49 protein-coding genes (2 of these 49 running past the window's edge) are annotated in these 57,241 nt (G+C 73.4%); 11 read left to right on the plus strand and 38 right to left on the minus strand.

The window, feature by feature from the left end; genetic code table 11:
• The 15 genes from AC2TEW_RS10780 to AC2TEW_RS10850 all read right to left on the minus strand — a co-directional run.
• Positions 1–920, minus strand: the 5' portion of a protein-coding gene (locus AC2TEW_RS10780; RefSeq protein ID WP_484623157.1) for a polyprenyl synthetase family protein. Its footprint begins 94 nt before the window's first position; only the first 920 of its 1,014 coding nucleotides appear in the window; the start codon lies at positions 918–920; the stop codon falls past the left edge of the window.
• Between the two features lie 169 nt (positions 921–1,089).
• Positions 1,090–2,721 carry an NADH-quinone oxidoreductase subunit NuoN gene (gene nuoN / locus AC2TEW_RS10785; protein ID WP_484623158.1) on the minus strand — a complete coding sequence of 544 codons (1,632 nt, stop codon included), beginning with the start codon at positions 2,719–2,721 and terminating at the stop codon, positions 1,090–1,092.
• Positions 2,718–4,334: an NADH-quinone oxidoreductase subunit M gene (locus AC2TEW_RS10790; protein WP_484623159.1), complete on the minus strand. Its 1,617-nt coding sequence runs from the start codon at positions 4,332–4,334 to the stop codon at positions 2,718–2,720. The genes nuoN and AC2TEW_RS10790 overlap by 4 nt, the downstream gene beginning before the upstream one ends.
• A gap of 154 nt (positions 4,335–4,488) precedes the next feature.
• Positions 4,489–6,384 (minus strand): NADH-quinone oxidoreductase subunit L, encoded by a 1,896-nt coding sequence (gene nuoL, locus AC2TEW_RS10795; RefSeq protein ID WP_484623160.1) that lies wholly within the window; start codon positions 6,382–6,384, stop codon positions 4,489–4,491.
• Between the two features lie 14 nt (positions 6,385–6,398).
• Positions 6,399–6,698 (minus strand): NADH-quinone oxidoreductase subunit NuoK, encoded by a 300-nt coding sequence (gene nuoK, locus AC2TEW_RS10800; RefSeq protein WP_035798594.1) that lies wholly within the window; start codon positions 6,696–6,698, stop codon positions 6,399–6,401.
• Positions 6,695–7,564: an NADH-quinone oxidoreductase subunit J gene (locus AC2TEW_RS10805; RefSeq protein ID WP_484623161.1), complete on the minus strand. Its 870-nt coding sequence runs from the start codon at positions 7,562–7,564 to the stop codon at positions 6,695–6,697. Before AC2TEW_RS10805 ends, nuoK begins: the two co-directional genes overlap by 4 nt.
• On the minus strand, positions 7,561–8,154 hold the full coding sequence (nuoI, locus tag AC2TEW_RS10810) for an NADH-quinone oxidoreductase subunit NuoI (RefSeq protein WP_484623162.1): 594 nt from the start codon (positions 8,152–8,154) through the stop codon (positions 7,561–7,563). The genes AC2TEW_RS10805 and nuoI overlap by 4 nt, the downstream gene beginning before the upstream one ends.
• 6 nt (positions 8,155–8,160) lie before the next feature.
• Positions 8,161–9,492 (minus strand): NADH-quinone oxidoreductase subunit NuoH, encoded by a 1,332-nt coding sequence (gene nuoH / locus AC2TEW_RS10815; protein ID WP_484623163.1) that lies wholly within the window; start codon positions 9,490–9,492, stop codon positions 8,161–8,163.
• Complete coding sequence (locus AC2TEW_RS10820; protein ID WP_484623164.1) at positions 9,489–11,930, minus strand: NADH-quinone oxidoreductase subunit G; 2,442 nt, start codon at positions 11,928–11,930, stop codon at positions 9,489–9,491. Before AC2TEW_RS10820 ends, nuoH begins: the two co-directional genes overlap by 4 nt.
• Positions 11,927–13,285 (minus strand): NADH-quinone oxidoreductase subunit NuoF, encoded by a 1,359-nt coding sequence (nuoF, locus tag AC2TEW_RS10825; protein ID WP_484623165.1) that lies wholly within the window; start codon positions 13,283–13,285, stop codon positions 11,927–11,929. The genes AC2TEW_RS10820 and nuoF overlap by 4 nt, the downstream gene beginning before the upstream one ends.
• Positions 13,285–14,025 carry an NADH-quinone oxidoreductase subunit NuoE gene (gene nuoE / locus AC2TEW_RS10830; protein WP_484623166.1) on the minus strand — a complete coding sequence of 247 codons (741 nt, stop codon included), beginning with the start codon at positions 14,023–14,025 and terminating at the stop codon, positions 13,285–13,287. Before nuoE ends, nuoF begins: the two co-directional genes overlap by 1 nt.
• On the minus strand, positions 14,022–15,347 hold the full coding sequence (locus AC2TEW_RS10835) for an NADH-quinone oxidoreductase subunit D (protein ID WP_484623167.1): 1,326 nt from the start codon (positions 15,345–15,347) through the stop codon (positions 14,022–14,024). The genes nuoE and AC2TEW_RS10835 overlap by 4 nt, the downstream gene beginning before the upstream one ends.
• The gene (locus tag AC2TEW_RS10840) at positions 15,347–16,069 is read right to left on the minus strand and encodes an NADH-quinone oxidoreductase subunit C (protein ID WP_484623168.1); all 723 of its coding nucleotides are present in this window, start codon (positions 16,067–16,069) and stop codon (positions 15,347–15,349) included. Before AC2TEW_RS10840 ends, AC2TEW_RS10835 begins: the two co-directional genes overlap by 1 nt.
• Positions 16,066–16,620, minus strand: coding sequence for a NuoB/complex I 20 kDa subunit family protein (locus AC2TEW_RS10845; RefSeq protein WP_359887315.1), 555 nt, complete (start codon positions 16,618–16,620; stop codon positions 16,066–16,068). Before AC2TEW_RS10845 ends, AC2TEW_RS10840 begins: the two co-directional genes overlap by 4 nt.
• 80 nt (positions 16,621–16,700) lie before the next feature.
• Positions 16,701–17,060 carry an NADH-quinone oxidoreductase subunit A gene (locus AC2TEW_RS10850; protein ID WP_033822576.1) on the minus strand — a complete coding sequence of 120 codons (360 nt, stop codon included), beginning with the start codon at positions 17,058–17,060 and terminating at the stop codon, positions 16,701–16,703.
• Between the two features lie 524 nt (positions 17,061–17,584).
• On the opposite strand from AC2TEW_RS10850, the gene AC2TEW_RS10855 reads away from it, so the two are divergent.
• The 3 genes from AC2TEW_RS10855 (at position 17,585) to AC2TEW_RS10865 (ending at position 19,935) form a co-directional block, all read left to right on the plus strand.
• The gene (locus tag AC2TEW_RS10855) at positions 17,585–18,313 is read left to right on the plus strand and encodes a DUF2278 family protein (protein WP_484623169.1); all 729 of its coding nucleotides are present in this window, start codon (positions 17,585–17,587) and stop codon (positions 18,311–18,313) included.
• 112 nt (positions 18,314–18,425) lie between these two features.
• A complete protein-coding gene (locus tag AC2TEW_RS10860) occupies positions 18,426–19,088 on the plus strand; it encodes a peptidylprolyl isomerase (protein WP_484623170.1) in 663 nt (220 codons plus the stop codon).
• A gap of 58 nt (positions 19,089–19,146) precedes the next feature.
• On the plus strand, positions 19,147–19,935 hold the full coding sequence (locus AC2TEW_RS10865; protein WP_484623171.1) for a GNAT family N-acetyltransferase: 789 nt from the start codon (positions 19,147–19,149) through the stop codon (positions 19,933–19,935).
• Positions 19,936–19,956: 21 nt separating this feature from the next.
• Here AC2TEW_RS10865 and AC2TEW_RS10870 read toward each other — a convergent pair whose 3' ends face one another.
• The 8 genes from AC2TEW_RS10870 to AC2TEW_RS10905 form a co-directional block, all read right to left on the minus strand.
• Complete coding sequence (locus tag AC2TEW_RS10870) at positions 19,957–20,388, minus strand: GNAT family N-acetyltransferase (protein ID WP_484623172.1); 432 nt, start codon at positions 20,386–20,388, stop codon at positions 19,957–19,959.
• Between the two features lie 73 nt (positions 20,389–20,461).
• Positions 20,462–21,748 carry a geranylgeranyl reductase family protein gene (locus AC2TEW_RS10875; RefSeq protein WP_033822589.1) on the minus strand — a complete coding sequence of 429 codons (1,287 nt, stop codon included), beginning with the start codon at positions 21,746–21,748 and terminating at the stop codon, positions 20,462–20,464.
• 97 nt (positions 21,749–21,845) lie between these two features.
• On the minus strand, positions 21,846–22,538 hold the full coding sequence (locus tag AC2TEW_RS10880) for a demethylmenaquinone methyltransferase (RefSeq protein ID WP_484623173.1): 693 nt from the start codon (positions 22,536–22,538) through the stop codon (positions 21,846–21,848).
• Positions 22,539–22,714: 176 nt separating this feature from the next.
• On the minus strand, positions 22,715–23,323 hold the full coding sequence (locus AC2TEW_RS10885) for a DUF3592 domain-containing protein (protein WP_484623174.1): 609 nt from the start codon (positions 23,321–23,323) through the stop codon (positions 22,715–22,717).
• Between the two features lie 154 nt (positions 23,324–23,477).
• Positions 23,478–24,086: a hypothetical protein gene (locus AC2TEW_RS10890; RefSeq protein ID WP_484623175.1), complete on the minus strand. Its 609-nt coding sequence runs from the start codon at positions 24,084–24,086 to the stop codon at positions 23,478–23,480.
• Positions 24,086–25,345 carry a cyclic dehypoxanthinyl futalosine synthase gene (gene mqnC / locus AC2TEW_RS10895; protein WP_484623176.1) on the minus strand — a complete coding sequence of 420 codons (1,260 nt, stop codon included), beginning with the start codon at positions 25,343–25,345 and terminating at the stop codon, positions 24,086–24,088. Before mqnC ends, AC2TEW_RS10890 begins: the two co-directional genes overlap by 1 nt.
• 146 nt (positions 25,346–25,491) lie before the next feature.
• Positions 25,492–27,249, minus strand: coding sequence for a serine/threonine-protein kinase (locus tag AC2TEW_RS10900; protein WP_484623177.1), 1,758 nt, complete (start codon positions 27,247–27,249; stop codon positions 25,492–25,494).
• Positions 27,250–27,439: 190 nt separating this feature from the next.
• The gene (locus AC2TEW_RS10905) at positions 27,440–28,321 is read right to left on the minus strand and encodes a menaquinone biosynthetic enzyme MqnA/MqnD family protein (protein WP_484623178.1); all 882 of its coding nucleotides are present in this window, start codon (positions 28,319–28,321) and stop codon (positions 27,440–27,442) included.
• 347 nt (positions 28,322–28,668) lie between these two features.
• Here AC2TEW_RS10905 and AC2TEW_RS10910 point away from each other — a divergent pair, with 347 nt between their 5' ends.
• The gene (locus AC2TEW_RS10910; RefSeq protein ID WP_003998944.1) at positions 28,669–28,872 is read left to right on the plus strand and encodes a cold-shock protein; all 204 of its coding nucleotides are present in this window, start codon (positions 28,669–28,671) and stop codon (positions 28,870–28,872) included.
• A 367-nt stretch (positions 28,873–29,239) separates the two neighbouring features.
• Here AC2TEW_RS10910 and AC2TEW_RS10915 read toward each other — a convergent pair whose 3' ends face one another.
• A complete protein-coding gene (locus tag AC2TEW_RS10915; protein ID WP_484623179.1) occupies positions 29,240–29,797 on the minus strand; it encodes a hypothetical protein in 558 nt (185 codons plus the stop codon).
• 131 nt (positions 29,798–29,928) lie between these two features.
• Positions 29,929–31,317 carry a dicarboxylate/amino acid:cation symporter gene (locus AC2TEW_RS10920; RefSeq protein WP_484623180.1) on the minus strand — a complete coding sequence of 463 codons (1,389 nt, stop codon included), beginning with the start codon at positions 31,315–31,317 and terminating at the stop codon, positions 29,929–29,931.
• A 421-nt stretch (positions 31,318–31,738) separates the two neighbouring features.
• Here AC2TEW_RS10920 and AC2TEW_RS10925 point away from each other — a divergent pair, with 421 nt between their 5' ends.
• On the plus strand, positions 31,739–33,001 hold the full coding sequence (locus tag AC2TEW_RS10925; RefSeq protein WP_484623181.1) for an MFS transporter: 1,263 nt from the start codon (positions 31,739–31,741) through the stop codon (positions 32,999–33,001).
• 212 nt (positions 33,002–33,213) lie between these two features.
• On the opposite strand, the gene AC2TEW_RS10930 is transcribed toward AC2TEW_RS10925, so the two are convergent.
• The 5 genes from AC2TEW_RS10930 to AC2TEW_RS10950 form a co-directional block, all read right to left on the minus strand.
• Positions 33,214–34,248: a LacI family DNA-binding transcriptional regulator gene (locus AC2TEW_RS10930; RefSeq protein ID WP_484623182.1), complete on the minus strand. Its 1,035-nt coding sequence runs from the start codon at positions 34,246–34,248 to the stop codon at positions 33,214–33,216.
• Positions 34,249–34,254: 6 nt separating this feature from the next.
• A complete protein-coding gene (locus tag AC2TEW_RS10935; RefSeq protein WP_033823890.1) occupies positions 34,255–34,581 on the minus strand; it encodes a DUF4229 domain-containing protein in 327 nt (108 codons plus the stop codon).
• A gap of 360 nt (positions 34,582–34,941) precedes the next feature.
• Positions 34,942–36,261: an MFS transporter gene (locus AC2TEW_RS10940; protein ID WP_484623183.1), complete on the minus strand. Its 1,320-nt coding sequence runs from the start codon at positions 36,259–36,261 to the stop codon at positions 34,942–34,944.
• A gap of 58 nt (positions 36,262–36,319) precedes the next feature.
• Complete coding sequence (locus AC2TEW_RS10945) at positions 36,320–37,606, minus strand: MFS transporter (protein ID WP_484623184.1); 1,287 nt, start codon at positions 37,604–37,606, stop codon at positions 36,320–36,322.
• 641 nt (positions 37,607–38,247) lie between these two features.
• A complete protein-coding gene (locus tag AC2TEW_RS10950; protein WP_484623185.1) occupies positions 38,248–38,823 on the minus strand; it encodes an ATP-binding protein in 576 nt (191 codons plus the stop codon).
• A gap of 535 nt (positions 38,824–39,358) precedes the next feature.
• Here AC2TEW_RS10950 and AC2TEW_RS10955 point away from each other — a divergent pair.
• A complete protein-coding gene (locus tag AC2TEW_RS10955) occupies positions 39,359–40,825 on the plus strand; it encodes a sigma factor (protein ID WP_484623186.1) in 1,467 nt (488 codons plus the stop codon).
• A gap of 129 nt (positions 40,826–40,954) precedes the next feature.
• Here the strand turns inward: AC2TEW_RS10955 and lysA are convergent, their stop codons facing one another.
• From lysA to AC2TEW_RS10970, 3 genes are all read right to left on the minus strand, one after another.
• A complete protein-coding gene (lysA, locus tag AC2TEW_RS10960) occupies positions 40,955–42,235 on the minus strand; it encodes a diaminopimelate decarboxylase (protein WP_484623187.1) in 1,281 nt (426 codons plus the stop codon).
• Positions 42,236–42,567: 332 nt separating this feature from the next.
• On the minus strand, positions 42,568–43,434 hold the full coding sequence (gene purU / locus AC2TEW_RS10965; protein WP_484623188.1) for a formyltetrahydrofolate deformylase: 867 nt from the start codon (positions 43,432–43,434) through the stop codon (positions 42,568–42,570).
• A 203-nt stretch (positions 43,435–43,637) separates the two neighbouring features.
• The gene (locus AC2TEW_RS10970; RefSeq protein ID WP_484623189.1) at positions 43,638–44,084 is read right to left on the minus strand and encodes an SCO4402 family protein; all 447 of its coding nucleotides are present in this window, start codon (positions 44,082–44,084) and stop codon (positions 43,638–43,640) included.
• A gap of 248 nt (positions 44,085–44,332) precedes the next feature.
• Between AC2TEW_RS10970 and AC2TEW_RS10975 the strand changes: the two genes are divergently transcribed.
• Complete coding sequence (locus tag AC2TEW_RS10975; protein WP_484623190.1) at positions 44,333–45,664, plus strand: ABC transporter substrate-binding protein; 1,332 nt, start codon at positions 44,333–44,335, stop codon at positions 45,662–45,664.
• A gap of 116 nt (positions 45,665–45,780) precedes the next feature.
• Here the strand turns inward: AC2TEW_RS10975 and AC2TEW_RS10980 are convergent, their stop codons facing one another.
• A complete protein-coding gene (locus AC2TEW_RS10980; protein ID WP_484623191.1) occupies positions 45,781–46,944 on the minus strand; it encodes a hypothetical protein in 1,164 nt (387 codons plus the stop codon).
• Between the two features lie 305 nt (positions 46,945–47,249).
• On the minus strand, positions 47,250–48,626 hold the full coding sequence (locus AC2TEW_RS10985) for an NsdA family TPR-like regulatory protein (protein ID WP_033821704.1): 1,377 nt from the start codon (positions 48,624–48,626) through the stop codon (positions 47,250–47,252).
• Positions 48,627–48,944: 318 nt separating this feature from the next.
• Here AC2TEW_RS10985 and AC2TEW_RS10990 point away from each other — a divergent pair, with 318 nt between their 5' ends.
• On the plus strand, positions 48,945–49,649 hold the full coding sequence (locus AC2TEW_RS10990) for a bifunctional DNA primase/polymerase (protein ID WP_484623192.1): 705 nt from the start codon (positions 48,945–48,947) through the stop codon (positions 49,647–49,649).
• 618 nt (positions 49,650–50,267) lie between these two features.
• Here the strand turns inward: AC2TEW_RS10990 and AC2TEW_RS10995 are convergent.
• Positions 50,268–50,960, minus strand: coding sequence for an iron-dependent transcriptional repressor DtxR (locus AC2TEW_RS10995; protein ID WP_484623193.1), 693 nt, complete (start codon positions 50,958–50,960; stop codon positions 50,268–50,270).
• 198 nt (positions 50,961–51,158) lie between these two features.
• Between AC2TEW_RS10995 and AC2TEW_RS11000 the strand changes: the two genes are divergently transcribed.
• The 3 genes from AC2TEW_RS11000 to AC2TEW_RS11010 all read left to right on the plus strand — a co-directional run bounded on the left by AC2TEW_RS11000 (position 51,159) and on the right by AC2TEW_RS11010 (position 54,023).
• A complete protein-coding gene (locus tag AC2TEW_RS11000; protein WP_484623194.1) occupies positions 51,159–51,908 on the plus strand; it encodes a sugar isomerase domain-containing protein in 750 nt (249 codons plus the stop codon).
• Between the two features lie 166 nt (positions 51,909–52,074).
• Positions 52,075–53,013, plus strand: a complete 939-nt coding sequence (locus AC2TEW_RS11005) for a DUF4231 domain-containing protein (protein WP_033820548.1) — start codon at positions 52,075–52,077, stop codon at positions 53,011–53,013.
• 146 nt (positions 53,014–53,159) lie between these two features.
• Positions 53,160–54,023, plus strand: a complete 864-nt coding sequence (locus AC2TEW_RS11010; RefSeq protein WP_033820553.1) for an alpha/beta fold hydrolase — start codon at positions 53,160–53,162, stop codon at positions 54,021–54,023.
• Between the two features lie 76 nt (positions 54,024–54,099).
• Here the strand turns inward: AC2TEW_RS11010 and AC2TEW_RS11015 are convergent, their stop codons facing one another.
• Together AC2TEW_RS11015 and fxsT are read right to left on the minus strand one after the other, a co-directional pair.
• Positions 54,100–55,065, minus strand: a complete 966-nt coding sequence (locus tag AC2TEW_RS11015) for a 2-hydroxyacid dehydrogenase (protein WP_484623195.1) — start codon at positions 55,063–55,065, stop codon at positions 54,100–54,102.
• A 69-nt stretch (positions 55,066–55,134) separates the two neighbouring features.
• A protein-coding gene (fxsT, locus tag AC2TEW_RS11020) for an FxSxx-COOH system tetratricopeptide repeat protein (protein WP_082526527.1) crosses the window boundary here: on the minus strand, positions 55,135–57,241 show its 3' portion. The gene runs 1,910 nt beyond the window's last position; the window shows 2,107 of its 4,017 coding nt (coding positions 1,911–4,017); the start codon falls outside the window, past its right edge; its stop codon occupies positions 55,135–55,137.

Below are 57,241 nucleotides of genomic sequence, written 5' to 3' on the forward strand. Positions count from 1 at the left end.
TCGGCGTAGCGCAGCGTCTCCCGGCGGGCCCGCTCCAGCGCGGGGTGGCGGCGCAGCAGGCGCAGCGCCTCGGCGTGCAGCTCGTCGTCGGCGGCGAGGTCGGCGTCGAGGAGCTCCCGCAGGCGGGTGTCCTCGGGGTCGGACGGGTCGGCCGGCATCTGGCGCAGCAGCAGCACCGGCAGGGTGGGGACGCCCTCGCGCAGGTCCGTGCCGGGGGTCTTGCCGGACTCGTGGCCGTCGCTGGCGATGTCGAGGACGTCGTCGGCGAGCTGGAAGGCGGTGCCGATCCGCTCGCCGTACTGGGCGAGGATGTCGACCATCCAGCGCTCGGCGCCGGACATCAGGGCGCCGAAGCGGCAGGAGACGGCGACCAGCGAGCCGGTCTTGCCGGCGATGACGTCCAGGTAGTGCTGGAGCTCGTCGTCGCCGGGGCGGGGGCCCGCGGTCTCCAGGATCTGGCCGGTGACCAGCCGTTCGAAGGCGTCGGACTGGATCCGGACGGCCTCCGGGCCGAGGTCGGCGAGGACCTGGGAGGCCCGGGAGAAGAGGAAGTCGCCGGTGAGGATGGCGACGGAGTTGTCCCAGCGGGAGTTGGCGCTGGGGGCGCCGCGCCGGACGGGGGCCTCGTCCATCACGTCGTCGTGGTAGAGCGTGGCGAGGTGGGTGAGCTCGACCACGACGGCGGCGGGGACCACCCCGGGGGCGTACGGATCGCCGAAGCGGGCGGCGAGCATGACCAGCAGCGGGCGGAAACGCTTGCCGCCGGCCTCGATCAGGTGGCTCGCGGTGATCGTGATGAACGGGACCTCGCTCTTGACGGCCTCGACCAGCGAGGTCTCCACGGCGTCCATCCCGGCCCGGACGTCGCGGGTCAGATCGCGGTCCTGCACGCTCAGCCCGAAGGGCCCCACGACGGTCACGAAGACCACTCCTGTCCCTGGTCGATCAAGCGGGCCGGTCCCTGATCCCCGCCGTTGCACGTACAAGGCAGCGTATCCGGTCGCGAGTGGATCACTGCACGGGCGTGCCCGCCAGGGCCCCTCGACGCTCGGTCGAGGGCCCCGGCGGGCGGGCGGGGTCCGGTGCGCCCTAGCGGACGAAGACCGAGGCCTTCGAGGCCAGGTCGAGGAAGTACTGCGGCAGCAGGCCGAGGCCGAGGGTGACCAGGACGCCGACGCCGATGGCGGTGGCGGTGAGCGGGCTGGGCACGGCGACCGCGGGGCCGTTGGGCTGCGGGTCGGAGAAGAACATCAGCACGATGACCCGGATGTAGAAGAACGCCGCGACCGCCGAGCTGAGCACACCGACGATCACCAGCGGGGTCGCCCCGCCGGCCGCCGCGGCCTGGAACACCGCGAATTTCCCGGTGAAGCCGCTGGTCAGCGGAATGCCCGCGAAGGCCAGCAGGAACAGCGCGAAGACCGCCGCCACCAGCGGGGAGCGCCGCCCCAGGCCCGCCCAGCTGGACAGGTGGGTGGCCTCGCCCTTGGAGTCCCGGACCAGGGTCACCACGGCGAAGGCGCCGAGGGTGACGAAGGAGTAGGCCAGCAGGTAGAAGAGGACCGCGCCGAGGCCCTGCCGGCTGGTGGCGATCAGGCCGGTGAGGATGAAGCCGGCGTGGGCGATCGAGGAGTACGCCAGCAGGCGCTTGACGTCCTGCTGGGTCACCGCGAGGATCGCGCCGACCACCATGGTGAGAATGGCCACACCCCACATGACGGGCCGCCAGTCCCACCGCAGGCCGGGGAAGGCCACGTAGAACAGCCGCAGGAAGGCGCCGAAGGCCGCGGTCTTGGTGGCCGCCGCCATGAAGCCGGTGACCGGGGTGGGCGCGCCCTGGTACACGTCCGGGGTCCAGGAGTGGAACGGCACCGCGCCGACCTTGAACAGCAGGCCGACCGAGACCATCGCCAGGCCGATCAGCAGCAGCGCGTCGTTCTGGGTGGTGGTGGCGAGCGCCGGGGTGACCGGCGCGACGCCGGAGACCACGTCCGCGATGTCGCCGAGCTGGACGCTGCCCGCGTAGCCGTACAGCAGCGCGGTGCCGAACAGGAAGAACGCCGAGGCGAAGGCGCCGAGCAGGAAGTACTTGACCGCCGCCTCCTGGGAGAGCAGCCGCCGCCGGCGGGCGAGCGCGCACAGCAGGTACAGCGGGAGGGAGAAGACCTCCAGCGCGACGAACATGGTCAGCAGGTCGTTGGCGGCCGGGAAGAGCAGCATGCCGCCGACCGCGAACAGGGTGAGCGGGAAGACCTCGGAGGTCCGCAGGCCCGCCCGGGTCGCCTCGCGCTCCTGCTCGCCGCCGGGTACGGCGGCGGCCTGGGCGGCGAAGGCGTCCACCGTGTTGCCGTTCAGGCGCGGCTCCAGCCGGCCCTCGGCGAAGGTGAGCACCGCCAGCACCGCGGTGAGCAGGATGACGCCCTGGAGGAACAGCGCCGGGCCGTCGATCGCCACCGCGCCCATCGCCAGCAGGCCGGCCTTGGTGGTGCCGTGGCCCTGGGCGGCGAGCACGACCACGGCGGCGAAGGCGCCGCCGAGGCCGAGCAGCGCGATCACCAGCTGGGCGGTGTGGCGCGAGCGGCGCGGCAGGAACGCCTCGGCCAGGATGCCGGCCAGCGCGGCGCCGAAGACCACCAGCATCGGTGACAGCTGGCCGTACTCGATGTGCGGAGCCGGGATGCTCGGGCTGTTGCCGCCCGCGGCGGCGAGCCAACCGGTCATTTCTGCTCACCTCCGGTGGTGGCGGCGACCGGGTGGGCCGGTGCCGGATCGGTCTGGTGGACCTGCGAAAGGGTGGCGTCCACCGCCGGGTTGACGATGTCGGTGAGCGGCTTGGGGTACACGCCGAGCAGGATGGTCAGCGCCACCAGCGGGGTGACCACGGCGAGTTCGCGCAGCTTCAGGTCGGGCAGGTGGCGCACGCCCTCCTTGACCGGGCCGGTCATGGTGCGCTGGTAGAGCACCAGGGCGTACAGCGCGGCCAGCACGATGCCGAAGGTGGCGATGATCCCGACCACCGGGTAGCGGCTGAAGGTGCCCACCAGGACCAGGAACTCACTGACGAACGGCGCCAGCCCCGGCAGTGACAGGGTGGCCAGACCGCCGATCAGGAAGGTGCCGGCCAGCACCGGGGCGACCTTCTGCACCCCGCCGTAGTCCGCGATCAGGCGCGAGCCGCGACGGGAGATCAGGAAGCCGGCCACCAGCATCCAGGCGGCGGTGGAGATGCCGTGGTTGACCATGTAGAGGGTGGCGCCGCTCTGGCCCTGGCTGGTCATCGCGAAGATACCCATGATGATGAAGCCGAAGTGCGAGATGGAGGCGTACGCGACCAGCCGCTTGATGTCCTTCTGCCCGACGGCCAGCAGCGCGCCGTAGACGATGGAGACCAGCGAGAGCACCATGATCGCCGGGGCGAAGGTCTTCGAGGCGTCCGGGAACAGGCCGAGGCAGAAGCGCAGCATCGCGAAGGTGCCGACCTTGTCGACCACCGCGGTGATCAGTACGGCGGTGCCGGCGGTGGCCTCGCCCATCGCGTTCGGCAGCCAGGTGTGCAGCGGCCACAGCGGGGCCTTGACCGCGAAGGCGAAGAAGAAGCCGAGGAACAGCGCCTTCTGCGCGACCGGGTCGATCACCAGCTTGCCGTCGGCGATGGCGCCGGTCAGCGTCGGCAGGTCGAAGGTGGCGAAGCCCTGGTTCTGCCCGATCACATACAGGCCGATCACGGCGGCCAGCATCACCAGGCCGCCGAGCAGGTTGTACAGCAGGAACTTCACCGCGGCGTAGGAGCGCTGGGCGGCCGAGTCGGCGCCGCCCGCTCGGTCGCCGAAACCGCCGATGAGGAAGTACATCGGGATCAGCATGGCTTCGAAGAACACGTAGAACACGAAGACGTCGGTGGCCAGGAAGGAGACGATCACCATCGCCTCCACCGCCAGGATCAGGGCGAAGAAGCCCTGGGTGCGGCGGCGGTTCTCGAACGTCCCCTCGGGGGCGGGCGCCGGATCGGCGTCGTGCCAGGACGCCAGCAGCACCAGCGGCACCAGGACCGCGGTGAGCAGGGTCAGCGCCACCCCGATGCCGTCGGCGCCGAGCGAGAAGCTGATGCCGAAGGAGCGGATCCAGCTGTACGACTCGGTCAGCTGGTACCGCGCCCCGCCCGGCTCGAACCTGACGGCCACCAGGGCGGCGAGCGCCAGGGTGGCGGCCGACACGGCGACCGCGACGGTCTTGGTGGTCCGGCGGCGCGCATCGGTGGTCCCGGCCGGCAGCGCGGCGGTGAGCACGGCACCGGCGGCGGGAACGGCACAGGTGGCGGTCAGCAGGTAGCTCACGGCCGGCCTCCCGCCATCACAACCCCGCGCCGAGCCGAAGAGCGCGCCGGTGCCGAAAGCGAGGAACGACCAGCGACCGACGGAGGAAGGAGCGCCGGAGCGACGAGTGTCGGCACCGGGCCTGAGCGCTCGGAGGCGAGCGCGCGAGTAGCAGTCACACTGACCTCATCAGGAGAGTGGTGGCGACCAGCACCAGCGTGCCGCCGAACATGGAGAGCGCGTACGAGCGGACGAACCCGGTCTGCATCAGGCGCAGCCGGCCGGAGAGCCCGCCGATGGTGGCGGCCAGGCCGTTGACGAAGCCGTCCACCGCCTTGCTGTCGAAGAAGACCAGCGAGGCGACCAGGCCGGTGCCCGGCCGGACCAGCACCGCGTGGTTGATCTCGTCCTGCATCAGGTCGCGCCTGGCGGCCCTGGTGAGCAGCGAGCCCTTCGGGGCCTCGACCGGGACCGGCGAGCGTCCGTACATGGCGTACGAGATCGCGACGCCGACCACCATCAGGGCGGTGGTGATCAGGGTGACGGTGAGCGGGGTGAGCGGGGAGTCGCCCTCGGCGTGGCCGGTGACCGGCTCCAGCCAGTTGACGAAGGAGTCGCCGTAGGCGAACAGGCCGCCGGCGAAGACCGAGCCGAAGGCCAGCACGATCATCGGCAGCGTCATGGTGGACGGCGACTCGTGCGGGTGCGGCTGGTGGCCCTCGGCGTCGGGCTGCCAGCGCTTCTCGCCGAAGAAGGTCATCAGCATCACCCGGGTCATGTAGAACGCGGTGACGGCGGCGCCGATCAGGGCGCAGGTGCCGAGGATCCAGCCCTCGGTGCCGCCCTTGGCGAAGGCGGCCTCGATGATCTTGTCCTTGGAGAAGAAGCCGGACAGGCCGGGGAAGCCGATGATCGCCAGGTAGCCGAGGCCGAAGGTGACGAAGGTGATCGGCATGTACTTGCGCAGTCCGCCGAAGTGACGCATGTTCACCTCGTCGTCCATGCCGTGCATGACCGAGCCGGCGCCGAGGAAGAGCCCCGCCTTGAAGAAGCCGTGGGTCACCAGGTGCATGATGGCGAAGGCGTAGCCGATCGGGCCGAGGCCGGCCGCCAGGATCATGTAGCCGATCTGCGACATGGTCGAGCCGGCCAGCGCCTTCTTGATGTCGTCCTTGGCGCAACCGACGATCGCACCGTAGAGCAGGGTGACCGTGCCGACCACCACCACGACCAGCTGGGCGTCGGGCGCCAGGTTGAAGATGGCCGAGGAGCGGGTGATCAGGTAGACGCCGGCGGTGACCATGGTGGCGGCGTGGATCAGGGCCGAGACCGGGGTCGGGCCCTCCATCGCGTCACCGAGCCAGGACTGCAGCGGCACCTGGGCCGACTTGCCGCAGGCGGCGAGCAGCAGCATCAGGCCGATCGCGGTCAGCCGGCCCTCGTCCGCCTCGCCCGCGGCGCCGAAGACCGGGCCGAAGGTGAAGCTGCCGAAGGTGGTGAACATCAGCATGATCGCGATCGACAGGCCGATGTCGCCGACCCGGTTGACCAGGAAGGCCTTCTTGGCCGCGGTCGCCGCGCTGGGCTTGTGCTGCCAGAAGCCGATCAGCAGGTACGAGGCGAGGCCCACGCCCTCCCAGCCGACGTACAGCAGCAGGTAGTTGTCGGCCAGCACCAGCAGCAGCATGGCCGCCAGGAACAGGTTGAGGTAGCCGAAGAAGCGCCGGCGGCGCTCGTCGTGCGCCATGTAGCCCACCGAGTACAGGTGGATCAGGGTGCCGACGCCGGAGATCAGCAGCACGAAGACGATGGACAGCTGGTCGAGCTGGAAGGCGACGTCGGCCTGGAAGCCGTTCACCGGGATCCAGCTGTACAGCGTCTCGTGCAGGGTCCGGTCGTCGCCGGGACGGCCGAGCAGGTCGGCGAAGAGCGCGAGGCCGAAGCCGAAGGACGTGGCCGCGAGCAGCGTGGCCAGCCAGTGGCCGAAGCGGTCGAGCCGGCGCCCGCCGAGCAGCAGCAGGGCAGCACCGGCCAGCGGGGCCGCCACGAGCAGCGGAATGAGAGAGTTCACCGAAGGCCCTCCGCCTACAGCTTCATCAGGTTGCTGTCATCGACCGAAGCCGAGTGCCTGGTCCGGAAGATGGACACGATGATCGCCAGTCCGACCACGACCTCGGCCGCGGCGACCACCATGGTGAAGAACGCGATGATCTGGCCGTCCAGGTTGCCGTGCAGCCGGGAGAAGGTGACCAGGGCCAGGTTCGAGGCGTTGAGCATCAGCTCGACGCACATGAACAGCACGATCGCGTTCCGCCGGATCAGCACCCCGGAGGCGCCGATGGTGAACAGCAGGGCGGCGAGGTAGAGGTAGTTGACGGGGTTCACTCCGTCCCCTCCTTCACGTCGGTGCCCGGCGCGGGCTTGGTGGGCACGGTCTCCAGCTCCCGGCGCGGGCCGGTGACCGGCGGCCGGGCGGAGGACGGGCGGCCCAGCCGGTCGGCGGTGCTCTCCTCCAGCTCGGCCATCCGGTCCAGCATCTGCCGGCTGACGTCGCGGATCTGGCCGCGCTCGCGGAGCGTGCCCATCACCGAGTCCTCGGCGATGGTGCCGTCCGGCAGCAGGCCGGGGATGTCGACCGCGTTGTGCCGGGCGTACACGCCGGGGGCGGGCATCGGCGGCACCTGGATGTTGTCCCGGACCCGCTGGGCGGCCAGCTCGCGCTGGGTGGCGGCGGCCCGGACCCGCTCGCGGTGGGTCAGCACCATGGCGCCGATCGCAGCGGTGATCAGCAGTGCGCCGGTGACCTCGAAGGCCCAGACGTACTTGGTGAAGATCAGCCGGGCCAGGCCCTGGACGTTGCCCTCGGCGTTGGCCTCGCTCAGGCCGGTGAAGTGGCCGAGCTTCGCGTTGGCGATGCCGGCGATCAGCAGCACCCCGAAGCCGAGGCCGCAGACCACCGCGGCGAACCGCTGGCCCTTCAGCTGCTCCTTGAGGGAGTCGGCCGAGGTGACGCCGACCAGCATCACCACGAACAGGAAGAGCATCATGATCGCGCCGGTGTAGACGACGATCTGCACCACGCCCAGGAACACCGCGCCCTGCGCCAGGTAGCAGACCGCCAGCGCCAGCATGGTGGCGGCCAGGCAGAGCGCGCTGTGCACCGCCTTCTTCATCAGCAGCATGCCCAGCGCGCCGCCGACGGCGATCACGGCGAGGACCCAGAACTGGACGGCCTCTCCGGTGGAGGTCATGACTGCACCTCCTTCTCGCGGCTCTCGCGGTCGGTGCGCTCCTGCTGGACGGTGCCGGGCGCGGCCGCGGTGATCTCGCCGCGGTAGTAGGCGCCCTCGTCGGCACCGGGGAAGATCGAGTGCGGCGAGTCGACCATCCCCTCGGTCAGCCCGACCAGCAGCTGCTCCTTGGTGAAGATCAGGTCGGCCCGGGAGGAGTCGGCCAGTTCGTACTCGTTGGTCATGGTCAGCGCGCGGGTCGGGCAGGCCTCGATGCACAGCCCGCACAGGATGCAGCGGGCGTAGTTGATCTGGTAGACCGCGCCGTAGCGCTCACCGGGCGAGTAGCGCTCCTCCTCGGTGTTGTCGGCGCCCTCGACGTAGATGGCGTCGGCCGGGCAGGCCCAGGCGCAGAGCTCGCAGCCGACGCACTTCTCCAGGCCGTCCGGGTGCCGGTTGAGCTGGTGGCGGCCGTGGAAGCGCGGGGCGGTGGGCTTCTTCTGCTCCGGGTACTGCTCGGTCAGCCGCTTCTTGAACATGGCCTGGAAGGTCACGCCGAAGCCGGCTGCCGGGCCGAGGATCGACGGCTTGTCAGCGCTCTTGTCCGACATCTCGGTTCAGCTCCCTTCGGAATGGTCGGCGCCGTTGAGGGCGTCCTGGAGTTGCGGGGCGCGGCTGCGGCGGCGGGGCACCGGGGGGAGTTCCTGGCCGGGCATCGGCGGTACCGGGTAGCCGCCCGCCATCGGGTCGAACTCCGCCGGGCCTGCATCGGCCGCGGGCCCGGGTTCGGGCTTTCGCCGGATCACGTCCCGGACCAGGGCGAGCAGCAGCAGCACCGCGATCGGCGCTCCGACGTACAGCACGACCTTGCCGAAGTCGTAGCCCTCGTTGCGCAGCGCCCGGACGCTGGCGACCATCACCAGCCAGACCAGCGAGACCGGGATCAGGACCTTCCAGCCCAGCTTCATGAACTGGTCGTAGCGCAGCCGGGGCAGGGTGCCGCGCAGCCAGATGAAGAAGAACAGCAGCAGCTGGATCTTGATGGTGATCCACAGCAGCGGCCACCAGCCGTGGTTGGCCCCCTCCCAGAAGGTGGAGATCGGCCAGGGGGCCCGCCAGCCGCCCAGGAACAGGGTGGAGGCGACCGCCGAGACGGTGACCATGTTGACGTACTCGGCCAGCATGAACATCGCGAACTTCAGCGAGGAGTACTCGGTGTTGAAGCCGCCGACCAGCTCGCCCTCGGCCTCCGGGAGGTCGAACGGCGCCCGGTTGGTCTCGCCGACCATCGCGATGATGTAGACGATGAAGGAGACCGGCAGCAGCACCGCGAACCAGGTCGGCTGCTGCGAGGCGACGATCTCCGAGGTGGACATCGAGCCGGAGTAGATGAACACCGCCGCGAACGACAGGCCCATCGCGATCTCGTAGCTGATCATCTGGGCGGAGGAGCGGATGCCGCCGAGCAGCGGGTAGGTGGAGCCCGAGGACCAGCCGGCCAGCACGATGCCGTAGATCCCCACCGAGGCGGTGGCCAGGATGTACAGCAGCGCGATCGGCAGGTCGGTGAGCTGCATCGGGGTCCGGGTGCCGAAGATCGAGATCTCGTCGCCGGCCGGGCCGAAGGGGATCACCGCGAAGGCCATGAAGGCGGGGATGGCGCTGACGATCGGGGCCAGGATGTAGACCGCCTTGTCGGCGCCCTTCACCACCAGGTCCTCCTTCAGCGCCAGTTTGACGCCGTCGGCCAGCGACTGCAGCAGCCCCCAGGGGCCGTGCCGGTTGGGGCCGATCCGCAGCTGCATCCAGGCGACGACCTTGCGCTCCCAGACGATCGCGATCAGCACCGTCAGGACCAGGAAGGCGAAGACGAAGACGGCCTTCAGCAGCACCAGCCACCAGGGGTCGCGGCCGAAGAAGCCCAGGGTCTCGTAGGCGGCAAGCATCATTCCTCCTCGGCCGGGGCGACGGTGACCAGGTGGCCGACGGTGGTGCCGAGGGCGCGGTGCGCGCCGCCCGGGGTGGAGTTGAGCGGCAGCCAGACCGTGCGGTCCGGGAGCCCGTCGGTCAGCTCCAGCGGCAGGACCAGGGATCCGGCCGGGCCGGTCACCTCGACCGCCCGCTCGGCGCCGATCTCCTTGGCGGTCACCGGCGACAGCCGGGCGACCGCCCGGTGCCGGGTGCCGGCCAGGTGGGTGTCGCCGTCCTGCAGCGAGCCGTTGTCCAGCAGCAGCCGGTGGCCGGCGAGGACCGCCTGGCCGGCCGCCGGGCGCGGCAGCGGGGCCGGGGCCACCGCCGGGGCGGGGGTGCGGTCGCCCTGCCACGGGGTGAAACGGTCCAGCTCCAGCCGGGCCGCGCGGACGTCCGGCAGGCTCAGCGGACGGCCGAGCGCATCGGCCAGCATGGTCAGCACCCGGACGTCCGGGTGCAGCTGGCGCTGCATCAGCTGGTCGGGCTTGAGGGCCGGCTCGAACATCCGGACCCGGCCCTCCCAGTCCAGGAAGGTGCCGGCCTTCTCGGCCACCGCGGCCACCGGCAGCACCACGTCGGCGTGGGCGGTGACGGCGGACGGCCGCAGCTCGAGCGACAGCACGAAGCCGGCCCGGGTCAGCGCCTCCTCGGCCAGTGCCGGGTCCGCCAGGTCGTCCAGGCCCACCCCGCCGAGCACCAGCGCGGTCAGGTCGCCCTGGACGGTCGCCGCCAGGATCTGGTCGGTGTCCCGGCCGGGCCGGGCCGGCAGGTCGGCGACGCCCCAGAAGGCGGCCGCCTCGGCGCGGGCGGACGGTACCGCGACCGCCCGGCCGCCGGGCAGCAGCCCGGGCAGCGCGCCGGCCTCGACGGCGCCGCGCTCCCCCGCCCGGCGCGGCACCCAGGCCAGCCGGGCGCCGGTGACGGCGGCGAGGTTCAGTGCGGCGGTCAGCGCGCCGGGGACGGTGGCCAGCCGCTCGCCGACCAGGATCACCGCGCCGGGGGCGCGCAGCCGGTCGGCCGCGCGGCCGGCGTCGTCGGCGAGCACCTCGTCGCCGGCCAGTGCGGTCAGCCACTCGGCCTCGGTGCCGGGGGCGGCCGGCAGCAGCGCGCCGCGCAGCTTGCCGAGGCCCCGGGTGGCGTGCGAGGCGATGGCGTACACCTTGAGGCCGGCCGCCCGGTTGGCCTTGCGCAGCCGCAGGAAGACGATCGGCGCCTCCTCCTCGGGTTCCAGGCCCGCGAGCAGGACCGCGGGCGCGGCCTCGAGGTCCCGGTAGGAGACCGCGTCGCCGTCCAGGTCGACCCCGCGGCCGGCGACGGCGGCGGCCAGGAAGTCCGCCTCCTCGCCGCTGTGCGGGCGGGAGCGGAAGTCCACGTCGTTGGTGCCCAGCACCACGCGGGCGAACTTGGCGTAGCCGTACGCGTCCTCGACGGTCACCCGGCCGCCGGTGAGCACCCCGGCGCGGGCGCCGCGCAGCCCCTCGGCGGCGGCGGCCAGTGCCTCGGACCAGGAGGCGGGGACGAGTTCACCGCTCCCGTCGCGGACCAGCGGGGTGGTCAGCCGGTCGCGCTGCTGTGCGTAGCGGAAGGCGAACCGGCCCTTGTCGCAGTTCCACTCCTCGTTGATCTCCGGCTCGTTGCCGGCCAGCCGGCGCAGCACCTTGCCGCGCCGGTGGTCGGTGCGCTGGCCGCAGCCGGCCGAGCAGTGCTCGCACACGCTGGGCGAGGAGACCAGGTCGAACGGGCGGGAGCGGAACCGGTAGGCGGCCGAGGTGAGGGCGCCGACCGGGCAGATCTGGATGGTGTTGCCGGAGAAGTACGACTCGAAGTCGTCGCCCTCGCCGGTGCCGACCTGCTGGAGCGCGCCGCGCTCGACCAGGTCGATGAACGGGTCCCCGGCGATCTCCTGGGAGAAGCGGGTGCAGCGGGCGCACAGCACGCAGCGCTCGCGGTCCAGCAGCACCTGGGTGGAGATCGGCACCGGCTTCTCGTAGGTCCGCTTCATGCCCTCGAACCGGGAGTCGGCGGCGCCGGTGGACATCGCCTGGTTCTGCAGCGGGCACTCGCCGCCCTTGTCGCAGACCGGGCAGTCCAGCGGGTGGTTGATCAGCAGCAGCTCCATCACGCCGCGCTGGGCCTTCTCCGCGACCGGTGAGCTGACCTGGGTGCGCACCACCATGCCCTCGGCGACCGGGATGGTGCAGGAGGCGACCGGCTTGCGCTGGCCCTCGACCTCCACGATGCACTGCCGGCAGGCCCCGGCGGGGGCGAGCAGCGGGTGGTCGCAGAAGCGCGGGATCTGGGTGCCGATCTGTTCGGCGGCGCGGATCACCAGGGTCCCCTTGGGGACCTGGACCTCGACGCCGTCGATGGTGAGCGTGACCAGCTCCACCTGGGTGGAGGGCTCAGTGATCGTCACGCGTGCACCTCCCTCTCGGTGGCGGACTCGTGGGCGGACGACCGGCCGGCCCACACCGTGGCGGCGGCCGGGTCGAAGGGGCAGCGGCGCTCGGCGAGGTGCTGCTCGTACTCGGCGCGGAAGTGCTGGAGCGAGGAGACGATCGGGCTGGCGGCGCCGTCGCCCAGGGCGCAGAAGGACTTGCCGTTGATGTTGTCGGCGATGTCGAGCAGCTTCTCCAGGTCGCCCTCGACGCCCTGGCCGGCCTCGATCCGCTTGAGCAGCTGGACCAGCCAGTAGGTGCCCTCGCGGCAGGGGGTGCACTTGCCGCAGGACTCGTGGGCGTAGAACTCGGTCCACCGGGTGACGGCCCGCACCACGCAGGTGGTCTCGTCGAAGATCTGCAGGGCCTTGGTGCCGAGCATCGAGCCGGCCGCGCCGACGCCCTCGTAGTCGAGCGGGACGTCGAGGTGCTCGTCGGTGAACATCGGGGTGGAGGAGCCGCCCGGGGTCCAGAACTTCAGCCGGTGGCCGGCCCGGATGCCGCCGCTGATGTCCAGCAGCTGGCGCAGCGTGACACCGAGCGGTGCCTCGTACTGGCCGGGGTTGGTGACGTGGCCGGAGAGCGAGTAGAGCGTGAAGCCGGGCGACTTCTCGGTGCCCAGCGACTTGAACCACTCCTTGCCGCGGGCCAGGATCGGCGGCACCGAGGCGATCGACTCGACGTTGTTGACCACGGTCGGGCAGGCGTAGAGGCCGGCGATGGCCGGGAACGGCGGCCGCAGCCGGGGCTGGCCGCGGCGGCCCTCCAGCGAGTCCAGCAGCGCGGTCTCCTCGCCGCAGATGTACGCCCCGGCGCCGGCGTGCACGGTGATGTCGAGGTCGACGCCGGAGCCGAGGATGTCCTTGCCGAGGTACCCGGCCTCGTAGGCCTCGGCAACGGCCGCGTGGAGCCGGCGCAGCACCGGGACGACCTCGCCGCGCAGGTAGATGAAGGCGTGGGTGCAGCGGATCGCGTAGGACGCGATGACCATGCCTTCGATCAGGCTGTGCGGGTTGGCGAAGAGCAGCGGGATGTCCTTGCAGGTGCCCGGCTCGGACTCGTCGGCGTTGACCACCAGGTAGTGCGGCTTGCCGTCGTTCTGCGGGATGAACTGCCACTTCATGCCGGTCGGGAAGCCGGCGCCGCCGCGGCCGCGCAGGCCGGAGTCCTTGACCAGGGCGATCAGGTCGTCGGGGGCCATGTCGAGGGCGGCCCGCAGGCCCTGGTACCCGTCGTGGCGCAGGTAGGTGTCCAGGGTCCAGGGGCGGTCGTCGTCCCAGGAGGCGGAGAGGACCGGTGAGAGGAGCTTCTCGGCCGGCTCTGCGGAGGTCATCACGCTTCCGTCCCTTCGTGCCGCGGGGAGACCACCTTGGTGCCCGGGGCGCCGGGCAGCGCCTCGCCCTTGGACAGCCGCAGGCCGGCCAGCGAGGGGGTGCCGCCGGCGCCGGAGGCGTCGACCGCGCCGGGGCGCTCGTCGGGGAAGCCGGCCAGGATCCGGGAGGTCTCCTTGAACGAGCAGAGCCGGGCGCCGCGGGTGGGCTGCGGGTCGTGGCCGGCCCGCAGGTCGTCGACCAGCTGCTTGGCGCTCTCGGGGGTCTGGTTGTCGAAGAACTCCCAGTTGACCATCACCACGGGGGCGTAGTCGCAGGCCGCGTTGCACTCGATGTGCTCGATCGAGATCTCGCCGTCGGCGGTGGTCTCGTTGTTCTTGACGCCCAGGTGGTCCTGGAGTTCGGCGAAGATCTGGTCGCCGCCGAGGACCGCGCACAGGGTGTTGGTGCAGACGCCCACGTGGTACTTCCCGGCGGGCCGGCGCCGGTACATGGTGTAGAAGGTCGCGACCGCGGTGACCTCGGCGGTGGTGAGCTCCAGCTGTTCGGCGCAGAAGCGGATCCCGGTCCGGCTGACGAAGCCCTCCTCGGCCTGCACCAGGTGCAGCAGCGGGAGCAGCGCGGAGCGGGCCACCGGGTAGCGGCCGATCAGCTCGCGGGCGTCCGCGGCGAGGCGCTCGTGCACCTCGGCCGGGTACGGCTCGGCCGGCAGTGCCGGCAGCCCGAGTTCGACGTTGGTCACCGGTCCACTCCTCCCATCACCGGGTCGATCCCGGCCACCGCGACGATCACGTCGGCGACCTGGCCGCCCTCGCACATCGCCGCCATCGTCTGCAGGTTGGTGAAGGACGGGTCCCGGAAGTGGACCCGGTAGGGCCTGGTCCCGCCGTCGCTGACCACGTGCACCCCGAGCTCGCCCTTGGGCGACTCGACCGCCGCGTAGGCCTGGCCGACCGGGACCCGGAAGCCCTCGGTGACCAGCTTGAAGTGGTGGATCAGGGCCTCCATCGAGGTGCCCATGATGGTGCGGATGTGGTCGAGCGAGTTGCCCATCCCGTCCGGGCCGACGGCCAGCTGGGCCGGCCAGGCGATCTTCTTGTCGGCGACCATGACCGGGCCGGGCTTCAGCCGGTCCAGGCACTGCTCGGCGATCCGCAGCGACTGGCGCATCTCCTCCAGCCGGATCAGGAACCGCCCGTAGGAGTCGGCGGTGTCGGCGACCGCGACCTCGAAGTCGTAGTCCTGGTACCCGCAGTACGGGTCGGACTTGCGCAGGTCGTGCGGCAGGCCGGTGGCGCGCAGGATCGGGCCGGTGGCGCCGAGCGCCAGGCAGCCGGCCAGGTCCAGGTGGCCGACGTCGACCAGCCGGGCCTTGAACACCGGGTTGTCGGTGGCCAGTTTGTCGTACTCGTGCATCCGGGAGCGGAGCAGCTTGACGCCCTCGCGGACCTGGTCGACGGCGCCGGGCGGGAGGTCCTGGGCCAGCCCGCCGGGGCGGACGTAGGCGTGGTTCATCCGCAGGCCGGTGACCAGCTCGAAGATGTCGAGGATGACCTCGCGGTCCCGGAAGCCGTAGATCATCAGGGTGGTGGAGCCGATCTCCATGCCGCCGGTGGCGAGCGCCACCAGGTGCGAGGAGATCCGGTTGAGCTCCATCATCAGGACCCGGATCACGGTGGCCCGGTCCGGGATCTGCTCGGTGATGCCGAGCAGCTTCTCCACGGCCAGGCAGTACGCGGTCTCGTTGAACAGCGGGGTCAGGTAGTCCATGCGGGTCACGAAGGTGGTGCCCTGGACCCAGTTGCGGAACTCCATGTTCTTCTCGATGCCGGTGTGCAGGTAGCCGATGCCGCAGCGGGCCTCGGTCACCGTCTCGCCGTCGATCTCCAGGATCAGCCGCAGCACGCCGTGGGTGGACGGGTGCTGGGGGCCCATGTTGACGATGATCCGCTCGTCGTCGGCGCGGCCGACGGCGTCGACCACCTCGCCCCAGTCGCCGCCGGTGACGGTGAACACCCGTCCCTCGGTGGTCTCGCGCGCCCCTGCTTCGAAGTCTGTGGTCATCAGCTGTACGACCTCCGCTGGTCGGGCGCCGGGATCTGGGCGCCCTTGTACTCGACGGGGATGCCGCCGAGCGGGTAGTCCTTGCGCTGCGGGTGACCCAGCCAGTCGTCCGGCATCATGATCCGGGTGAGCGCGGGGTGGCCCTCGAAGACCAGGCCGAAGAAGTCGTAGGTCTCGCGCTCGTGCCAGTCGTTGGTCGGGTAGACGCTGACCACGGAGGGGATCCGCGGGTCGGCGTCGGGTGCGGTGACCTCCAGCCGCAGCTGCCGGCCGTGGGTGATCGACCGCAGGTGGTAGACCGCGTGCAGTTCGCGGCCCTGGTCGCTCGGGTAGTGCACGCCGCTCACGCCGAGGCAGAGTTCGTAGCGCAGCGCCGGGTCGTCGCGCAGGATCCGTACCGTGCGCAGCAGGTGCGCGCGGTCGATGTGGAAGGTGAGTTCGCCGCGGTCGACCACGGTCTTCCCGATCACGTCGGCCGGGTCGAGGCCCTGCTCCTCCAGGGCGCCCTCCAGCTCGTCGGCGACCTCGTCGAAGTCGTGGCCGTACGGGCGGACGCTGGCCGGCGGCAGCACGATCGGTGCGCTGAGGCCGCCGAAGCCGGAGGTGTCGCCGGTGCCGTGGGCGCCGAACATGCCCTGGCGGCGGCCGACCACCTCGACCGGCAGCTCGGTGCGGTGCGGTTCCTTGCGGGTGGCGGGGACGGTGGCGTCGTCGTCGCTCATCGCAGCAGCCCCCGCATCTCGCTGACCGGGGTGGCCTGCAGGGCGAACCGCTCGGCCTCCTCCTCGGCGCGGCGCTTGTTGACCCCGAGCTTCTCGTGCTGGATCTTGTCGTGCAGCTTGATGATCGCGTCGAGCAGCATCTCCGGCCGCGGCGGGCAGCCCGGCAGGTAGATGTCCACGGGCACGATGTGGTCGACGCCCTGGACGATCGCGTAGTTGTTGAACATGCCGCCGGAGGATGCGCAGACGCCCATCGAGATGACCCACTTGGGGTTCGGCATCTGGTCGTACACCTGGCGCAGCACCGGGGCCATCTTCTGGCTCACCCGCCCTGCCACGATCATCAGATCGGCCTGCCGGGGCGAGCCGCGGAAGACCTCCATGCCGAACCGGGCCAGGTCGTAGCGGCCCGCGCCGGTGGTCATCATCTCGATCGCGCAGCAGGCGAGTCCGAAGGTGGCGGGGAAGACAGACGCCTTCCGCACCCACCCGGCGGCGGCCTCCACGCTGGTGAGCAGAAAGCCGCTCGGCAGCTTCTCCTCGATTCCCATCAGTTCCCTCTCAATGCGATCCAAGTCCGGTGGCGATGACGCCCGTTCACCTTGCGCGCCGGTTCACAAGGCCCGTCCGGTCAGTCCCACTCCAGACCGCCGCGGCGCCACACGTAGGCGTACGCGACGAAGACGGTGGCGATGAAGAGCAGCATCTCGACCAGCCCGAAGATCCCCAGGGCGTCGAAGCTGACCGCCCACGGGTAGAGGAAGACGATCTCGATGTCGAAGACGATGAAGAGCATCGCCGTCAGGTAGTACTTGATCGGGAACCGACCGCCGCCCACGGGCTGCGGGGTCGGCTCGATGCCGCACTCGTACGCCTCCAACTTGGCCCGGTTGTAGCGCTTGGGGCCGGTCAGTGAGGCCATCGTGACGGAGCCGACCGCGAACGCCGCCGCGATGGCACCGAGTACGAGGATCGGCGCGTAGGCATTCATAAGCCCCCGCTCCCTCCGTCCAGTCGTCCTTGACTGCAGATCGGAACCGCGGGATCACCGCAGGTGAACCCGTGATCCACTTACTGAGATCCAACTCATGTGAGGCAGTTCACAAAGCCTGGATCGAGCGCATCCTATGCCTGTCGGCTTGTGATCTGCGACACGCAGTTCCAGACGATCTTTGTGATCTGCGACACCTCGCAAACGACCACCAAGGCGATCAAGTCGCAATCAATCAACACAGCGGAGGCATATGGGCACAATCAGTCGCATTCAACGGTGAACCGACAGGTCAGAGGCCTTCGCCTATATCAACCATGGGCCGCCCGAGGCAAATTTCAGCCACCCCAGGTTGACGTGTTATAGGCCCTCACCCGCGAGAGTGGCCGGCCCGGTGCACCCGCTTGACCCTTTGTTCACAAGGGCACGAGAGGCGCCGCGCGGCCTGCGCACGACACCGGCGGCGCACCGCGGCCACACTGGGACCAGGGCCCGCCCGGCGGGCCCGGCGAGAGGAGCGGGCCATGCCTCTTCCCCGGTACGGCGTCGCGATCGGCACCTTCCACGACTTCGGACGCGACCCCCAGCACGAGTACGGCGAGTGGTACCACGGCCACCTGGTCCTGAGCGTCCCCACCGGGCTGTGGGAGGCCGCGCTGGACGTCGACTCGCCGAGCGGGGTCGGGGTGGCGTACCGCCTGGTCACCGGCCTCGACGGGACGGTCCTCGGCGCACTGCGGGGGCTGCCCGACGGCTTCCACCCGCTCTCCCCGGACCCCGGCTCGGGCGCGCTGGACTACCAGCGCAGCCCGTTCCTCCAGGACCCGCCCTGGCTGCCGCCGCTGCGGCTGCTGGTCCGGCGGGCGGCGGAGTTCCTGCTCCACCCGCCGCCCGGCGCCCCGGTCTGCGGCCCCAACCTGGCCGACCGGCTGGCCGCGCTCCTCGCCCACCTTCGCCGGGACATCCACCCGTGGGTCGCCAGCGACGGGGACAACGCGCTCGACGTGCTGGAGCCGAGGCTGCGCTCGGCGAGCCGGCTGTACGTCTTCGGGCAGAGCTTCGCCGACGGCCCGGGCGTGCACGACGTGCACCTCAACCAGGGTGACCCGGTGGGCAGTCAGTGGTGGGACACGGACGGCGTGTGGCAGGACGGCGCGGTGCTCTGCGAGCGCGCGGACGGTCGGCTGACGGCCTGGCAGATCCGGTTCAACACCCAGCGGCTGCCCACCGACGGGCAGGGGCACCCGCGCTGAGCGGCGGGTGCCGCAGTGCCGGGCGGGACGCAGGAGTAGCCGCAGCGGGAGCGGGCATTGATGACACGGCCATGCCATTAACGCCCGTTCACCGACCGGAGGTCACCCCCGTATGAGGCGCAAGCACTGGGCCCTGCTCCTGGCCGCCACCGTCGTCCCGCTCACCCTGTCCACCACCGCCCGCGCCGCCGAGGCCGCACCCGCCGCACCGGCGGCGGACTGCACCTACACACCGACCCCGCCGGCCGACAACTTCAAGGGGATCCCGGTCTTCGACGCGGTCAAGGCCGCCAAGCCGTTCAAGGCGACCCTGCGGACCAAGCAGGGCGACATCACCTTCAAGGCGCTCACCGACAAGGCCCCGTGCACCACCTTCTCGTTCCGGTTCCTCGCCGAGCACGACTACTTCGACAAGAGCCACTGCCACCGCCTCACCACCCAGCGGATCTTCGTGCTGCAGTGCGGCGACCCGACCGGCACCGGCAGCGGCGGTCCCGGCTACTCCTTCCCCGACGAGAACCTGACCGGCGCCACCTACCCGGCCGGCACCGTGGCGATGGCCAACGCCGGGCCGAACACCAACGGCAGCCAGTTCTTCTTCGTCTGGAAGGACACCAAGCTCTCCCCCGCCTACACCCCCTTCGGGCAGGTCACCGGCGGCCTGGACGTGCTGCAGAAGATCGCGGCGGCCGGCGAGGACGACCAGAACGGCCCCGGCGACGGCTACCCGGCGCTGAAGACCGACATCCGCAACGTCAAGATCTCCAAGGGCTGACCGGCCGCCGCCGTCCCGTACGGTGGGGGCCCACCCCTCGCCGTACGGGAGCCGCCGCATGGACCGCAGCACCACCTGGGAGAGCGTCGACCGGCTGGTCGCCTGGCTGGACCGGGAGAGCGCGGTGCCACCGGGCGACCGGCGGCTGCTGCGGATCCTCAAGGTCACCGAGGAGGTCGGCGAGGTCGGGCAGGCCGTCATCGGCGCCACCGGCCAGAACCCGCGCAAGGGGGTCACCCACGGCTGGGAGGACGTCCAGGACGAGCTCTGCGACGTGGTCCTGTCGGCGCTGGTCGCCCTGCGCACCCTCACCCCGGACGCCCGCGAGGTCTTCGAGCGGCGGCTGGCGCACGTCCGGCAGCGCTCGCTCGGCACCCTGGCGACCGAGCGGCTGGAACTGGTCCCGCTGCGCGAGGAGCACGCCGAGGAGATGGCCCGGGTGCTCGCCGACCCGGCCCTGTACGCCTTCACCGGCGGCGGGCCGGAGACCGCCGACGGCCTGCGGGCCCGGTACCGCCGGCAGGCCGCGGGCTCGCCCGAGCCCGGGGTGGGCTGGCTGAACTGGGCCGTGCGGCTGTGCGCGGAGGACCGCCTGGTCGGCTACGTCCAGGCCACCGTCAGCGGCCGCACCGCCGAACTGGCCTGGGTGGTCGGCACCCCGTGGCAGGGTCTTGGCATCGCCGCCGAGGCCGCCCGGGCGGTCGCGATCGAGCTGACGGCGGGAGCGGCCGACACCCTGGTCGCCCACATCCACCCCGACCACCACGCCTCCGCCAGGGTGGCCGCCGCCCTCGGCCTCGCCCCCACCGACCGGTGGTACGACGGCGAACGCCGCTGGGAGTCCTGAGCCCGGGCGCCCGCCCGGCGGCTACTGCTCGCCGAGCGCCATCCACTTCTCCGGCTTCGCCAGCGGCTCGAACCCGACCTTCGCGTACACCTCGTGGGCGTCGGCGGTGGCCAGCAGGACCCGGCGCAGGCCGTCCCCGGCCAGCTCGTCGCGGACCGCGGCGGCCAGCGCCGTGCCCAGCCCCTTGCCGCGGGCGGCCGGGGCGATGTACACGTCGCAGAGCCAGCCGAAGGTGGCCCGGTCGGTGACCACCCGGGCGTAGCCGAGCTGCGCGCCCGAAACCCGGTCGTACACCCCGAAGTTGAGCGATCCGGCGATGGCGCGGTCCTGCTTCTCGCGGCTGCGGCCGAGCGCCCAGTAGGCGTCCTCGGACAGCCAGCGGTGGACCAGCGCCGCGTCCAGGCGCGCCGGGTCGGTGGAGATCTCGTAGCCCTCGGGCAGTTCGGTGGTCATGCCCCGGATCCAAGCAGCCCGGCGGGTCCGGCGGCCACCGGAAATGTCCGGCGGCCGCGGGCCCGGTCCGGGCTCAGGCGTTGGGGGCCACCTTGGTCAGGCCGTTGATCAGGCGGTCCATCGCGTCGCCGCCCTGTGGGTCGGTCAGGTTGGCCAGCAGCTTGAGCGTGAACTTCATCAGCAGCGGGTGGGTCAGGCCGCGTTCGGTGGCGATCTTCATCACCTTGGGGCTGCCGAGCAGCTTCACGAAGGCGCGGCCGAGCGTGTAGTAGCCGCCGTAGACCTCCTTGAGCACCTTCGGGTAGCTGTGCAGCACCCGCTCGCGGCCGGCCTCGGTGATCCGGGCCGAGGCCTGCACGATGACGCCGGCGGCGATCTGGCCGGACTCCATCGCGTAGGCGATGCCCTCGCCGTTGAACGGGTTCACCATCCCGCCCGCGTCGCCGACCAGCAGCAGGCCGCGGGTGTAGTGCGGCTGCCGGTTGAAGGCCATCGGCAGCGCGGCGCCGCGGATCTTCTCGGTCATGTTCTCCGGCGTGTAGCCCCACTCCTCGGGCATGCCGGAGCACCAGGTGGTCAGCACCTCGGGCCAGTTGAGGTTGCCGAAGGCCGGCGAGGAGTTGAGGATGCCGAGGCCCACGTTGGAGGTGCCGTCGCCCATGCCGAAGATCCAGCCGTAGCCGGGCAGCAGCTCGTCCTTCTTGCGCGGGTCGCGCAGCTCCAGCCAGGACTCCAGGTAGTCGTCGTCGTGGCGGGGCGAGGTGAAGTACGTCCGGTAGGCGACGCCCATCGGCCGGTCCTCCATCCGGTGCAGGCCCATCGCGACCGACAGCCGGGTGGAGTTGCCGTCGGCGGCCACCACCAGCGGGGCCTTGAAGACCACCGCCCGCTTCTCCTCGCCCACCTTGGCGGTGACGCCGGTGATCCGGCCGGTGCGCTCGTCCAGCACCGGGCCGGTGACGTTGCACCGCTCGTACAGCCGGGCCCCGGCCTTCTGGGCCTGACGGGCCAGCAGCTCGTCGAAGTCGGCGCGCTTGCGGACCAGGCCGTAGTCGGGGAAGGCGGCCAGCTCGGGCCAGTCCAGCTCCAGCCGGACGCCACCGCCGATGATCCGCAGGCCCTTGTTGTGCAGCCAGCCGTTCTCGGTGGAGACGTCGATGCCCATGTCCACCAACTGCTTGGTGGCGCGCGGGGTCAGGCCGTCGCCGCAGACCTTCTCCCGCGGGAACTCGGTCTTCTCCAGCAGCAGCACGTCCAGCCCGGCCTGGGCCAGGTAGTACGCCGTGGTGGAGCCCGCCGGGCCGGCACCGACCACGATGACGTCCGCGGTGCTCTCCACGGGGCTCGCCGGCTTCGTCAGATCGGCTGCGGTGTCGGTGGTCACGGCTGGCACTCTCCTGGACACGACGGTGGGGGCCCGGGGCGGACCCCGAGCAGTTTATGGCGTGGTGCGGCGCTCAGGCCTTGAAGCCCCGGTGCAGGGCGACGATGCCGCCGGTCAGGTTGCGCCAGGCGACCCTGGACCAGCCGGCCTGCTGCAGCTTGACCGACAGCGCGGGCTGGTCGGGCCAGGAGCGGATCGACTCGGCCAGGTAGACGTAGGCGTCCGGGTTGCTGCTGACCGCGGTCGCCACCGGGGGCAGCGCGCGCATCAGGTACTCGGTGTAGACCGTGCGCAGCGGGGTCCAGGTCGGGGTGGAGAACTCGCAGATCACCAGCTGGCCACCGGGCTTGGTGACCCGGTACAGCTCGCGCAGCGCGGCGTCGGTGTCCTGGACGTTGCGCAGGGCGAAGGAGATGGTGACGGCGTCGAAGACCCCGTCGGCGAAGGGCAGCCGGGTGGCGTCACCCGCGGTCAGCGCCAGGTCGGGGTGGCGGCGCTTGCCCTCGGCCAGCATGCCGAGCGAGAAGTCGCACGGGACCACCTCGGCGCCGGCCTCGGCGAAGGGCAGCGAGGAGGTGCCGGTGCCGGCCCCCAGGTCGAGGACCCGCTGCCCGGGCCCGGCCCCGACGGCGTCGGCCACGGCGCGGCGCCAGAGGCGGGTCTGGCCGAGGGAGAGGACGTCGTTGGTGCGGTCGTACTTCGCCGCGACGTCGTCGAACATCGCGGCGACTTCGTGCGGCTGCTTGTCCAGGGAGGCTCGGGTCACGCCCCCCATTGTTCACCTTGGCACCGGCGCCCCGGGCGACGGGGTGCGGTCCGGCACGGCGCACGCCGTCGCCGTGCGCCCCTGCGGGCCCCGGTACGCCGGTGCCGCCGGTACCCGCCGAGCACGAACCTCCGCACGCCCGGCGCGCCGCCGGCCGCCGGGGGCGTGCCCGGCGCTCAGCGCACGGCGCGCCGGCCGCCCTTGCGGCGGCGGCGGGAGCGCTTGCCGTGGGTGATCGCGGGCATCCCCTCGCCGAGGGCCTCGGCGGCCAGCGCGACGGTGGTGCGGACCCGGCCGCTGCGCTGCTCCCGCACCGGGTTGGCCCGGCGGTGGCGCCAGATCCGGGCCACGCACAGCGCGCAGAGCATCAGCGCGACCGGCACGCTGGTCTGCGCCAGGCCGACGCCCACCGGCTGCGGGTAGCGGTTGCCGCAGACCCGGACGGCGCCGGGGTCGTCGGCGGCGTGCTCCAGGCAGATCGGGGCGCCCAGCGCGGCGTTCTCGGGCAGCCACAGGTCGGTGGCGGTCAGCTGGCGCCCGTCGGCCTGGTAGCGGACCTGGCTGTAGGTGCCGCTGCCGCCGGGCAGCTGGGTGATGGTGCCCTCGACCCGGACCGGGTTGGCCGCGATCCGGTCCGCCTGGTCGGCCTGGCGCCAGCCGAGCAGGCAGAGCCCGAGCGCGAGCACCGCGCTGAGCACGGCGACCAGGTACCAGCCGCGGCCCAGCCGGGGCCGGACCGAGGGCCCGAGGGGCCCGTTCGGTCGGGGGGCGGTCGCGGATTGCATGGTTCCCTGTCCTGGCTGCCGTCACCTGAGTGGCTGTCCGGGATCGTAACCGCTGGCGGGGCCTCAGGTCACGGCGGGCGCTGATCATCCGATATGAGGATCACCACGCCCGGAGCGGTTTCCGGCCGCCCCGAGGTGGGAAACTCACGCCGCGTCACCGCCGCCGGTGGACCAGCCGTCCGCCCAGCACGGTCGCCAGGCAGCAGCCCGCGCCGAGCCGGGCCAGCTCCTCGACCGACTCCGCCTCGAACACCGCGAAGTCCGCCGCCCCACCGACCGTCAGTGCACGGTGCACCAGTTCGCCGGGCGCTCCGGCGGCCAGCGGGTCCAGCCCGCCCGGGGCCCCGTCGCCGGGCAGCGCGGTGAGCCCGGAGCGGGTCACCGCGGTGCGGACCGCGGGCAGTTCGAACGGACCGGCCACCGCCGTCGTCCCGTACGCCAGCATCCGCTGCAGCCCGCGCCGGGCGCTGCCGCCGCGGCGGTCCGCCGCGACCTCGGTGAGCAGCGGCTCACTGCCCAACTCCTCCCGCGGGTCCGGGTGGTACGCGCGTTCCAGCAGCCAGTGCCCGTACGGGTTGCGCAGGCCCGGCAGCAGCAGGCCGCCCCACTCCCGCACCCGGGCACCGGACCCGGCCAGCTCCGGGTACGGCCCGAACGCGGCCACCACGGCGCCGTCGACCAGCACCGCCCCGTCGGGGATCGACGGGGCGGCGGGGTCGGCCGGGTCGGGCACCAGCAGGCCGGCCCGATGGAGGGTCAGCATCAGCTGGTGGAGAGGATCTTCAGCTCGGGGTGGGCGGTGCCGCCGTCCAGCGCGGTGGACGCGATGTGGGAGGCCACCCGCGGGTCGACCGGGTCGTTCGCCGGGTCGTCCAGCACCCGCAGGTGCTGGTAGGTGGTGGAGCGCTGGGCCGGGGTGCGGTCGGCCGCCCGGATCAGGTGGATCAGCTCGGTCAGGTTGGAGCGGTGCTTGGCACCCGCCATCGAGACCACGTTCTCCTCCAGCATGACCGAGCCCAGGTCGTCCGCGCCGTAGTGCAGCGACAGCTGGCCGGCCTCCTTGCCGGTGGTCAGCCAGGAGCCCTGGATGTGGGCCACGTTGTCGAGGAACAGCCGGGCGATGGAGATCATCCGCAGGTACTCGAAGACGGTGGCCTGGGTCCGGCCCTTGAGGTGGTTGTTCTGCGGCTGGTAGGTGTACGGGATGAAGGCCCGGAAGCCGCCCGTGCGGTCCTGCACGTCGCGGATCATCCGCAGGTGCTCGATCCGCTCGGCGTTGGTCTCGCCGGTGCCCATCAGCATGGTGGAGGTGGACTCCACGCCCAGGCCGTGCGCGGTCTCCATGATCTCCAGCCAGCGCTCGCCGGACTCCTTGAGCGGGGCGATCGCCTTGCGCGGCCGCTCGGGCAGGAGTTCGGCGCCGGCGCCGGCGAAGGAGTCCAGGCCCGCCTTGTTGATCCGGGTGATGGCCTCCTCGATGGAGACCCCGGAGATCCGGGCCATGTGCTCGACCTCGGACGCGCCGAGGGAGTGGATCACCAGCTGCGGGAAGTCGGCCTTGATCGCGGCGAACGCCGTCTCGTAGTACTCCACGCCGTAGTCCGGGTGGTGGCCGCCCTGGAACATGATCTGCGTGCCGCCCAGCTCCACCGTCTCCGCGCAGCGGCGCAGGATCTCGTCGAGGTCGCGGGACCAGCCCTTGTCGCTCTTGGGCGCCACGTAGAAGGCGCAGAACTTGCACGCCGTCACGCAGACGTTGGTGTAGTTGATGTTGCGCTCGATGATGTACGTCGCGATGTGCTCGGTGCCCGCGTAGCGGCGGCGGCGCACGGCGTCGGCGGCGGAGCCGAGCGCGTGCAGCGGCGCGGAGCGGTACAGCTCCAGCGCCTCCTCGGCCGTGATCCGGCCACCGGCGGCCGCGCGGTCCAGGACAGCCTGCAGGTCGGCGGCGACGGGGGCGCCCCCGGCCGAGGGCAGGGGGAGGGTCTGCTCGGACACCTGGCGGGCCTTCTTTCTGTCCATCCATCGGGTCGCCTCAGCCGGGCACGGAAGCCCGGCCGACATGACCGAACCAGCCTACGCCAGCCCTCTGCGGCCCCTGCCGAGCCCTCGCCCGGTGGGGCGGGGGCCGCGGCCGCGGCTCCGGGGCGCTGCCCGGCCGGGCCCGGTCAGCCCTGCTTCGTCAGGTCACCCGCCGGGTCCGAGCCGAGCGGGGCCTCGCTGACCTGGAGGTGCAGGGTGCGCGGGTCCGTGAGGGTGTAGGTCTGCTTCTCCGGCGCCCCGGTGCAGCCCGCGTCGGCGCCGGGCGCCGGACGCTCCTGGAGGACGACGCGGTCGGCGGCCACCGAGAGCAGCGTCAGCTCACCCCGGCAGACCGTGCTGCTGAGCCGCGAGGCGTTGCTGGTGCGCCCGATCCGCTCGCCGACCCGGCCGGCCGTCAGCTCGACCTGGAAGTCGCTGGCCAGCGGGACGATCTGGGTGGTGATGGCGCCCTTCCAGGTCCCCACGTACCCGGCGGGGAGGGCGTCGCCGCCCGCGGCACCGGTCGCGGCCCTCGGCGAGCCCGAGGCCGGCGGGGCGGCGGGCGACGAGGCGGAGTGCGAGGGCGCCGGGGTGGCGCCCGGGTCCGGAGCGGCACCCGGACCGGAGGCGGCGTGCGTGGCGCCGGCACCGTGGCCGCCGGTGCCGCCGCCCTGCCAGGGCTCCAGCACCGCCAGCGACACGCCGAGCGCGGCCACCACGGCGGCGGCCACCAGCCACCGCAGGTGCGGGCGCCGGCCGGCCGGTGGGGCCGGTGCTGTGGCCGGTGGCAGCGGTTGTGATGCCTCCGGTGCCGGTGGCGCCTCTGGTGTCGGCGGCCCGGGAGGCTGCCGGGGGTGCCGGTCCGACGGTCCGTCGACCTCGGTGCGGCTGTGCCCGCCGGCGGGCACGCCGGCGCTCCCGGCACCGCTCCCACTGCCCGCCACCTCGGCCGCTCCCGCGGCCGGGCCGGTGGCCGGGCCGGTGGCCGGGCCGGTGGAGCCGTCCCCCTCCCCCTCCAGGTCCAGCAGTTCGACCGCGCTGCGGGCGACCGCCGCCGACAGGGCCGGCGGGAGCCAGCCGTTCTCGCTCGGGCCCGGCGCCATCGCGGCCAGCCGCTCGCGCAGGTCGGCCGGGACCGGCCGGTCCTCGGGCCGCTTGGCCAGGCACTCCTCGACGATCTCGCGCAGCCCGGCCGGGACCCCGCGAAGGTCGGGTTCCTCGTGCAGGACCCGGTACAGCAGCACGGCCGCGCTGACGCCCTCGCCGAACGGCGGGACCCCGGTGGCCGCGTAGGCCAGCACCGCCCCCAGCGCGAACACGTCCCCGGCCGGACCGGGACGGCCGCCCGCGGCCTGCTCGGGTGACATGAAGCCCGGCGAGCCGACCATGAACCCGGACCGGGTGAGCTCGGTGGCCCCGTCCAGCGCGCGGGCGATGCCGAAGTCGATCAGGCGGGAGCCGTCCAGGGCGAGCAGCACGTTGGAGGGTTTGACGTCCCGGTGCACCAGCCCGAGGCCGTGCACGTGGGCCAGTGCCCCGGCGAGGTCCGCCCCGAGGGCGTGGACGGCGGGGACGGGCAGCGGTCCGTGGCGGCGGACGGCGGCGCCGAGCGCCGGACCCGCGACGTAGCCGGTGGCGACCCAGGGCCGCGGCCCCTCGGTGTCGGCGTCCAGCACCGGGGCGGTCCGGGCGCCGCCCACCAAGCGGGCTGCCGAGACCTCCTGACGGAACCGCGCCCGGAACTCGGGATCGTCCGCGAGCTCACCGCGCACCACCTTGACCGCGACCGTCCGGCCGCCCGCGGTGCGGCCCAGGTAGACCCGGCCCATCCCGCCGGCCCCGAGCCGGCGCAGCAGCCGGTACTCGCCGATCTGTCGTGGGTCGTCCGCCCCCAGCGGCTCCATGGCCCGCCCGTCCCCTCGTGTCCGGCCCCGCCCACCGCGCGCGGCTGCCCAGACAGTACCGCTGCGGGGTGCCGCCGGGGTGCCGGGCGGCACCGCCGGGGTGCGAGGGGTACCGAGCGGGGTGCGGGCGGGCCGGCGGGGTACGAGGGTACGGGCGGGGTGCGGGCGGGCCGGGTGGCTTCGGCGTCGGTCAGCCGACCGGGGCCGGCTCCAGCAGGGTGACCGTGACGTCGGGGGCGAAGCCGCTGTCCGGTGCGATCCGGCGGGCGAACTCGGCGATCCCCGCCAGCTGGCGCTCACCCAGCGAGAAGTCCAGCGCCTCGCTGAAGTAGCGCTCCAGCAGCGGCGCGTCGAACGACTCCCAGCGGGCCGCCTGCTCGGCCACCAGGGCGGCCTCGGCCAGCGACAGGTCGCGCGACTCCAGGAAGGCCCGGTGCACGGCGGCCACCATGGCCGGGTTGCGCTCGGCGTAGTCGCGGCGGGCGGCCCAGACGGCGAAGACGAACGGCAGGCCGGTCCACTCCTTCCACATCGCCCCGAGGTCGTGCACGGCCAGCCCCTGACGGGGTGCCTGCTCCAGCGAGGCCCGCAGCGCCGGGTCGCCGATCAGCACGGCGGCGTCCGCGTCGGCCAGCATCAGGTCCAGGTCGGGCGGGCAGCTGAAGTACTCCGGCCGCACCCCTTCGCGCTCCTCCAGCAGCAGCCGGGCCAGCCGTACCGAGGTCCGGCTGGTGGAGCCGAGGGCGACCCGGCGCCCGTCCAGCTGTTCCAGCGGCAGCTTGCTGACGATCACGCAGGACATCACCGGGCCGTCGCTGCCGACCGCGATGTCCGGCAGCACCACCAGCCGGTCGGCGTTGCGCAGGTACTCCACACAGGTGATCGGCCCGATGTCGAGCGAGCCGTCCACCAGCCGGTCACTGAGCTTCTCCGGAGTGTCCTTGCTGAGGTCCAGATCGAGCAGGTTTCCGGTCCGTGCCAGGCCCCAGTAGAGGGGCACGCAGTTGAGGAACTGAATGTGTCCGACCCGTGGCCTTACTGCCGACGGGCCGCCTGCGTCCGTACCGGTCACCAGATGCTCCCTCTGCTGTTCGTGCGCTCCTGGCAGCGTATGCCTGCCTTACGGAAGGCCCCGCACCCGGTGGCCGACACACCGTGCACGGCTTTCGGAGACCCCTGGTCGGGGCAGCCCCCTCGTGCTACGGTTCCACTCAGTTGCAGTTTGATTCCCCTTGCAGTACTTGGAGCCTGCGGAGCATGTAACCGCAGGCTTTTTGTAATTTTTCACCAGCATCAATTGAGCACTGATTGAGCACTGTGCGAAAAACTCCGGACCCACTCCGGAGGCGGGGCGATCAGCGCAGCGGACCGGGTGCCACAAGGTGTGGTGCCCGCTACGTCCCTCGCAAGGAGAACGGTATGGCGACCGGAACCGTCAAGTGGTTCAACGCCGAGAAGGGCTTCGGCTTCATCGCCCAGGAGGGCGGCGGCCCCGACGTCTTCGTCCACTACTCCGCCATCAACGCGAGCGGCTTCCGCTCGCTGGAGGAGAACCAGGCGGTCAGCTTCGACGTCACCCAGGGCCCGAAGGGCCCGCAGGCGGAGAACGTCACCCCTGTCTGATCCATCCTCTGATGATCTGATCGCTCGGGGCCCCGTGTGGGTCCACCGGCAGCCCTGACCGGCCGCCAGCAAGAGCATGACGAGCAGTACCAAGGGGGCCCGCCCCGGTCCGGTTCATCCGGACCCGGCGGGCCCCCTGCCTTTTTCTCCGCCGGCTCGTGCGCGGGTGGAGGAACGGCGGACGGGCGGCGGACAGGCGGCGGACGGACGGCGGATTCCGGCCATCGTGGCCCGTCCGCGGCGCGCCGCCCGGGCGGCGGCTCCCGTTCCGCCCGTCGGGAAGACAGCGCAAGAGGGAGGCAGTCCACCTGGCGGGCCGGGGCGGACCACCGGCGCCCGACCGCCGAGGCCCGTCCGGCTCCGCCCGTCAGCAGGTGGGGCAGCCGGGAACGGGCGGGATCACCGGGCGGGCGAGATCACCGCGGAGCCAGTCGGTGAGCCACTGGGCCAGCGTCAGGTGCTGCGGGGCGAGCCAGTGGTGGTCACAGGCGTTCTCGTCCGCGCCCCACATGCTGCCGTGCGGGCTGCTGAGGTCGATGCACCACCAGACGACCCCTCCGAGGGTCACCAGCGGCAGCACCCGGCGCGGATAGTACGGCTGTTCCGCGGACGGCTGGGAGGTCCACTCGCGGTACAGGTGCACCAGGGACGGTTCGTTGCTGAACCGCCGCCCGGACGCGGTGAGCGACACCACCCCGCCCTCGACCCGGCCGCGCCCGGGGCCGCCACCGCCGCCGCCGGGGCCGAAGCCGCCGTCGGCGGCCTCGCAGTAGATCCTCCGCAGCAGCGGGGCCATCGGGAACCCGGTGAGGGCCTCGAACGCGTCCGCCGCCTCCGGGGGCGCGGGGGGCGGGAGGTGGTCGGCCCGGGCGATGGCGCGGATCTCGGCGACGATCTCGTCGTCGGTCCAGGCGGGAGCGGTCACGCGGGAACCGTAGCGGCAGCAGGGGCGGAGCGTTCGCCCCGGCCCGGGCGGAGGGCCGTTCGGTCCGCCGACGGTTCGAGCCCTTCCCCGGCCGGGGAAGGGCTCGAACCTGGAACCTGGAGCGGGCCGGATCAGACGGCGACCGGCTCGGCGGCCGGCTCGGCGACCGGCTGCGCCGGGACGGCGGCCGGGCGGTCCTCCGTCAGGAGGTCACCGGTCGGGTGGTCGTAGGCGTCGCGGTCGAGGATCCCCTCACGGGCGGCCACGATCAGCGGTGTGACCACCTGTCCGGCCACGTTGGTGGCGGTGCGGACCATGTCGAGGATCGGCTCGACGGCGAACAGCAGGCCCACGCCCTCCAGCGGGAGGCCCAGGGTGCTGAGGGTGAGCGTCAGCATCACGGTGGCGCCGGTCAGGCCCGCCGTGGCGGCGGAGCCGATGACCGAGACGAAGGCGATCAGGAGGTAGTCGCCGACGCCGAGGTGGACGCCGTAGAACTGGGCGACGAAGATCGCGGCCAGCGCGGGGTAGACGGCGGCGCAGCCGTCCATCTTGGTGGTGGCGCCGAACGGCACGGCGAAGCTGGCGTACTCGCTCGGGACCCCGAGGCGCTCGGTCACCCGGCGGGTGACGGGGAGCGTGCCGACCGAGGAGCGCGAGACGAAGGCGAGCTGGATCGCGGGCCAGGCGCCCTTGTAGAAGTTGAGCGGGTTGAGACCGCCGGCGAAGCGCAGCAGCAGCGCGTAGACGACGAACAGCACCAGCGCGCAGCCGACGTAGACGTCGACGGCGAGCACGCTCAGCGGCTGCAGGACGTCCTGGCCGTACTTGGCGACGGACTTGCCGATCAGGCCGAGGGTGCCGAGCGGGGCGAGCCGGATGACCCACCAGAGCGCGGTCTGGATCAGTTCCAGCAGCGACTCGCTCAGCTTGAGCACCGGGTCCGCCTTGGGCCCGATCTTCAGCACCGCCGCGCCGGCCACGACGGCCAGGAAGACGATCTGAAGGACGTTCACCTCGGTGAAGGCCTCGACGATGTTGCTCGGGAAGATGCCGGTGATGAAGTCGACCCAGCTGCCGGTGTGCTTGGGGGCGGCGGCCTTGAGGCCGTTGTGGTCCACCTTGCCCGGGTCGGTGAGCAGGCCGATGCCGAGGCCGATCGCGACGGCGATCAGCGAGGTGGCCAGGAACCAGAGCAGCGTGCGGACGGCCAGCCGGGCGGCGTTGGTGACGTTCCGCAGGTTGGCGACGCTGACCAGGATCGCTGTGAAGACCAGCGGCGGGACGGCGAGGGTGAGCAGCTGGACGAAGGTCCGGCCGATCGTCTCGAGGGTGGTGGCCAGCCAGGACACGTCGCCCGCACGGGCGACCCAGCCGAGCAGGGCGCCGAGGACGAGGCCGCCGACGATCTGGACCCAGAACGGGGTCTTCCGGACCTTCGCCAGGAACGAGGGCGGGGTGGCCCCGGCGGGTGCCGGGGATCCGGCCGGCGGCGTGGCTGCGGTGGGCGCTGTGGACATGGGGATGCGACTCCGGGGAACGGGAGGACAGGCAGGGGGGTGGGGCGCGCGGGGGCGATGGCGGCACGGCGGAGGGCAGCCGGCGGGGCCGGGCCTCAGACGGGGCGTGCCGCCTCGGTACAGCGCAGGGCGCAACAGGTGCGCGGGCTGTCCACAGCACCGGACAGGCGCGGGCAGCAGGGGGCGAGCGGGGTGCTCGTCCCGTACTGGAGTGCGGCGCCTGGGGTGGCCATGGCCGGAAGATTAGCAATAAACCTTTGAGATGTTCAAAGTACAGGTTTGAGTTGCGTCGACGAACGACCCGCGAGGCGCGGGCAGGGTGGGCCGGGGCACCTCGGCCGGCTCGGTTGACCCCCGCTGGTTATACGTATAACTTAATGACCGACCCCAGCGCCCCCGCCTGCCCAGGAGACCGAACGCCATGGGCTATCTCGCCCTGCTCCGCGCCCCGCACGTCACCCGACTCCTGCTGGGCACCCTGCTCGGGCGGCTGCCCGCCGGGATGACCGCGCTGGTGATCGCCCTCGCACTGCGCGAGGCCGGCGCGCCGTACAGCAGGATCGGGCTGGCCACCGCCGCGTACGCCATCGCCGCCGCCGTCGGCGGCCCGGTGCTCGGCCGGATCGTGGACCGCACCGGCCAGCCCCGGGTGCTGATCGCCTCCGCGCTGATCGCCGGACTGGGCTACGCGCTGCTGGCGCTCGCGCCCGGCTCACCCACCGCCGCCCTGGCCGGCGCCGCGCTCGCCGGACTGGCGATGCCACCGCTCGAACCGTGCCTGCGCTCCCTGTGGCCCGCCGTGGTCGAGGAGGAGCAGCTGGACACCGCGTACGCCTTCGACTCCGCCTCGCAGCAGGTCCTCTACGTCGCCGGCCCGCTGGCCGTGGCCGGACTGGCCGCCGCCTTCGGCCCGTCCACAGCCCTGTGGACGGCCGCGGCACTCGGACTGCTCGGCTCGCTGGTGGTCGCCACCACCGCACCCGCCCGCGCCTGGCAGGCGCCGCCGCGCGAGTCCTCGGCCGGCCTGCTCGGGCCGCTCCGCTCCCCCGGCTTGGTCCTGCTGCTGGTCGGGCTGGCCGGCGCCGGCTGGACGGTCGGCGCCCAGAACGTGCTGTTCATCGCGTACGCCGAGAACCACCCCGGCGGCCTGCCGGGCGGCGCGGGCAGCCTGCTGGCACTGGCAGCGCTCGGCGGACTGGTCGGCGCCCTGGTCTACGGCGCACTGCCGTGGCGGATCAGCACCGCCACCCGCACCTGGACGATCGCGCTCGCGATGGCCGCCAGCTACCTGCCGCTGCTCCTGCTGCCCGGCCCGGCGGCCATGGCCGGCCTGGCGCTGCTGTCCGGGATCTCCCTGGCGCCGCTGCTGGCGGCGGCGTTCGTGCTGGTCGCCGAACTGGCACCGACCGGCACGGTGACGGAGGCCTTCGCCTGGCTGGTCACCCTCTTCGCGACGGGCAACGCGGCCGGCTACGCCGTCTCCGGGCTGCTCGCCTCCGACTCCCTGCCCGCCGTCGCGCTCTGCGCGGTGGGAGGGATCGGGCTGGGCGGCGCGCTGCTCTTCGGCTGCCGCCGGCGGCTGGAGACCCGGCCGCCGGCGGGGACCGGGGCCGGAGCCGAGGCGGGGGACGCGGGCGGCGGCATGGTGGTGGGCCAGGGGGAGCCCGTGGCCGCGAAGGCCTGAGGGAATCGCGAGGACGGCTGACAGATGACGATATCTGTCAGCCGTCCTCTGTCCGTTGTCGGCCGGCCGCGCGACAGCGAGTCACCCGGTGCGGGCAGGTCGGGCGCGGCGGGCACATCCGCTGGACATTCTCGCGCTGACAGATTCCGTCAGCTGTCATCCGCTATCTGTAAGACGTGAGCCGTGAGACATGAGACGTGATCCCGGGAACATCAGCGCTCAGCCGCCGCACCGGTCGAGCTGCGCACCACCAAGCTGGTCGCCAGAGCCGGGACGGCGGCCGCCGGTTCCCCCCGGAGCAGTGCTGCCAGCGCGGTGACCCCGGCCCTGCCGAGTTCCTCGCCGGGGAGGTCGACGGTGGTGAGGGGCGGCGCCAGGAGCTCGGCCACCGGGATGTTGTCGAGTCCGACCACGGAGACGTCGGCGGGGATCCGCAGCCCGAGTTCGGCCGCCGCCTGGTAGAGCCCGGAGGCGACCACGTCGTCGTCGCAGACCACGGCGCGCGGCCGGTCCGGCCCGCCGAGCAGCCGGTGCGCCGCCTCGAAGGCGGCCTGGCGCCCTTCGTTCAGGCTGACGCCCGCCTCGACCACCTCCAGGCCGCGGGTGGCCTGTTCGAACGCGGCCTGCCGGACCCGGAAGGTGTACGCGGAGTGGGTGGACCTCAGGTGCCCGATCCGCCGGTGGCCGAGTGCCACCAGGTGCTCGACCGCGCCGCGCATGCCGCCCGCGACGTCGAGTTCGACCGTCGGCCGGCCGTGGTTGGCGGCCGGGTCGGCGTCCAGGAACACGGCAGGGGTGTCCGGCGGGAGCTCGCCGAGTTGGCTGTCGTCCGGGGAGCAGACCAGCAGGCCGTCGAAGCGGCTGGTGGCGGCGGCGTCCGCGAGGGTGGCGCTGGCCCAGCCGCTGCTGACCACGACGGCCAGCCCGTGCTTGCCCGCCTCCTCGTGGACCCCGGTCAGGACCCGTCCGAAGAAGGGGCCGAGCAGGTTGGGCACCGCCAGCAGGATCATGCCGCTGCGGCCGAGCCGCAGTTGCCGGCCGGCGGCCTGGGGGCGGTAGCCGAGGCTGCGGGCGGCCTCGCGGATGCGTTCCCGGGTGGCTTCGGACACCCGGTGCCCGGCGTCCGACCCCGAGAACACCAGCGAGACGGTGGCCTGGGAGACGCCCGCCAGCCGGGCCACGTCACGGCCGGTCGGCCGCTTCGGAGGGGTGGGAACGGCGGCCGGACCGCCCGCGGACTGCGGCACCGGGGATCAGTTCTGGACGGCTGCCGCGGCGGCGGCGCGAGCGGCGTCGTCGGCGGCGTCCTCCTCCGCGTTCTGCGCCGCGGTGCGCGAGCGGATCGTCTCGACCTTCTCGCTGATCTGCGCCGACATCGCGTCCCGCTGCTTGCTCAGCACCACGTAGCTGATCGGTGCGGACACCAGTCCGGCGAGCAGCACCAGGAAGACCGCACCCGCGTCACCGGCCACCGGGATCACACCGAAGTGGCCCAGCAGCAGGAAGATCAGCAGGCAGCCGAGGAAGATGCTGACCCGCAGGGACGTGTAGCGGAGCGTGGCGTGCGTCTTGCTGCTCACGGAAGGAGGTCCTCACTGCAGGGGTACGGCGGGCGGAGCTGGCCCACAGGGCACGGCTCCCAGTGAAGCATGCCGACCGGCCGCAGCGGCAGACAGGCTCGTCGCCGCCCTCGGACCGCCGCCGCCACCGGGCCGACGACGCCTCCCGCGGCCCGCCGCGCCTCCCGCACCCCTTACGCCCCTTACGCCCGTCGCACCCCTCGCACCCGCGCGGTGGCACCCGGCGCGGCGACGCCACGGCCACCGCGGCCGGCCGGGCTGCCCCGAGGACGTCCTCGTGCCCTCACCCCCGCGGCCCTGGTCCGATCGCCCGGCCCGAGCGCCCGAGCGCCCGAGCGCCCACGGACCCCGGCACCCCGGCTACGCCGTCGCGGGCCGCCGGGCGAGGCCGAGGCAGCACAGCACCGCGACCGCGCACAGGCCGCCCGCCGCGTACCAGGCCAGGTCGTAGTCGCCGAAGTGGTCCCGGGCGAGGCCCGCCAGCGAGGCGACCGCGGCGGCGCCGATCTGGTGGGCGGCCAGTACCCAGCCGAACACCACCGGGGCGTCCGCGCCGAAGTGGCGGCGGCAGAGCGCGATGGTGGGCGGGACGGTGGCGACCCAGTCCAGGCCGTAGAAGATGACGAAGGCCAGGATCGGCGGGCGCAGCGAATCGGCGAACAGCTGCGGCAGGAGGAGCAGCGAGACGCCGCGCAGGGCGTAGTAGGTGATCAGCAGGGCGCGGGAGTCGAAGCGGTCGGTGAACCAGCCGCTGGCGACGGTGCCGGCCACGTCGAAGATGCCGACCAGGGCGAGCAGGCTCGCGCCGGTGGTGACGGGCATGCCGTGGTCGTGCGCGGCGGGGATGAAGTGGGTGCCGACCAGGCCCGCAGTGGTGGCGCCGCAGATGGCGAACGAACCGGCCAGCAGCCAGAACGCCCGGGTGCGGGCGGCCTCCCGGAGCACCCGCAGGGAGCGGGCGAGCGCGCTGCCGGTCACGGCCGGCGGGGCGGGGGGCTCGGTGGCGCCCAGTGGCAGCAGGCCGAGGTCGGCGGGGCGTTCGCGCATCAGCAGCAGGACCGGGACGGCGACGGCGGTGGCCGCCAGCGAGACCACCACCACGGCGGTGCGCCAGCCGTGCTGGGTGACCAGGGCGGCCAGGACCGGCATGAAGACCAGGTTCCCGGCCGCTCCGGCGGCGGTGAGGACGCCGGTGACCAGGCCTTGGTGGGCCTGGAACCAGCGGCCGGTGATGGTGGTGGCGAAGGCGCCGGCCATCGAGCCGCTGCCGAGGCCCACCAGCACGCCCCAGCAGAGCACCAGGTGCCACGGCTGGGTCATCAGTACGGTGAGCCCCGAGCCGGTGGCGATCAGCAGCAGCGCGCAGACCGTGACCAGCCGCACGCCGAAGCGGTCCATCAGTGCGGCGGCGAACGGGGCGGTCAGCCCGTACAGGGTGAGGTTGACCGAGACCGCGCTGGAGACGGTGGCGTGCGACCAGCCGAACTCGCTGTTCAGCGCGTCCATCATCAGGCCGGGGGTGGAGCGGAAGCCGGCCGCGCCGACGAGGACGACCAGCGCGACACCGGCCACCACCCAGGCGTAGTGCAGGCGGGGTGCGCGGGGTGTCCGTTCGGCGGCGGGGGTGGCGGGGGCGGGGTGGGTGGGGTCGGTCCGCGGTGGGGTGTTCAGGTCGGTCACGGACCGAGTGTCCGGGCCGGGGGCGGGTACGGACGAGGGGCCTGACTGCCACCTTTCGTCAGGATCGGGCCACCGCCCGGCGCAGGCCGCGGATCGGCGGGCTGAGCAGCAGGGCCGCGACCACCAGCAGGGCGACCACGCCGCCCGCCGCCAGCACCTGGCGTTCGCCGAAGGCGTCGGCGGCGGGGCCGGCCAGGGCGGCGCCGAGCGGGACCATGCAGACCGAGCCGGCCACCTCGTAGGCGTGGATCCGGTTCAGCACCTCGCCCGGCACCTGGGTCTGGACGCTGGTCGCCCACATGACGCCCCAGAAGGTGACGCCGGCGCCGGTGAGCAGCTGGGCGGCGGCCAGCAGCGGGACCGGGAGGTCCAGGGCGAGGGCGAACTGGTACGCGGGGAAGGCAATCAGGGCGAGCGCGCCGCCGGTCAGCGGCCGGGCCGGCTTGACCCGGATGGCGACCACCCCGCCGAGCACGGTGCCCACCCCGAACGCGCAGCTGAGCAGTCCGTAGACGGTCGAGCCGTGCTGCGGCACCACCACACCGGCGGCGACCGGCAGCATCGGTCCGAAGGAGAGCACGCTGAAGAAGAGCCAGATCACGATCACGCCCCACATCCAGCTGCGGGATCTGAACTCGTGCCAGCCGACGACCAGGTTGCGCCACAGGCTGTCGCCGGCGGGCGGGGCGGGCACCACTCCGAGCCGCAGCGCGAGCAGGCACAGCGCGCTGACGCCGTACGTGGCGGCGGCGATGACCATCACCCAGCCGGTGGCCGCGGCGCCGACCAGGACGCCCGCGAGGGCCGGGCCGAGCAGTGCGGTGACGGCCTCGGAGATCCGCAGCACGCCGTTGGCGCCCTGGACGTCGCGGGCGACCAGGGGGACGGTGGAGGCCGCGCCGGGCTGGAACATCGCGGCGGCGGTACCGGCCAGCGCGAGCAGCGCGTACAGCTGCCAGAGCTGGTCGATGCCGCGGAAGAACAGCAGCGCGAGCAGGACCCGGGTGACCAGGTTGAGCAGGTCTGCGGCGATCATCAGCCGGCGGGCGGTGAACCGGTCGGCCAGGACCCCGCCGACCAGGACCAGGCCGGCGAAGGGTGCCATCAGGAAGGCCATCGCGTAGCCGACCGAGCCGAGCGGGTGGCCCGCGCCGAGCAGGCCGGCCGAGACGGCGACCGGGAGCATCGCGTCGCCGAGCAGGCCGGAGCTGCGGGCGGTGAAGTAGAGCCGGAAGCCGGCGGACCAGATGGCGGGTCCCGGCGGCCCGGCCGGAGGGGCGGCGGCCCGGGCGGGAGCGGGGTCCTGGGCGGGAGTGGGGGCGTGCTGCAGTTCGGGGGCGGTCACAGGAGAGAGTTTTGGTGTAGACCACTGCGAATTCCAGTGGTTTTGGGGTCACGATGCGGCAGCGGTCGGATTCCCGCGCCGGCCCGGACGGCGGGCCGCCACGCGCGCCCCGAGCACGGCGCGGCGGCTCCGCCATCCGACCTGGCGCCCGAGCCCTGAAGCCGCGCGCCGGCCCTCTGCACTCGTCGAGGTGGTGGTCCCGGGCGGCAGGCAGCGGCTGTCCCCCTGTGCCCCGCACCGGCCCGGAGTCGCCTCGACGTCCCCTCGCAACGGAGAGCTGCACCCAAGAGTGATCAGTCGGATACGTCACGTCAATGGGTTGTCCGAAATTCGGAATGGTTGCGGCGCATTTGGCATCGGGTGGCGCACGGCGGCGGACGGACGGCCTCCGGACGCGCCCCAGGGGCGGACGGGGCGGACGGGACGTCAGAGGCGGTGGCGACCCGGCGTGAGGACGGCGCGCGGACGGCGCGACAGCGCACCGGGCGGCGTGCGCGGACCGGCGGGAGCGGGGGTGGGGTCGGCAGGAGCCGGGGCACGGAGGTGCGGACGGCGCAGCGCGGCAGGACATGGCGTGGCGCGGCGTGGGACGGCGGGGGCGGAGCCCGGAGCCGCGGGGGTGCGGGAGCGCGGACCGCGCGTCAGAGCGCGTACGCGCGGGAGGCGGTGGCCGGATCGGCGGCGTGCAGCGGCGGGTGAGCGCCCGCCACCTGCTCCGCCGCCGGCTGCTCGAGGGGCGTCCGGAGCGGCTCCTGGACGGCCGGCAGGTGCTCGGGGACCTTGGGGTCGATCTCGCACCAGACCCGCTTGCCGGAGCCGTCCGGGTACCAGCCCCAGCGGTCGCAGAGCAGCTCGACCAGCTCCAGTCCCCGCCCGTTGGTGGCGTCGCCGCCCGCGTGCCGGGGCGCCGGGGCGACCACGCTGGCGTCGGCCACCTCCACCCGGACCGGGACGAGCGGGTCACGGTCGCCGTTGGCGCCCGAGCCGATCGGACACGAGCGGCCGGGCACCGGCATGGACAGCCGCAGCACCGCCGGACAGCCGGTGTGCACCACCGCGTTGGTGACCAGTTCGGAGACCACCAGCACCAGCGTCTCGGCGACCGGCGCGTCCGGGTCGAGCCCGTGGCCCTTCAGCCGGGCCCGCACCCAGCGCCTGGCCCGGCCGACCTCCGACGGGTCCGCCTGCACCGCCAGCTGCACCTGAAATACCTGCACCGCTCCACCACCCGCACTCGGTATTCGGCCCGGTCGTCGGCCGTTCTCCCTGCTGCCCGGACCGGGCGGGGCCGAGGCCCTGGTCACGCCGGTCCGGCCGGCCGCGCACCCCGGGAATGCCTGCCGGGCTGCCCATGGCTTCGGCACGAATACGCCTCAGGATGATTCCGCAGCTCGCCCGCAGCAAGCGCTTCAGGCATATTCCAGCGATCGGGGGACGGCTCGGTGCATACTGTCCCGCTCACCCTGGCGAGCATCGCACCGCTGATCGTCCACCCGCGCCACACCCTCCTGCGCCCTACGGCGCGAGCGATACGACGGTACCGCCACGCGGGGGCAACCTCCCGGTCGCCACGAGCGAACAACCCTTCCCACATCTGTCCGCATCCGGTCGAACGCCCCCCTCCCGGGGGACGGACCGAGCCTCCCGCGATCCGAAACCCGGTATTTCCTTCTTCGTACGAATGCACCCCGCCCCGGCCCGGACGGGCTACCGTTGAGTAGGGCCGCCCGGAGCACGGAGGGGGCAGGGGCCATGTCCGATCGCACCGCCCACCGGGACGAGCAGGTCCCCAGGCGGCTGCTGCGCGGCGAGGAGTCCGCGCTCGGCGAGCTCTACGACCACCACGCACCGCTGGTGCACGGACTCGCCTGGCGGCTGCTGGACGACCAGGACGACGCCGAGCAGCTGACCCGCGAGGTGTTCGCCGGGGTCTGGCAGGCGCCGGAGCGCCTCGACCCGGCCCACGGCCCGCTCCGCGACCGGCTGGCCGGGCTCACCCGGCACCGGGCCGCCGAACTGCTGGCGGCCCGCCAGGACGACGGCCGGGCGGCCGCGGCCCGCGCCACCGCCGTCCGGGTACGCGAACTGGTGGCCGCCCTCCCGCAGCCGCTGTCCGCCCCGACGCACCGGCACACCCCCGCCGCATCCGCCGTGTTCGCCGCACCCGCCGTGTCCGGCCCTCCCGGTCCGCTCGGCGTCCCCGACCCCGACGGCACCGCGGCCCCGGACGGCCCACCCGACCCCGAGGACCTGCCCGACCCCGAGGACCCGCTCGGGCCCGATGACTCGCTCGGGCCCGGCGAAGCGCTGCGCCGCCAGGTGCTGGACTGGTGTCTGGCGCAGCGCCCCGCGCCCTGTCCCGTCCCGCCGTGGGCGGCGCCGTACGCGGCCGAGACCGCCAAGCTGGACGCCCTGCTGCGGGACCTCGGCCCCGGGGAGTGGCAGGAGGTGGCCGAACTGCCCTGGCACGGCGGGGTGCAGCGCTGGCGGCCCGCGGAGGTGGTCTGCCATCTGGCCGCCGTGGACGGCTATCTGACGCCCGCCCTCGGCCTGCCCGACCCGGTCCGGATATCGGCGCCGCCCGGGCCGCGGCCGGCGGGCCCGCCCCGGGTGCCCGAGCAGGGGCGGCCCGGGGACGTCCTCGCCCGGACCGGGAGCCTGATCGAGGCGCGGCGCGGCAGCGCGCCCGCCGAGGTGCGCGGCATGTGGCGGCGGCAGAGCCACGAACTGCTCCGCGCGGCCGGTCTCGGTGCGGACGGCACCTCCCCGGTCGACTACGGCTCGGCCGTGCTGCCGCTGTCCGACGCCTTCCTGGACCGGGCGTTCGAGTGCTGGGTCCACGGCGACGACCTCGCCCGGGCGGTCGACTACCCGTACGCCCCGCCCGCGCCGCAGCACCTGCGGCTGCTGGTCGACCTGGCCGCCCGGATGCTGCCGTACCTGCTGGCCGCGCTGCGCGGTCCGCGGCGGGCGGCCGGTGACCGCCGGCTGCTGCGGCTGGTGATCGACGGACCGGCGGCCGGCGAGTGGCGGATCCCGCTCGACGGGCCGCAGGACGACGGCGGGGCGCCGGTCGCCGAGATGGTGCTGGACGGCCTGGAGTTCTGCTACCTCGCCGCCGCCCACCGCGACCCGGACCTGCTCCCGGTCGGCCGGCACGGCGACCTGGCGGCGATCCGGGAGGTCCTGCACGCGGTGCCCCTGCTCTCCCGGCCCTGAGCGGCCGGGCCACGCCCGGCCCCGCCCGGGCCACCGCCCCGGGCCACCGCCCCGAGCCACCCGCCCACGTCACCGCCCCGAGCCACCCGCCTGAGCCACCCGCCCGCGCCACCGGGCAGCCCCCGGTGCCTACTCCGGCAGGCCGGTCTCGGCCGCCAGCAGTTCGGCGACCGACTGGCGCCGCCGGATCAGCCTGGTCCGGCCGCCGTCCACCAGCACCTCCGGCGCCAGCGGCCGCGAGTTGTAGAGCGAGGACATGCTGGCGCCGTACGCGCCGGTGTCGTGGAAGACCACCAGGTCGCCGATATCCGCGCGGGGCAGCGGGACCGGTTCCACGTCGCCGCCCGCGGCCTGGGTGAACACGTCGCCGGACTCGCACAGCGGGCCGGCCAGCACGGTGTCCCGCAGGTCGGTGCGGCGGACCTCGCCGTCGGGGGCCAGCACCGAGGCGCGGTGGCTGCTGCCGTACATGGCGGGCCGCATCAGGTCGTTGAACCCGGCGTCGACCAGCACGAAGTGGTTGCTGCCGACCGGCTTGTGGGCCCGCACCTCGGCGGCGAGCAGCCCGGCACCGGCCACCAGGAAGCGGCCGGGCTCGATCTCCAGCCGCACCGGGTGGCCGAGTTCGGCGGCGATCTCGGCGCGGGCGGAGTCCCAGAGCCGGAAGTACCGGTCGGTGTCGACCTCGGGCTGCCCGGCGGCGTACGGGACGGACAGGCCGCCGCCGGCCGAGATCGCCCGGACGTCCCGGCCGCTGAGCCTGACCTGCTTGACCATGGTCTCGCAGACCGCCTCCAGGTGGCCGTAGTCCACCCCGGAGCCGATGTGCATGTGGAAGCCGACCAGGTCCAGCCGGTGGCGGTCGACCAGGTCGAGGCTCTCGGCCAGGTGCTCGTGCCAGATGCCGTGCTTGCTCTGCTCGCCGCCGGTGTTGGTCTTGCGGCTGTGGCCGTGCCCGAAGCCCGGGTTGATCCGGATCCAGACCGGGTGGCCCGGGTTGGCCCGGCCGAGCTGGTCCAGCATCTGCGGGGAGCCGGCGTTGACCGGGACACCCAGCTCGACCACCCGGTCGAGGGTCGGGCGGTCCAGCAGGTCCGCGGTGAAGACGATCGGGTCGTCCGGGCCGCCGGGCCGGTACCCGGCGGCGAGCGCGCGCTCGACCTCGCCGGCCGACACCGAGTCCACCAGGACGCCCTGCTCGCGCATCAGCCGCAGGATGTGGATGTTGGAGCAGGCCTTCTGGGCGAACCGGATCACGTCGAACTGCCGCAGCCGTTCGATCTGGGCGCGGATCGGCGCGGCCTCGTACAGCCAGACCGGGGTGCCGAACTCCTCGGCGATCCGGGCGATCCGGGGGCCGTCGAGGCTGCCGGGGAATTCGCCGTCCGGGGTCGCGGGTGAGGTCGTCATGGCAGGCAGTCCTCCGCACGGATCGTCAAATGGACCGAGCGCACCGCCGCCGTCGAATTCGGCGGGCCGCCGAATTCCGGCTCGATGGGCGGGGACCGGCGGCGCTCCCGTGGCGCGGCGTTCTCCCCCGTTCGGCGGCGGCCACGTTACCTCCGCCGACGGACCGGCGGGAAACCGGAGTTGACGCGGGAAGGACCCGCCGGAAGGGAATTCTGCGGCGGCCCGGGTATCCGGGCGGAGCACTTCCGGAATACCGCTCGGCCGCGCGCACGAACAACGTCCCGCGGTCCGCGGAAAAAGAAATCCTGCGGGTCGGGTGAGGCCGGACGGGGTCAGGCGAAGACCACGGTGCGGGCGCCGTTCAGCAGTACCCGGCGTTCGCTGTGCCACTTGACCGCGCGCGCCAGCGCCTGGCACTCGACGTCGCGGCCGAGGGCGACCAGCTGGTCCGGGGTGACGTCGTGGGTCACCCGCGCCACCTCCTGCTCGATGATCGGGCCCTCGTCCAGGTCGGCGGTGACGTAGTGCGCGGTGGCGCCGATCAGCTTCACGCCCCGGGCGTGCGCCTGGTGGTACGGCTTGGCGCCCTTGAAGCTCGGCAGGAAGGAGTGGTGGATGTTGATCACCCGGCCGGAGAGCTCCTTGCACAGCCGGTCGGAGAGCACCTGCATGTACCGGGCCAGCACCACCAGGTCGACCCGCTGGTCGGCGACCAGGTCGAGCAGCTGCTGCTCGGCCTCGGCCTTGGTCTCCTTGGTGACCGGCAGGTGGTGGAACGGGATGCCGTAGGACTCGGTGAGCTCGCGGAAGTCGGTGTGGTTGGAGACCACGGCCGCGATCTCCACCGGCAGCGCGCCGATCCGGGTGCGGAACAGCAGGTCGTTCAGGCAGTGGCCGAATTTCGACACCATCAGCACCACCCGCATCCGCTCGGCGGTCGGGTGGATCTGCCAGTCCATCCGGAACGAGGCGCCGATCGCGGCGAAGCTGGCCCGCAGCTTCTCGGTGCTGACCGGCTGCTCGGCCGCGAAGTGCACCCGCATGAAGAACAGGCCGCTGTCGCCGTCCCCGAACTGCTGGCTGTCGATGATGTTGCAGCCGGTCATGAAGAGGTAGCTGGAGACCGCGTGGACGATCCCCTGCTTGTCCGGGCAGGACAGCGTGAGGACGTACTGGACGGGGGCGGACTGCTCTTCCACGGTTGCGGTTCCCCTGGTTCTTCGGTGCGAGGACGGGTCCGGACCGGTTCGGGCACGGCCTGACCGTCCGGGCGGCGGACGGTCAAGCGTGTCACAGATCGACGGACGCCCGCCGCCACCGCCCGCACCGCGAGACCCGCCGCCACCGCGGGACCCGCCGGGCCGCACCGCGGGTCCGGCCGGGCCGGCGGCCGCGCGCCGCCCTACGCGGCCCGGGTGAGGATCCGCAGCACCTCGAGCGAGCGCGGCGCGGTGTCGGGGTCCTCCCCGTCGGCCGCCGTCAGGTGGGCGTGGGCCGCCCGGGCCGCGGCGACCGCCTCCGGCCAGCCGGGGTGCGCCAGGTAGGCGGCGGCGGGCGCGTCGGCGCCGACCTCGTGCAGGATCCGCAGCACCGGCAGGACGGCGGCGTCCACCAGGGCGGCCTCGGTCTGGTCCCGCAGGACGGTGCCGACGTACTTCCCGGCGGGCCAGCGGTCCAGCCAGGTGTCCTCCACCAGGCGGTAGACGGCGTCGGTGACGTCGCCGTACCCCGGCCGGCCGGCCAGCCAGGTCTCCTGCTGGAAGGCGGGGTCGGACAGCATGTGCAGGGCCGACCGCAGCCGGGCTCGCCAGCGCCACCAGGGCAGGTCGTTCAAGGGCATGCCGCCCATCGTGCTCGACCGGTGCCCCGTTCGAGAAGAGGGTCGGGTGGACCGATACCGAGAATCCATGCTGTCGGACATGAGAATCGATCGTACGTTCCCACCTGTCATGACTTCTACACGCGTCACCCCTCGCTGTTCCATCCGCGTTGACCCGGCGTTCTTTTCCAGGCCCCCTCCGCTTGCCCACCCGGGACAAGGCTGGTCCGGGCCACACCGGCGTACGGAGGCCAAGAACCCCGGGAAGGGCACACGACATGACGCGGACCGCATCGGCCGACCGCCCCCATCCGACCGCCCGCCGGAGGGCCGCCACCGCACCGGCGGGTACCCGGCGCCGCCGTACGGCCGGCGTGCTGGCCGCGACCGCGACGCTGCTGCCCGCGCTGCTGGCGACCTCCGCCTGCGGCGGACCGGCCGACGCCGCCGCGACCGCCGGCCACTCCGAGCTGACCGTGATGACCTGGGCGCCCTCCGGTACCGGCTCCACCGACCGGCCCGGCATGACCGCGCTGGCCGAGGCGATCGGCCGCGAGCTCAAAGCCAAGGGCGGCCTCGACGGCCGCAAGCTGCGGGTCCTCACCTGCAACGAGCAGAACACCGCCGACGGCGCCGCCGCCTGCGCCCAGCAGGCGATCGACGCCCACGTGGTGGCCGTGATCGGCTCCTACAGCCAGTACGGCAGCGACTTCATGCCCCCGCTGGAACGGGCCGGGATCCCGTACCTGGGCGGCTACGGCCTCTCCTCGCCCGAGTTCACCAGCCCGCTCTCCTACCCGGTGGCCGGCGGCAGCCCGGCGCTGGTCGCGGGCAGCGGCCGCCAGCTGGTCGACGCGGGCTGCAAGACGGTCGCGCTGATCCGCCCCGACACCCGGGCCGGCGACACCCTGGTCAACTACCTCAGCGGCGCGCTGAAGCCCGCCAACGTGAAGCTGACCGACGTGCCCGCCCCGGAGAAGTCCAACAACTACACCGACTACGCCCGCCGGGCGATCGGCGACGACCGCCCGGGCAACTGCGTGATCAGCGCCCTCGGGTCGGAGCCCACCTCCAACCTGCTCGACCCGTACCGGCGGCTCGCCCCCAAGCACACCCAGCTGGCCTCGGTGATCGGCAGCTTCCAGCAGTCCGTGGTGGACTCCACCGGCGGCGACGCCGGCCCGCTGCGCGGCGCCTACGCGACCGGCTGGTACCCGGCCGAGTCCTCCCCCGTCTGGGACGCGCTGCGGGCCACCGCCCACGGCTACGGCACCGGCGACGCCATGATCGACGTCTCCGACCCCGGGGTGCAGACCACCTGGGTCGCGTACGAGGTGTTCCGCCAGGCCGCCGCCCGGGCCGACCGGAGCAAGCCGCTGACCGCCCGGGCGCTGGCCAACGTGCTCGACAGCGGCGAGCCGATCGACACCGGCGGCGCCACCCCGCCGCTCAGCTGGGGCCTGACCAACATGCTCCCGAGCGCCGACTCGCCGCGGCTGGTGAACACCTCGGTCACCTTCCAGCAGGTGCAGGGCGGCCGGCTGGTCGAGCAGCGCCAGGGCTTCGTCGACGTCCGCTGGGTGCTGGCGGGCGGCAAGCCCCCCGCGTAACGCCTCGCGCAGAGCCCGAAGGGGCGGTCCGGCCGTGGTGGCCGGGCCGCCCCTTCGGGGTCGTGCGTGCTCCGGACGCCGTCCGGGACCGCCTTCCGGGGGAGGGCATGTCCGCCCTAGAGGTCGCCCTTCTCCCGGGTCGGCAGGCTGGTCTGGGCGGCGATGGCGTTCCACAGGTCGGAGGCCTGGGTCTTCGCGGTGGTGGCCGTCCCGCTGGCCGCGTTGCCGTTCTTGGCGTGCTGGTTCTCCGCCTGCTTGGCGGGGTCGCAGGCGGCGATCGAGTCGCCCGCCCAGGCCGCGTACTCCTTGTCGGCCGTGGACGAGGCCGTCCAGGCCTTCTGCAGCTGCTCCACCAGCTGCGGGCCGCTCGGCAGCTTGTCGACCTTCAGGGCGGCCAGGTCGGAGACCAGCTGGTCGCGCTGGGCGGCCGCCGCGGTCAGGCTGGTCTGCGCGTCCGGCAGCTTGTCGCACTTCTGCACCGAGCTGACCGCACCGATCACCGCCTGGCGGCTGGAGCTGGCCTTGCCGAGCAGGTCGGACATGGCCTTGGCCTGGGCCTGCATCTCCGGGGTGACCGCCGCCGGCCCAGCGCCCGCCGAGTTGCTGGTGACCGGCTTGGCGACCGGCGTCCCGGGCGTCTTGTCGTCACCGCCGCCGCTCATCAGCACCGCGACCAGGATGCCGGCCGCCGCGCAGCCCGCCACCACACCGCCGATCACCAGCTTCTGCGAGGGGCGCTTGCCGCCGCCCGCCGGTGCGGCGCCGGCCGGCTGGTAGCCGCCCGTCTGCTGGCCGGTGTAGGTCTGCGCGCCCGGCTCGTGGCCGCCGAAGGTCTGCTGGCCGCCGAAGCCCGGCTGGCCACCGAAGGTCTGGCCGCCGAAGGTCTGCGGGGCGGCGGGCGGCGGGACGGCGCCCTGGGCACCGCCGAAGCCCTGCTGGCCGCCGTAGGACGGCTGGGCACCGTACCCCGGCTGCTGGGCCTGGGCCGGCGCGGCCGGGTACGCCTGCGGGGCGCCGTAGCCGCCCTGGCCGCCCTGCTGCTGCATCGGCAGCCCGCCGCCGATGCTGGGCTCACCGGCCGGGTAGGGCGGCAGGTGCTGGGTCTCGGGCGCGGCCCCGGCCGCCGGACCGGCCGGCTGGCCGGCCTGCGGCGGTGCGCCCCAGTACTCGGGGGCGCCGCCGGGCGCCTGCTGCTGGGGCGGGACGGCCTGCTGCTGGGGCTGCCCGCCCTGCGGGTCCCCGGGCTGCCCGGCCGGCTCCGGCCGGAACAGGTCGTCCATGTTGAAATCGTTCGAGCTGGAGTACGAGCGGCGCTGGCTCAACGCGGTTCCTCACCTGTGCACGGCCCTGGGTCGGCCCGGGCCTCTCGGTTCCTCCGCGCGCTCGCTGACGGCGGACCACAACTTCTGGGCCACGCTACCGGTTCACCGCAACCGGTGACTACGCGGGCAGGCGTTCCCGTGCACCTGCCCGGTCCGCCTGCCCCGCGGCGCCGCCGCCAACCGGACCCGGCCGTGGACGAACCGGGCCGGAGCCGGCGCCCGGCGGCCGGGGAGCCGCCCGTCCGCCGCCCCGGCCCCCGCACTCAGGCCGCCTCGCCCTCCGTCCTGGCGTGGAACTCCCGGACCGCCCGGTGCGCCCGGTACGGCTCCAGCCGGCTGCGGAAGTCGTCCAGGTACTCCACGCCCCGGTTGGAACGCAGTCCGCTCAGCAGCCGGACCGCCTCCGCCCCGGTCTGGCAGGCCCGTTCCAGGTCCCGCTGCTGGAGCTGGGCGGTGGCCAGCAGCACCAGGTCGACGGCGCGCCGGCGCACCCGGTGCGCGGGGTGCAGTTCGAGCGCCGTGCGGGCGTAGTGCTCGGCCTTCTCGCCCTGCTGGAGGTCGCGGTGACAGTGCGCCAGCTCGTCCGCCAGGTAGGCCTCGTCGAAGTGCGCGATCCAGTCCGGGTCGTCCTCGGGGTTGCGCCGCTCCATCGCGGACAGCGCCTTGGCCGCCACCGCCTCGCAGGCCGCGGTGTCGCCGAGCAGCGCGTGGCCGCGCGCCTCGGCGGCGTAGAACATCGCCATCGCGGTCGGGGTGGCCACCGAGCGGGCGCCCTCCTGGGCGGCGCGGGCGAGTTGGGCGATCTCGCGCGGGTTGCCGAGGGTGGCGGCGAGGTGGCTCATCGAGGCCGCCAGCACGTACCCGCCGTAGCCGCGGTCGTCGGCGGCCTGGGCCAGCCGCAGCGCCTGGATGTAGTACCGCTGGGCGAGGCCCGGCTGGGCGGTGTCGACCGCCATGTAACCGGCCAGCTCGGTCAGCCGGGCGACCGCGCCGAAGAGCTGACGGCCGGTCTCCTCCCGGTACGCGCCGCCGAGGAAGCCGGAGACCACGCTGTTGAGGTAGTGCACCACCACCGGGCGGACGTGGCCGCTGCCGAACCGGTGGTCCAGGTCGACCAGCATCTGGGTGGTGGCGCGGATCGCGGCCACATCGGCCAGCCCCACCCGGGTGCCGCCGGTCCTGGCCACCACCGGGTCGGGCGGGGTGATCAGCCAGTCCCGGCTGGGCTCGACCAGCGCCGAGGCGGCGACCGCCGCCCCGGCCAGGAAGTCCCGCCGGCCGACGTCGCTGCGCCACAGCTCGCAAACCTGCTCCAGGGCGGCCGGCAGGTTGGCGGCGAACTGCAGGCCCACGGCGGAGCTGAGGTTCTTGCCGTCGGCCATGCCGATCTCCTCGACCGTCACGCCGCGGCCGAGTTTGCGGCCGAGCGCCTCGGCGATCACCGCCGGCGCCTGGCCGCGCGGCTGCTGGCCGCGCAGCCAGCGGGCGACCGAGGTCTTGTCGTAGCGCAGGTCGAGCCCGTGCTCGGCACCGCACAGGTTCACCCGGCGGGCGAGGCCCGCGTTGGAGCAGCCCGCCTCCTGGATGAGCTGCTGCAGCCGCTCGTTGGGCTCTCGTGCGACGAGTGGTCTCGCGGCCATTGGGCTTCGCCTCCCCTGCGCCACCCCGGCCGCGGGCCGGAGGACGTACGACTCTGGTGCTACCTTGCCGATGCGCCGCCCGGCAGCGGCATGGGCCCTGCCCCGGTACGGCGACACCAGCGCAATACCCACGGTGACGGATCCACTCCCCCTGCGCCCTGGTGAATGCACCAGTGCGCCCCTCCTGCGCCCGTTACGAGGACCGCCCGGGGTGGCCGGAAATCGCCCGGCTCACCGGTACGGGTGACATCTCCGGCACCGCGCCGACCGCCCCCCGTGCGCCCGTAACCCCGCCAACCGCCGGGAGTTGAGCAGCACGTGGAAGACACCCCAGGAGCCCCCGAGCAGGGTCTGCCCCCGCTCCTCATCGAAGCCGTCAGTTACGCCGAGGACCGCCACTGGGAGGTCGTCCCGGGGACGTGGCTGATCGACGGTGACGGCCCGGCCCGGTGCTCGTGCGGCGAACGGTGCGAGCTCCCCGGCGCGCACCCGGCCGGCGAGGACTGGCGGCGCCGGGCGAGCGCCGGTCCCGGGGTGGTGCGCCGCTGGTGGACCGAGAACCCGACGGCCTCGATCCTGCTGCCGACCGGCCGCGCGTTCGACGTGCTGGACGTGCCGGAGGTGGCGGGCTGCCTGGCGCTGGCCCGGATGGAGCGGATGGGGCTGCAGCTCGGACCGGTGGTGGCGGTGCCGGCCTCGCCGGGGCAGGCCGGGCGCCGGCTGCACTTCCTGGTGCTGCCCGGGGTGCAGGCCAAGCTCCCGGAGATGCTGCGCCAGCTCGGCTGGGGGTCGGGCCGGCTCGACCTGACCGCCCGCGGCGACGGGGACTGGATCGTGGCGCCGCCGTCCCGGATCGGTCCGTACAGCTTCGCCCAGTGGGCCCGGCCGCCGTCCGCGCTGAACCGCTGGCTGCCCGACGCCGCCGAGCTGATCAACCCGCTGGCGTACGCGTGCGGGCGGGAGGCCCCGGCGTCCCGGCAGGCGGGGCAGGCCGGGCAGCAGCGTGCCGCGGCGGTGCGCTGAGGGCCGGCCCGGTGTGCCCCTGACGGCCGTCCTGCACCCGATCGGGTGAGGCGGGCCGCGCGCGGGATCCCGCGCGCCTCACGACGGGCCCCGCCCCCCACCAGGGGCGGGGTCCGTCGGACCCATGCACCGGATAAACAGACGGGATAAGAGACCGGTGTACCCGGTGATCGACTCCGAAAGCCCCTCGGACGAGTGACAGCGCTCAAGGATTGCGGAGATCTGCCGAGTGGGAGGAATTCCTCCGAGAGGGGAGCGGCCGAGCCGGAGAGGAGATCAGGGCAGCAGGCGGTGCAGGAGAGCACGGCAGGGGGTCAGGGGGTGTCGGACCGGGGGAGTGTCGGGCCGATGGTGTCGAAGGGGTGTTCGGTCGGGGAAGCCGAACGCGGCACCGGAGGCCGGGAGGGTTCGCGGTGCCCGCCGAGCTCGGGGTGGTCGGGCACCGCGGAGACAGGGAGGGACCGGGGGCGGGGCGGACGGGCCCGGTGCACGGGGATGCGCCGGGCCCACCGGCCTGCCCGGCCGCCGGGGCCGGTGCCAGGTCCGGTGCCGCGCCCGGCGCCCGCCGTCCTCAGCTCCTGCCGTCCGCCCGGGCCCTGCCGTCCGCCCGGGGCCGGCTCAGATCTCCGCCACGAAGACGTGGCCCGCGATCTCCTTCGGCAGCTCGACCGCGTTGTCCCCGTCCCCGACCAGCACGCCGCCGACGCCGGCCGTCACCTGCACGGTCGCCCCGGGGCGCACCCCGGCCCGGCGCAGCGTGAGCATCAGCGCGCCGTCGGTCTGGATCGGCTCACCGATCCGGCGGACCACCACGGGGGTGGTCCGGTCGCCCACCGAGAGCGCCTCCAGGGTGGTCAGCGCGGCGTCGAAGCCCTCGCCCTCCGCCTTGGTGTCGCCGAGCTCGTCCAGGCCCGGGATCGGGTTCCCGTACGGGGACTGGGTGGGGTGGCCGAGCATGGCGAGCACCTTGCGCTCGACCGTCTCGCTCATCACGTGCTCCCAGCGACAGGCCTCCTCGTGCACCTGCTCCCACTCCAGGCCGATCACGTCGACCAGCAGGCACTCGGCGATCCGGTGCTTGCGCATGACCCGGACGGCCAGCCGGCGGCCCTCGGCCGTGAGCTCCAGGTGGCGGTCGCCCGCGACCTGCAGCAGACCGTCGCGCTCCATCCGGCCGACGGTCTGGCTCACGGTCGGGCCGCTCTGTTCCAGCCGCTCGGCGATCCGGGCACGCATCGGGGTGATGCCTTCTTCCTCCAGCTCCAAAATGGTGCGGAGGTACATCTCAGTGGTGTCGATCAGACCAGACATCGCCCCTGGCTCCCAATCCTCGGTGTCCTCACCGCCAATTCTGACGTACCGAAGAGACAACCGATGTCGCCGGGCGGCTATGCCCCCTGCTTTTGGTAGCTGTTGACAGCCGGCGGCCCCAGGCAGGACGGTGCTCGCCAGATCTTTCTCCATCCGCGGTCTGGACCACCGGGCCGCCCCGCCCCCGCTGGAGTTCCGATGACCGACCTGGTCGGACAGTATTTCGACGCCGCCGTGGCCCACCTCCGGCGGGTCCGGGCGGAGGAGGCCGGGGCCATCGAGGCCGCCGCCGGGCTGTTGGCCGAGGCGGTGGCGGATGGTCGCCGAATCTTCACCTTCGGGGCCGGCCACTCCTCGCTGGCCGCCCAGGACGTGGTGTACCGGGCCGGCGGCCTGGTGGTGATCAACCTGTTGAACGTGCCGGGGATGACCGGCGTCAACGTGATGCCCGCGCCGCTGGGCAGCGCCCTGGAGCGGGTCTCGGGGCTGGCCACCGCCACCTTGGACCTGACCCCGGCGGCCGAGGGGGACCTGCTCTTCCTGATCTCGCTCTCCGGCCGCCAGGTGATGCCGGTGGAGCTGGCCCGCCACGCCCGGTCCCGGGGGATGCGGGTGGTCGGGGTCACCTCGCTGGCGTATCCGGGCGAGGTCTCCTCCAACCACCCCTCGGGGACGTTCCTGAAGGACAACTGCGACGTGGTGCTGGACAGCAAGATCGCGGTCGGGGACGGCGAGCTGGCGCACCCCGCGGCCGGGGTGCCGTTCGGTTCGGTCTCCACCATCGTCACCAGCGCGCTGATGCAGGCCGTGGTGGCCTCGGCGGTGGGGCGGCTGGCCGAGGCCGGGATCACCCCGCCGCTGTTCCGCTCGGGCAACGTGGACGGCGGCACCGAGTGGAACGCCAAGGTGATGGCGGACAACGCGGACCGGATCCTGTACGCGTACTGACCCCAACCCCCGCTCCTGCACCAGCCGTTGACCCCGATGTCCGGTTACCGAGGCGTACCGGGGCCCGGGCCCGGGCAGTATCCAGCTGTTCGGGTCGAGGGACCGACGGGCGACACTGCGGCCGGGGGACGGGATGGCAACGGGGGCGGCGCGATCGATCGGCTGGGTGCGCGAGGACGAGCTGCTGCCGGAGATGTTCTGGGCCTCGGACTCCGCCTCGCTGCAGGGGCAGCGGCGCTCGGTGGCGCTGTCCCGCTGGGAGCTGGTGCTGCTGGTGGTCGCGGCGGCCACCGGCTCGGCCGACGGCCGGCTGTGGGCCTGGACGGCCGCCTTCGCCTACCTGCTGACGCTGGCGATGGCGACGGTGGCGGCCCGGCAGAACCCGCAGCGGCTCTGGTACGACGGCCGGGCCATCGCCGAGTCGGTGAAGACGCTCTGCTGGAAGTACGCGGTGCAGGCCGACGCCTACCAGCCGCCGCCCAAGAAGCTGCCGGACGCCGAGCGGCTGTACGACGTGCAGCTCAAGGCGATCCTGGGTGAGTTCGAGACCCAGCAGGTGATCCCGGACATGTCCCGGATGGAGGCCGACCTGCAGACCTGGCGGGAGCCGGCCCGGCACCCGCAGATCACCGAGATGATGACCAGGCTGCGCGGCCAGCCGCTGGAGGTGCGCCGCGAGATCTACCTGCGGGAGCGGGTGCACGCGCAGCGCGAGTGGTACCGGGCCAAGGCGCAGCGCTGCCGCAACGCGGCCCGGCGGGCCGGGCGGCTGGCGATCGTGCTGCCGCTGCTGGGGCTGGCGCTGGCGGTGCTGCGGGCGCTGGGGTGGTTCAGCTACGACGCGCTGGGCACGGTGTCGGCGGTCGCCGCCTCGGTGTCCGCGTGGGCGCAGCTGCGGCAGTACCGGCCGCAGGCGGCGGCGTACGGGCTGGCCGCGGACGAGCTGGCCAAGGTGGAGGCCCAGCTCACCCAGTTGAAGCTGGACTCCGACCAGGCCGAGGACTACTGGGCGCGCCTGGCCCGGGACGCGGAGGACGCCATCTCGCGGGAGCACACCACCTGGCAGGCGCGACGCGAGGTGCGGGGTCTGGACGCCGGCGGCTGACCGGGGGCCCGGCCCCCGGCCTGCTGCGCGGGCGACCGGTTCGGGACGACGACCGTTCGGGACGAAGGTCCGGGACGACGACTGTTCGGCGGGCGGCCTGCCCGTCGGGCGACCTGTTCGGCGAGGGATCTGGAGGCAAACCGGTGGTGGCACGGACGGTCGAGGCACCGGGCGGGCGTGCGCTGGCGGTGGAGGTCTCCGGGGACCAGCAGGGGTGTCCGGTGTTCCTGCTGCACGGGACGCCGGGCAGCCGGGTGGGGCCCGCTCCGCGCAGCAGCGTGCTGTCCCGGATGGGGGTGCGGCTGATCTCGTTCGACCGCCCGGGGTACGGCTACTCGGACCGGTTGCCGGGGCGGCGGGTGGCGGCGGCGGCCGAGGACGTGCTGGCCATCGCGGAGGACCTGGGCCTGGGCCGGTTCGCGGTCGCCGGGCGTTCCGGTGGCGGGCCGCACGCGCTGGCCTGCGCGGCGCTGCTGCCGGACCGGGTGACCCGGGTGGCGGCGCTGGTGAGCCTGGCGCCGCGCAACGCGGAGGGGCTGGACTGGTACGGCGGGATGACCGCGTCCAATGTGCGGGAGTACCGGCAGGCGGAGCGCGGGCTGCTGCGGATCGCGGACACCTTCCAGCTGCGGTCGCGGGTGATCCGGCGGGACCCGGTGCAGTTGATCAAGGATCTGGTGCCGGAGCTGCCGCCCACCGACCGCTCGGTGGTGACGGATCCGGGGATCCGCCGGATGCTGCTGAGCACCTACCGGCAGGCGTTCCGGTACGGCGCCTTCGGCTGGATCGACGACGTGCTGGCGTTCACCACGGACTGGGGCTTCCGGGTGGAGGACATCCGGGTGCCGGTGCGGCTGTGGCACGGCGCGGACGACCAGTTCTCGCCGGTGGACCACTCGCACTGGCTGGCCGACAACATCCCCGGCGCCGAGCTGTACCTGGAGCCGGGCGCCGCGCACTTCGGCGCGTTCGAGGAGATCACCTCGACGCTGAAGTGGCTGGCCGACTGAGCGCGGGGGCGGACGCGGCGCCCGGGGCCCGGCCGGCCGGGGCACAGCCGGGCGGGGCCCAGCGGGCCGGCCGGGCTCAGCGGGCCGGGGTGAGCGGCTCCCCGCCGGCCAGGACGGCGAGCACGTTGTCGACGGCGAGGCCGCCCATGGCCTGCCGGGTGCGGACGGTCGCGCTGCCCAGGTGCGGGACCAGGACGGCCCGCTCCTGGGCGAGCAGTGCGGGGTGGACGGCGGGTTCGTGCTCGAAGTTGTCGACGGCGGCGGCGAACAGGTGCCCGGAGTCCAGGGCGGCGGCCAGCGCGCCCTCGTCGACCACGCCGGCGGTCATGCTGACCAGGACCGAGCCGGCCGGCATCCGGGCGATCCGTTCGGCGTCCAGCAGGTGCCGGGTGGCGGCGGTGAGCGGGCAGGTGACCACCAGCACCGGGGAGGCGGCGAGCAGGTCGTCCAGCGGCCGCCAGTCGGCGCCCCCGGCCTCGCCGGGCGGCAGCGGGGTGCGGTTGTGGTAGCCGACCGGCATGCCGAAGCCGGCCGCGCGGCGGGCCACCGCCCGGCCGATCCGGCCCATCCCGAGGATGCCGAGCGGGGTGCCGGTCAGCTCCAGGCCGAGCATGAAGGTGGGGGCCCAGGCCCACGGCCGGCCGGAGCGCAGCAGCCGTTCGCCCTCGCCGAGGCGGCGGGTGGCGGCCAGCAGCAGGGCCCAGGCGAGGTCGGCGGTGGCGTCGGTGAGGACGCCCGGGGTGTTGCTGACCGGGACGCCGCGCGCGGCGCAGGCGGCCAGGTCGATGTTGTGGGTGCCGACGGCGTGGTTGGCCACGATCCGCAGGGCGGGCCCGGCGGCGTCCAGGAACTCCTCGTCCACCCGGTCGTCCAGGGTGGTGATCACGGCCTGCCGGCCGGGCAGCGCGGCCAGCAGTGCGGCCCGGGTCATCGGCTGCTCGCTGTCGTGCAGGGTGTACGCGGCGGACGGCGCCAGCCGCTCCAGCACGCCGTCGGCGAGCCGCCGGGTGACGAGGACGGGGGGCACGGTGGTCTCGGTCATCAGGCCCGCAGGCTACACCGCCCGCGGGCCTGACGGCCGTTCAGGTCCGGGGTCCGCCCCGGTGGCGGATCACAGCGGCTGGGGTTCCAGGTCGCGGTTGATCCGGTGCCCCTCGCGGGCGGCGAACACGGTGGGGTGGTTCTCGTCGAAGAGGTCCAGCAGCACCGTCAGCGCCTGCTTGCGCAGGGCGTCCGCCTCCCGCTGGCGGCCGGCCTCGGCGAGCGTGGTGGCCAGGTTGACCTGGCAGACCACGGCGTCGGGGTGGGTGGGGCCGTAGCGGTTGACCAGGCCGGCGTGGGCGGTGCGGCCGAGCTCCTCGGCGCGCTGGAGCTGGCCGCTGTCGGCGTAGGCGTTGGCCAGGTTGATCATGGCGTTGAGGGTGTACGGGTGGTCGGGGTCGAGCACCCGGGACAGGCCGGTCACGGCCTGTTCGCCGTGCCGGACGGCCCCGGCCACGTCGTCGCTGCCGCGCAGGTAGATGGCCAGGTTGTTCTCGCAGGCCAGGGTGAACGGGTGGTCGTCGCCGAGCAGCCTGCGGTGCCCCTCGTAGGCGGCGGTGGCGATGTCGCGGGCGGTCTCCTTGTCGCCGGCGGCGCTGTGGTCGGCGGCCAGGTTGAGCTGGCAGGCGAGCGCCTCGGGGTTGTCGGTGCCGTACCGCTCGACGTAGCGCTGGTAGGTCTGCTCGGTGAGCTCGCGGGCCTTGGCGGTCTCCCCGGCCCGGCGCATCGAGACGGCCAGCGACTTGGCGTTGCGCAGGGTCTCCGGCAGGTCGGGGCCGAGGATCTCGGTGAACACGTCGGTGACCTCGCGCAGCAGTTCGGCGGAGCCCTTGTAGTCGCCCATCTCGCGCAGGTCGCGGGCCAGGTTGGCCTTGGTGGTGAGGGTGTACGGGTGGGTGGGGCCGAGCACGGCGGAGCGGCGTTCGAAGGTGTCCTGGTCGAGGTCGCGGGCGGCCCGGCTGTTGCCGACCATGCGGTGGTCGATGGCGAGGTTGTTGGCGACCGACAGGGTGCGGCCGTCGTCCTCGCCGAACAGCTCGACGAACTGGTTGTAGGTCTCCAGGTCGAGGGTGAGCGCGTCCTGGAAGCGGTTGAGGTACCGCAGGTCGGCGCCCATCGAGTTGGCGGTCATCAGGGTGAACGCGTTGTGCTCGCCGAGCAGTTCGCGCTGCCCCTCCAGGGTGGCCTGGTCGAGTTCCAGGGCGGCGTTGTACGAGCCCTTGGAGCGCAGCACGTTGGCCAGGTTGAAGCGCAGGCTGAGGATCTGGCGGAGCAGGAAGCGGCGCTCGCCGGGGTCGGCCTCGTCCTCGTAGCGTTCGGCCCAGGCCTGGTCGAGCTGGCGGGCGAGCTGGAGGGCCTGGTCGAGGTCGACGGTCTTCCACAGGTAGCGGACGCGGTCGATGAGCAGCTCGCGGACCTCGCGCTCGTCGCAGTCCTGGGCCCGGGAGGGGCCGAGGTGCGGCCAGATCTTCTCCAGGGTGGGCCAGTTCTCCGGGTTGTCGGTGTCGCCGAGCTGCGGGCGGGCGGCGGCCAGGATGCGGTGCACCTCGTGCATGGCGCTGTTCTGCTCGGCCTGCGACATGCCACTGCGGACCACCGCCTGGACCAGCCGGTGGACCTGGAAGCTGCCGGCGTCGGTCTTGGCGAGGGCGTAGCGGCTGACCGCGCGGATCACCTTGCCGAGCATGAAGCTGTCGGTGAGCTCGGGGTCGAAGGGTTCCAGGGCGCGGCGCATCCGCTCGCTGTAGAAGAAGTGCTTGAGCGAGATCGGTTCGGGTGCGAAGAACGCGGACAGCTCCAGCAGCCGGACCGCGGCCGGGGACTGCTCGCGCAGCCGGGCGATCGAGACGTTCCAGGTCAGGCCGACCGGGGTCGGGTAGTCGGCGGGTGTCTCGCCGGCCGCCAGCACCTTGGTCGCCTCGGCCTGGAGCTGGGCGACGTAGGTGTCCACCGGGGTGCGGGTGGTCTCCAGCCAGGCGGCGGCGACCTCCACGGCGAGCGGCAGGTCGCCGAGCGCCTCGGCGACCCGGTCGGCCTCCTGCCGGGTCAGGCCGCGCACCCGCCGGGTGATGTGGTCGACGCTCTCGGCCCGGGTGAAGACGTCGACGCCGAGCACCCCGGCCTGCCCGGACCAGCCCTGGTTGCGGGAGGTGACCAGGATGTGGCCGGGCCCGTCC

Source organism: Kitasatospora sp. NEAU-CNBT7 (genome assembly GCF_057220535.1).

Coding starts and splice junctions, on each gene's coding strand:
- lysA (WP_484623187.1), bottom strand. CDS start 42,235: ATGACGACCTCACCCGCGACCCCGGACGGCGAATTCCCCGGCAGCCTC.
- AC2TEW_RS10870 (WP_484623172.1), bottom strand. CDS start 20,388: ATGACCACCGAACTGCCCGAGGGCTACGAGATCTCCACCGACCCGGCG.
- AC2TEW_RS10985 (WP_033821704.1), bottom strand. CDS start 48,626: ATGGCCGCGAGACCACTCGTCGCACGAGAGCCCAACGAGCGGCTGCAG.
- AC2TEW_RS10805 (WP_484623161.1), bottom strand. CDS start 7,564: ATGACCTCCACCGGAGAGGCCGTCCAGTTCTGGGTCCTCGCCGTGATC.
- AC2TEW_RS10980 (WP_484623191.1), bottom strand. CDS start 46,944: ATGGACGACCTGTTCCGGCCGGAGCCGGCCGGGCAGCCCGGGGACCCG.
- mqnC (WP_484623176.1), bottom strand. CDS start 25,345: ATGGACAGAAAGAAGGCCCGCCAGGTGTCCGAGCAGACCCTCCCCCTG.
- nuoI (WP_484623162.1), bottom strand. CDS start 8,154: ATGTCGGACAAGAGCGCTGACAAGCCGTCGATCCTCGGCCCGGCAGCC.
- AC2TEW_RS10850 (WP_033822576.1), bottom strand. CDS start 17,060: ATGAATGCCTACGCGCCGATCCTCGTACTCGGTGCCATCGCGGCGGCG.
- nuoN (WP_484623158.1), bottom strand. CDS start 2,721: ATGACCGGTTGGCTCGCCGCCGCGGGCGGCAACAGCCCGAGCATCCCG.
- AC2TEW_RS10975 (WP_484623190.1), top strand. CDS start 44,333: ATGACGCGGACCGCATCGGCCGACCGCCCCCATCCGACCGCCCGCCGG.
- AC2TEW_RS10855 (WP_484623169.1), top strand. CDS start 17,585: ATGCCTCTTCCCCGGTACGGCGTCGCGATCGGCACCTTCCACGACTTC.
- AC2TEW_RS10920 (WP_484623180.1), bottom strand. CDS start 31,317: ATGTCCACAGCGCCCACCGCAGCCACGCCGCCGGCCGGATCCCCGGCA.
- AC2TEW_RS10955 (WP_484623186.1), top strand. CDS start 39,359: ATGTCCGATCGCACCGCCCACCGGGACGAGCAGGTCCCCAGGCGGCTG.
- AC2TEW_RS10995 (WP_484623193.1), bottom strand. CDS start 50,960: ATGTCTGGTCTGATCGACACCACTGAGATGTACCTCCGCACCATTTTG.
- AC2TEW_RS10970 (WP_484623189.1), bottom strand. CDS start 44,084: ATGGGCGGCATGCCCTTGAACGACCTGCCCTGGTGGCGCTGGCGAGCC.
- AC2TEW_RS10910 (WP_003998944.1), top strand. CDS start 28,669: ATGGCGACCGGAACCGTCAAGTGGTTCAACGCCGAGAAGGGCTTCGGC.
- AC2TEW_RS10865 (WP_484623171.1), top strand. CDS start 19,147: ATGGACCGCAGCACCACCTGGGAGAGCGTCGACCGGCTGGTCGCCTGG.
- nuoH (WP_484623163.1), bottom strand. CDS start 9,492: ATGATGCTTGCCGCCTACGAGACCCTGGGCTTCTTCGGCCGCGACCCC.
- AC2TEW_RS10885 (WP_484623174.1), bottom strand. CDS start 23,323: ATGCAATCCGCGACCGCCCCCCGACCGAACGGGCCCCTCGGGCCCTCG.
- AC2TEW_RS10845 (WP_359887315.1), bottom strand. CDS start 16,620: ATGGGAATCGAGGAGAAGCTGCCGAGCGGCTTTCTGCTCACCAGCGTG.
- AC2TEW_RS10925 (WP_484623181.1), top strand. CDS start 31,739: ATGGGCTATCTCGCCCTGCTCCGCGCCCCGCACGTCACCCGACTCCTG.
- AC2TEW_RS11000 (WP_484623194.1), top strand. CDS start 51,159: ATGACCGACCTGGTCGGACAGTATTTCGACGCCGCCGTGGCCCACCTC.
- AC2TEW_RS10835 (WP_484623167.1), bottom strand. CDS start 15,347: ATGACCACAGACTTCGAAGCAGGGGCGCGCGAGACCACCGAGGGACGG.
- AC2TEW_RS10890 (WP_484623175.1), bottom strand. CDS start 24,086: ATGCTGACCCTCCATCGGGCCGGCCTGCTGGTGCCCGACCCGGCCGAC.
- AC2TEW_RS10860 (WP_484623170.1), top strand. CDS start 18,426: ATGAGGCGCAAGCACTGGGCCCTGCTCCTGGCCGCCACCGTCGTCCCG.
- AC2TEW_RS10900 (WP_484623177.1), bottom strand. CDS start 27,249: ATGGAGCCGCTGGGGGCGGACGACCCACGACAGATCGGCGAGTACCGG.
- AC2TEW_RS10840 (WP_484623168.1), bottom strand. CDS start 16,069: ATGAGCGACGACGACGCCACCGTCCCCGCCACCCGCAAGGAACCGCAC.
- AC2TEW_RS11015 (WP_484623195.1), bottom strand. CDS start 55,065: ATGACCGAGACCACCGTGCCCCCCGTCCTCGTCACCCGGCGGCTCGCC.
- nuoF (WP_484623165.1), bottom strand. CDS start 13,285: ATGACCTCCGCAGAGCCGGCCGAGAAGCTCCTCTCACCGGTCCTCTCC.